This is a genomic window from Sphingobium sp. BHU LFT2 (assembly GCF_018604485.1).
GTDB classification, from domain to species: Bacteria; Pseudomonadota; Alphaproteobacteria; order Sphingomonadales; family Sphingomonadaceae; genus Sphingobium; species Sphingobium yanoikuyae_A.
In genome coordinates this window covers 1-55,929 of sequence record NZ_JAFCGW010000007.1, presented here as the reverse complement: position 1 = coordinate 55,929, position 55,929 = coordinate 1, and the positions used below count along the sequence as shown (strand labels likewise).

General features: G+C 65.0%; 55 protein-coding genes and 1 pseudogene (1 of these 56 only partly in view). 27 read left to right on the top strand and 29 right to left on the bottom strand.

Annotated elements, in window-relative coordinates; translation table 11 throughout:
* Positions 1 to 614: the 5' portion of a dihydroorotase gene (locus JQK15_RS14705; RefSeq protein WP_214866223.1), read on the bottom strand. Its footprint begins 718 nt before the window's first position; the window shows 614 of its 1,332 coding nt (coding positions 1–614); its start codon is at positions 612 to 614; its stop codon lies beyond the left edge, outside the window.
* Positions 615 to 683: 69 nt separating this feature from the next.
* Between JQK15_RS14705 and ygfZ the strand changes: the two genes are divergently transcribed.
* Positions 684 to 1,421, top strand: a complete 738-nt coding sequence (gene ygfZ, locus JQK15_RS14700; protein ID WP_214866222.1) for a CAF17-like 4Fe-4S cluster assembly/insertion protein YgfZ — start codon at positions 684 to 686, stop codon at positions 1,419 to 1,421.
* Positions 1,422 to 1,546: 125 nt separating this feature from the next.
* Positions 1,547 to 2,248, top strand: coding sequence for a glutaminyl-peptide cyclotransferase (locus tag JQK15_RS14695; protein ID WP_214866307.1), 702 nt, complete (start codon positions 1,547 to 1,549; stop codon positions 2,246 to 2,248).
* A 61-nt stretch (positions 2,249 to 2,309) separates the two neighbouring features.
* On the opposite strand, the gene JQK15_RS14690 is transcribed toward JQK15_RS14695, so the two are convergent.
* From JQK15_RS14690 to coxB, 11 genes are all read right to left on the bottom strand, one after another.
* Entirely contained in the window at positions 2,310 to 2,576 is a 267-nt protein-coding gene (locus JQK15_RS14690) for an endonuclease domain-containing protein (protein ID WP_037521193.1), read from the bottom strand.
* 166 nt (positions 2,577 to 2,742) lie between these two features.
* On the bottom strand, positions 2,743 to 3,612 hold the full coding sequence (locus JQK15_RS14685; protein ID WP_017500086.1) for an RsmD family RNA methyltransferase: 870 nt from the start codon (positions 3,610 to 3,612) through the stop codon (positions 2,743 to 2,745).
* A 53-nt stretch (positions 3,613 to 3,665) separates the two neighbouring features.
* Complete coding sequence (gene thrC, locus JQK15_RS14680) at positions 3,666 to 5,066, bottom strand: threonine synthase (RefSeq protein ID WP_017500085.1); 1,401 nt, start codon at positions 5,064 to 5,066, stop codon at positions 3,666 to 3,668.
* 44 nt (positions 5,067 to 5,110) lie between these two features.
* Positions 5,111 to 5,752 (bottom strand): SURF1 family protein, encoded by a 642-nt coding sequence (locus JQK15_RS14675; RefSeq protein WP_214866220.1) that lies wholly within the window; start codon positions 5,750 to 5,752, stop codon positions 5,111 to 5,113.
* Positions 5,749 to 6,132, bottom strand: coding sequence for a DUF983 domain-containing protein (locus JQK15_RS14670; protein WP_214866219.1), 384 nt, complete (start codon positions 6,130 to 6,132; stop codon positions 5,749 to 5,751). Before JQK15_RS14670 ends, JQK15_RS14675 begins: the two co-directional genes overlap by 4 nt.
* Before the next feature lie 10 nt (positions 6,133 to 6,142).
* Positions 6,143 to 6,973 (bottom strand): cytochrome c oxidase subunit 3, encoded by an 831-nt coding sequence (locus JQK15_RS14665; RefSeq protein ID WP_004208605.1) that lies wholly within the window; start codon positions 6,971 to 6,973, stop codon positions 6,143 to 6,145.
* Positions 6,974 to 7,017: 44 nt separating this feature from the next.
* A complete protein-coding gene (locus tag JQK15_RS14660; protein ID WP_010339617.1) occupies positions 7,018 to 7,593 on the bottom strand; it encodes a cytochrome c oxidase assembly protein in 576 nt (191 codons plus the stop codon).
* Positions 7,593 to 7,730: a cytochrome c oxidase system small membrane protein gene (locus tag JQK15_RS14655; protein ID WP_010339616.1), complete on the bottom strand. Its 138-nt coding sequence runs from the start codon at positions 7,728 to 7,730 to the stop codon at positions 7,593 to 7,595. The genes JQK15_RS14660 and JQK15_RS14655 overlap by 1 nt, the downstream gene beginning before the upstream one ends.
* On the bottom strand, positions 7,727 to 8,647 hold the full coding sequence (locus JQK15_RS14650; RefSeq protein WP_026108937.1) for a heme o synthase: 921 nt from the start codon (positions 8,645 to 8,647) through the stop codon (positions 7,727 to 7,729). Before JQK15_RS14650 ends, JQK15_RS14655 begins: the two co-directional genes overlap by 4 nt.
* Positions 8,648 to 8,780: 133 nt before the next feature.
* A complete protein-coding gene (ctaD, locus tag JQK15_RS14645; RefSeq protein WP_004208609.1) occupies positions 8,781 to 10,460 on the bottom strand; it encodes a cytochrome c oxidase subunit I in 1,680 nt (559 codons plus the stop codon).
* Positions 10,461 to 10,474: 14 nt separating this feature from the next.
* A complete protein-coding gene (gene coxB / locus JQK15_RS14640) occupies positions 10,475 to 11,482 on the bottom strand; it encodes a cytochrome c oxidase subunit II (RefSeq protein WP_214866218.1) in 1,008 nt (335 codons plus the stop codon).
* Between the two features lie 284 nt (positions 11,483 to 11,766).
* On the opposite strand from coxB, the gene pyrE reads away from it, so the two are divergent.
* The 6 genes from pyrE (at position 11,767) to JQK15_RS14610 (ending at position 15,945) form a co-directional block, all read left to right on the top strand.
* On the top strand, positions 11,767 to 12,348 hold the full coding sequence (pyrE, locus tag JQK15_RS14635) for an orotate phosphoribosyltransferase (protein WP_214866217.1): 582 nt from the start codon (positions 11,767 to 11,769) through the stop codon (positions 12,346 to 12,348).
* Position 12,349: 1 nt separating this feature from the next.
* Complete coding sequence (locus tag JQK15_RS14630) at positions 12,350 to 13,081, top strand: pyridoxine 5'-phosphate synthase (RefSeq protein WP_214866216.1); 732 nt, start codon at positions 12,350 to 12,352, stop codon at positions 13,079 to 13,081.
* A gap of 7 nt (positions 13,082 to 13,088) precedes the next feature.
* The gene (acpS, locus tag JQK15_RS14625; protein WP_004208613.1) at positions 13,089 to 13,490 is read left to right on the top strand and encodes a holo-ACP synthase; all 402 of its coding nucleotides are present in this window, start codon (positions 13,089 to 13,091) and stop codon (positions 13,488 to 13,490) included.
* Between the two features lie 35 nt (positions 13,491 to 13,525).
* The gene (lepB, locus tag JQK15_RS14620; protein WP_214866215.1) at positions 13,526 to 14,440 is read left to right on the top strand and encodes a signal peptidase I; all 915 of its coding nucleotides are present in this window, start codon (positions 13,526 to 13,528) and stop codon (positions 14,438 to 14,440) included.
* Between the two features lie 29 nt (positions 14,441 to 14,469).
* Entirely contained in the window at positions 14,470 to 15,552 is a 1,083-nt protein-coding gene (locus JQK15_RS14615; protein ID WP_214866214.1) for an AI-2E family transporter, read from the top strand.
* 66 nt (positions 15,553 to 15,618) lie between these two features.
* On the top strand, positions 15,619 to 15,945 hold the full coding sequence (locus JQK15_RS14610) for a hypothetical protein (RefSeq protein WP_069338030.1): 327 nt from the start codon (positions 15,619 to 15,621) through the stop codon (positions 15,943 to 15,945).
* 169 nt (positions 15,946 to 16,114) lie between these two features.
* Here the strand turns inward: JQK15_RS14610 and JQK15_RS14605 are convergent, their stop codons facing one another.
* Positions 16,115 to 16,696: an FKBP-type peptidyl-prolyl cis-trans isomerase gene (locus JQK15_RS14605; protein WP_004208617.1), complete on the bottom strand. Its 582-nt coding sequence runs from the start codon at positions 16,694 to 16,696 to the stop codon at positions 16,115 to 16,117.
* Between the two features lie 83 nt (positions 16,697 to 16,779).
* On the bottom strand, positions 16,780 to 16,986 hold the full coding sequence (rpsU, locus tag JQK15_RS14600; protein ID WP_004208618.1) for a 30S ribosomal protein S21: 207 nt from the start codon (positions 16,984 to 16,986) through the stop codon (positions 16,780 to 16,782).
* A gap of 233 nt (positions 16,987 to 17,219) precedes the next feature.
* Between rpsU and JQK15_RS14595 the strand changes: the two genes are divergently transcribed.
* Positions 17,220 to 17,978, top strand: coding sequence for a class II aldolase/adducin family protein (locus JQK15_RS14595; RefSeq protein ID WP_214866213.1), 759 nt, complete (start codon positions 17,220 to 17,222; stop codon positions 17,976 to 17,978).
* A 49-nt stretch (positions 17,979 to 18,027) separates the two neighbouring features.
* Here JQK15_RS14595 and JQK15_RS14590 read toward each other — a convergent pair whose 3' ends face one another.
* Both JQK15_RS14590 and JQK15_RS14585 read right to left on the bottom strand, forming a co-directional pair.
* Positions 18,028 to 21,609, bottom strand: coding sequence for a hydantoinase B/oxoprolinase family protein (locus tag JQK15_RS14590; protein ID WP_214866212.1), 3,582 nt, complete (start codon positions 21,607 to 21,609; stop codon positions 18,028 to 18,030).
* 46 nt (positions 21,610 to 21,655) lie between these two features.
* Positions 21,656 to 22,120 carry an Rrf2 family transcriptional regulator gene (locus tag JQK15_RS14585; protein WP_214866211.1) on the bottom strand — a complete coding sequence of 155 codons (465 nt, stop codon included), beginning with the start codon at positions 22,118 to 22,120 and terminating at the stop codon, positions 21,656 to 21,658.
* A gap of 119 nt (positions 22,121 to 22,239) precedes the next feature.
* On the opposite strand from JQK15_RS14585, the gene JQK15_RS14580 reads away from it, so the two are divergent.
* Positions 22,240 to 23,133: an NAD(P)/FAD-dependent oxidoreductase gene (locus JQK15_RS14580; protein ID WP_214866210.1), complete on the top strand. Its 894-nt coding sequence runs from the start codon at positions 22,240 to 22,242 to the stop codon at positions 23,131 to 23,133.
* Between the two features lie 30 nt (positions 23,134 to 23,163).
* Here JQK15_RS14580 and JQK15_RS14575 read toward each other — a convergent pair whose 3' ends face one another.
* Positions 23,164 to 24,318: an FAD-dependent oxidoreductase gene (locus JQK15_RS14575; RefSeq protein ID WP_214866209.1), complete on the bottom strand. Its 1,155-nt coding sequence runs from the start codon at positions 24,316 to 24,318 to the stop codon at positions 23,164 to 23,166.
* 116 nt (positions 24,319 to 24,434) lie between these two features.
* On the opposite strand from JQK15_RS14575, the gene JQK15_RS14570 reads away from it, so the two are divergent.
* The 6 genes from JQK15_RS14570 to JQK15_RS14545 all read left to right on the top strand — a co-directional run bounded on the left by JQK15_RS14570 (position 24,435) and on the right by JQK15_RS14545 (position 31,400).
* The gene (locus JQK15_RS14570) at positions 24,435 to 26,297 is read left to right on the top strand and encodes a CHASE3 domain-containing protein (RefSeq protein ID WP_214866208.1); all 1,863 of its coding nucleotides are present in this window, start codon (positions 24,435 to 24,437) and stop codon (positions 26,295 to 26,297) included.
* Between the two features lie 44 nt (positions 26,298 to 26,341).
* Positions 26,342 to 27,583, top strand: a complete 1,242-nt coding sequence (locus JQK15_RS14565; RefSeq protein WP_099231671.1) for a putative DNA modification/repair radical SAM protein — start codon at positions 26,342 to 26,344, stop codon at positions 27,581 to 27,583.
* An 82-nt stretch (positions 27,584 to 27,665) separates the two neighbouring features.
* Positions 27,666 to 28,022: a hypothetical protein gene (locus JQK15_RS14560; protein ID WP_010339604.1), complete on the top strand. Its 357-nt coding sequence runs from the start codon at positions 27,666 to 27,668 to the stop codon at positions 28,020 to 28,022.
* 85 nt (positions 28,023 to 28,107) lie between these two features.
* A complete protein-coding gene (locus JQK15_RS14555) occupies positions 28,108 to 28,578 on the top strand; it encodes a hemerythrin domain-containing protein (RefSeq protein ID WP_017500069.1) in 471 nt (156 codons plus the stop codon).
* Positions 28,579 to 28,588: 10 nt separating this feature from the next.
* Positions 28,589 to 30,007: a UdgX family uracil-DNA binding protein gene (locus JQK15_RS14550; protein WP_214866207.1), complete on the top strand. Its 1,419-nt coding sequence runs from the start codon at positions 28,589 to 28,591 to the stop codon at positions 30,005 to 30,007.
* 67 nt (positions 30,008 to 30,074) lie between these two features.
* Positions 30,075 to 31,400 carry a metal-dependent hydrolase family protein gene (locus JQK15_RS14545; protein WP_214866206.1) on the top strand — a complete coding sequence of 442 codons (1,326 nt, stop codon included), beginning with the start codon at positions 30,075 to 30,077 and terminating at the stop codon, positions 31,398 to 31,400.
* Between the two features lie 19 nt (positions 31,401 to 31,419).
* On the opposite strand, the gene JQK15_RS14540 is transcribed toward JQK15_RS14545, so the two are convergent.
* Positions 31,420 to 31,818 (bottom strand): DUF1489 family protein, encoded by a 399-nt coding sequence (locus tag JQK15_RS14540; protein WP_010339600.1) that lies wholly within the window; start codon positions 31,816 to 31,818, stop codon positions 31,420 to 31,422.
* A 23-nt stretch (positions 31,819 to 31,841) separates the two neighbouring features.
* Positions 31,842 to 33,293, bottom strand: coding sequence for a magnesium transporter (gene mgtE, locus JQK15_RS14535; protein ID WP_010339599.1), 1,452 nt, complete (start codon positions 33,291 to 33,293; stop codon positions 31,842 to 31,844).
* Between the two features lie 183 nt (positions 33,294 to 33,476).
* Here mgtE and JQK15_RS14530 point away from each other — a divergent pair, with 183 nt between their 5' ends.
* Positions 33,477 to 33,929 (top strand): peptidylprolyl isomerase, encoded by a 453-nt coding sequence (locus tag JQK15_RS14530; RefSeq protein WP_004208636.1) that lies wholly within the window; start codon positions 33,477 to 33,479, stop codon positions 33,927 to 33,929.
* Positions 33,930 to 34,016: 87 nt separating this feature from the next.
* Here the strand turns inward: JQK15_RS14530 and JQK15_RS14525 are convergent, their stop codons facing one another.
* Both JQK15_RS14525 and JQK15_RS14520 read right to left on the bottom strand, forming a co-directional pair.
* Complete coding sequence (locus JQK15_RS14525) at positions 34,017 to 34,703, bottom strand: hypothetical protein (protein ID WP_214866205.1); 687 nt, start codon at positions 34,701 to 34,703, stop codon at positions 34,017 to 34,019.
* 14 nt (positions 34,704 to 34,717) lie between these two features.
* Positions 34,718 to 35,440, bottom strand: a complete 723-nt coding sequence (locus tag JQK15_RS14520; RefSeq protein ID WP_136185603.1) for a peptidase — start codon at positions 35,438 to 35,440, stop codon at positions 34,718 to 34,720.
* Positions 35,441 to 35,755: 315 nt separating this feature from the next.
* On the opposite strand from JQK15_RS14520, the gene JQK15_RS14515 reads away from it, so the two are divergent.
* Entirely contained in the window at positions 35,756 to 36,310 is a 555-nt protein-coding gene (locus JQK15_RS14515; RefSeq protein WP_214866204.1) for an outer membrane protein, read from the top strand.
* A 175-nt stretch (positions 36,311 to 36,485) separates the two neighbouring features.
* Entirely contained in the window at positions 36,486 to 37,400 is a 915-nt protein-coding gene (locus JQK15_RS14510; protein WP_214866203.1) for a bifunctional helix-turn-helix transcriptional regulator/GNAT family N-acetyltransferase, read from the top strand.
* 180 nt (positions 37,401 to 37,580) lie between these two features.
* On the opposite strand, the gene ppc is transcribed toward JQK15_RS14510, so the two are convergent.
* Positions 37,581 to 40,283: a phosphoenolpyruvate carboxylase gene (gene ppc / locus JQK15_RS14505; RefSeq protein WP_214866202.1), complete on the bottom strand. Its 2,703-nt coding sequence runs from the start codon at positions 40,281 to 40,283 to the stop codon at positions 37,581 to 37,583.
* Between the two features lie 114 nt (positions 40,284 to 40,397).
* Between ppc and JQK15_RS14500 the strand changes: the two genes are divergently transcribed.
* Both JQK15_RS14500 and JQK15_RS14495 read left to right on the top strand, forming a co-directional pair.
* Positions 40,398 to 41,846 (top strand): helicase HerA domain-containing protein, encoded by a 1,449-nt coding sequence (locus tag JQK15_RS14500; RefSeq protein ID WP_214866201.1) that lies wholly within the window; start codon positions 40,398 to 40,400, stop codon positions 41,844 to 41,846.
* Positions 41,843 to 42,306: pseudogene (locus tag JQK15_RS14495) on the top strand (low molecular weight protein-tyrosine-phosphatase). The gene JQK15_RS14500 and the pseudogene JQK15_RS14495 overlap by 4 nt, the downstream one beginning before the upstream one ends.
* A 12-nt stretch (positions 42,307 to 42,318) precedes the next feature.
* Here the strand turns inward: JQK15_RS14495 and JQK15_RS14490 are convergent.
* The 4 genes from JQK15_RS14490 to JQK15_RS14475 all read right to left on the bottom strand — a co-directional run bounded on the left by JQK15_RS14490 (position 42,319) and on the right by JQK15_RS14475 (position 44,802).
* Positions 42,319 to 42,699 (bottom strand): OsmC family protein, encoded by a 381-nt coding sequence (locus tag JQK15_RS14490; protein ID WP_214866200.1) that lies wholly within the window; start codon positions 42,697 to 42,699, stop codon positions 42,319 to 42,321.
* A gap of 11 nt (positions 42,700 to 42,710) precedes the next feature.
* Positions 42,711 to 43,607 carry a pirin family protein gene (locus tag JQK15_RS14485; protein ID WP_214866199.1) on the bottom strand — a complete coding sequence of 299 codons (897 nt, stop codon included), beginning with the start codon at positions 43,605 to 43,607 and terminating at the stop codon, positions 42,711 to 42,713.
* A gap of 29 nt (positions 43,608 to 43,636) precedes the next feature.
* Entirely contained in the window at positions 43,637 to 43,957 is a 321-nt protein-coding gene (locus JQK15_RS14480) for a hypothetical protein (RefSeq protein WP_010339590.1), read from the bottom strand.
* Between the two features lie 146 nt (positions 43,958 to 44,103).
* Positions 44,104 to 44,802, bottom strand: a complete 699-nt coding sequence (locus JQK15_RS14475; protein ID WP_004208647.1) for a pirin family protein — start codon at positions 44,800 to 44,802, stop codon at positions 44,104 to 44,106.
* 122 nt (positions 44,803 to 44,924) lie between these two features.
* On the opposite strand from JQK15_RS14475, the gene JQK15_RS14470 reads away from it, so the two are divergent.
* The 4 genes from JQK15_RS14470 (at position 44,925) to JQK15_RS14455 (ending at position 49,589) form a co-directional block, all read left to right on the top strand.
* Positions 44,925 to 45,854, top strand: a complete 930-nt coding sequence (locus JQK15_RS14470; protein ID WP_010339588.1) for a LysR family transcriptional regulator — start codon at positions 44,925 to 44,927, stop codon at positions 45,852 to 45,854.
* A 179-nt stretch (positions 45,855 to 46,033) separates the two neighbouring features.
* Positions 46,034 to 47,629 (top strand): toll/interleukin-1 receptor domain-containing protein, encoded by a 1,596-nt coding sequence (locus JQK15_RS14465; RefSeq protein ID WP_214866198.1) that lies wholly within the window; start codon positions 46,034 to 46,036, stop codon positions 47,627 to 47,629.
* Between the two features lies 1 nt (position 47,630).
* Positions 47,631 to 48,113 (top strand): nucleotide synthetase, encoded by a 483-nt coding sequence (locus JQK15_RS14460; RefSeq protein ID WP_037510897.1) that lies wholly within the window; start codon positions 47,631 to 47,633, stop codon positions 48,111 to 48,113.
* Positions 48,114 to 48,137: 24 nt separating this feature from the next.
* The gene (locus tag JQK15_RS14455) at positions 48,138 to 49,589 is read left to right on the top strand and encodes a TRAFs-binding domain-containing protein (protein ID WP_214866197.1); all 1,452 of its coding nucleotides are present in this window, start codon (positions 48,138 to 48,140) and stop codon (positions 49,587 to 49,589) included.
* A 12-nt stretch (positions 49,590 to 49,601) separates the two neighbouring features.
* Here JQK15_RS14455 and JQK15_RS14450 read toward each other — a convergent pair whose 3' ends face one another.
* The gene (locus tag JQK15_RS14450) at positions 49,602 to 50,255 is read right to left on the bottom strand and encodes a Crp/Fnr family transcriptional regulator (protein ID WP_214866196.1); all 654 of its coding nucleotides are present in this window, start codon (positions 50,253 to 50,255) and stop codon (positions 49,602 to 49,604) included.
* Positions 50,256 to 50,806: 551 nt separating this feature from the next.
* Here JQK15_RS14450 and JQK15_RS14445 point away from each other — a divergent pair.
* A complete protein-coding gene (locus JQK15_RS14445; RefSeq protein ID WP_214866195.1) occupies positions 50,807 to 51,985 on the top strand; it encodes a tyrosine-type recombinase/integrase in 1,179 nt (392 codons plus the stop codon).
* A 303-nt stretch (positions 51,986 to 52,288) separates the two neighbouring features.
* On the opposite strand, the gene JQK15_RS14440 is transcribed toward JQK15_RS14445, so the two are convergent.
* Both JQK15_RS14440 and JQK15_RS27445 read right to left on the bottom strand, forming a co-directional pair.
* Entirely contained in the window at positions 52,289 to 53,224 is a 936-nt protein-coding gene (locus JQK15_RS14440; RefSeq protein WP_214866194.1) for a hypothetical protein, read from the bottom strand.
* Positions 53,221 to 53,883 carry a TauD/TfdA family dioxygenase gene (locus tag JQK15_RS27445; RefSeq protein WP_214866193.1) on the bottom strand — a complete coding sequence of 221 codons (663 nt, stop codon included), beginning with the start codon at positions 53,881 to 53,883 and terminating at the stop codon, positions 53,221 to 53,223. The genes JQK15_RS14440 and JQK15_RS27445 overlap by 4 nt, the downstream gene beginning before the upstream one ends.
* 305 nt (positions 53,884 to 54,188) lie before the next feature.
* On the opposite strand from JQK15_RS27445, the gene JQK15_RS14430 reads away from it, so the two are divergent.
* Positions 54,189 to 55,679 carry an AlbA family DNA-binding domain-containing protein gene (locus tag JQK15_RS14430; RefSeq protein ID WP_214866192.1) on the top strand — a complete coding sequence of 497 codons (1,491 nt, stop codon included), beginning with the start codon at positions 54,189 to 54,191 and terminating at the stop codon, positions 55,677 to 55,679.
* The last annotated feature ends 250 nt before the right edge of the window (positions 55,680 to 55,929 follow it).

The window sequence follows — 55,929 nt, the reverse complement described above, 5'->3', positions numbered from 1 at the left end:
CAGACGGGGTGGGACGAGGGATCGCCCTCGACCCGATAATCCTTGCGCGCGTTCATCCGCGTCTCGTCCTCGGCATGGATGGCGACGCGGCGGGTGCCCGACGCCAGCACGCGGGCCAGCGCAGCGTCATCGTCCACCAGCAGGCTGCCGGTCGATGCGCCCATGAAGATCTTGACGCCGGACGTGCCGGGAATGCGCTCCAGTTCCTTCAGCTGCTCGGCATTTTCCGCCGTCGCGCCGACATAGAAGGCATGGTCGCACCACATGCGATGATGGGCGCGCTTCAGCTTGTCATGCACCCGCTCGGCGGTGTCGGTATTGGGATTGGTGTTGGGCATTTCGAAGACGGCGGTGACGCCGCCCAGCACCGCGGCGCGGCTGCCCGATTCCAGATCCTCCTTATATTCCAGCCCCGGCTCGCGGAAATGCACCTGGCTGTCGATGCAGCCGGGCAGCACGTCGAGGCCGGTGCAGTCGATCACTTCGCCCGCATCGCCCAGGCTGGTGCCGATGGCGACGATCTTGCCGCCGCGCACGCCCACATCCACCTGCTCCGCGCCGCCCGGCGTATGGACGGTGCCGTTCTTGAGGATCATGTCGAAGGTCTGGGTCATGGCGATATTCCTGTCTGCTGTTCGCGCGAACCGCTTGGCGAAGTCGTGCCGCCGTCCTACCTAAAGCCGATGACCGATACCACCCTTACCGACCGCGCGGTGCTGCGCATTTCCGGCGAAGAGGCGCGTCCCTTCCTGCAGGGGCTGCTGACCCGCGACGTGCTGACGCTCAAAGACGGCGAAGCGCGCTGGACCGCGCTGCTGACGCCGCAGGGCAAGGCGCTGTTCGACTTCATCCTGTGGGGCGACGACGGCGATATATTGATCGACTGCGAAGCGGCGCAGGCCGATGCGCTGGCGAAGCGGCTGACGATTTACCGGTTGCGGCGCAAGGTGGTGATCGCGCGCGACGAGTCGCTGGCGGTGCATTGGGCGATCGATGCGGCCGACAAACCCCGCGATCCGCGCCTGCCAGAATTGGGCGCGCGCTGGCTGGCGCCGGCCACCGATGGCGACGCCTCCGCCGCGTTCCGCACGCATCGGCTGTCGCTCGGCGTCTTCGAGGGCGCGGCGGAACTGGGGCAGGACCAGACGCTGTGGCTCGAAACCAATGCCGAGGAACTGCACGGCGTCGATTATGACAAGGGCTGCTATGTCGGCCAGGAAAACACCGCCCGCATGCATTATCGCAACAAGGTGAACCGGCGACTGGTCGCGGTGCCGCTGGAGCAGGCCGACGAGAAGCGCCAGCGCGCCGCCCTGCCAGACCTCAATCTGTCGATCGAACTGCAACGGGTGGAGGCGATCGACCCCGCCACCCTGCCCGCCTGGCTCGCCACCGCGATCGCCGCGCAGGCCGCCGAATGAGGCAATGGTTCTGGCGCCAACAGCCGTTCGGTTCGAGCCTGTCGAGAACCGCTGCACGCAGGCTTCTCGACTTCGCTCGAAGCGAATGGATATTATTGTCGTTGCTGTGCGCCTTCACCCTGACCATGCCGGCTCGGGCGGAAACGCCCTGGACTTTGGTCAAGGCCTATCCGCACGACCCAGCGGCCTTCACCGAGGGCCTCTTCTACCTCGACGGCGCGCTCTATGAGAGCACCGGCCTTGAAGGCCAGTCGGAGATTCGCAAGGTCGCGCTCAAGACCGGCAAGGTCGAGCAGCGCCGCGTCGTCGAGCAGCCCTATTTCGGCGAGGGCATCGTCAACTGGGGCGGCAAGCTGGTCAGCCTGACCTGGCGCCATCGCCAAGGCTTTGTCTGGAAACTGGACGATTTCTCGCCGCTTTCCACCTTCCGCTATGAAGGCGAAGGCTGGGGCCTGACCCAGGATGGCCGGTCGATCATCATGAGCGACGGCAGCGCGCAGCTGCGCTTCCTCGATCCCGAGACGCTGAGCGAACAGCGCCGAATCACCGTCACCTGGAACGGCCGCGCGGTCGACCGGCTCAACGAGCTGGAATGGGTCAGGGGCGAGATCTGGGCCAATGTCTGGTACGACACCAGGATCGCCCGGATCGACCCGCGCAGCGGCGGCGTGATCGACTGGATCGATGTCGCCCCGCTACGCAAGCAGGCCGGCGTCACCGACAGCGAAGCCGTCGCCAACGGCATCGCCTATGACGCCAAGAGCGACCGCGTCTTCATCACCGGCAAGAACTGGCCGAAGCTATTCGAAATCAAGGTCGGGAAGTAAGGCGTCGCGCGTAATAGCCCTCTCCCGCAGGCGGGAGAGGGTTGGGTGAGGGTCTTCTTGCTTACGTCTCTCGAACGGCAAGCAGCTCCAGCCTGATCCGCTCCACCACGCCGTCGAAATTCTCGACCACATCATGATTCCAGAACCGGTGGATCACATAGCCCGCCGATTGCAGCTGCCTCGTGCGCGACGCATCCGTCCGTTCATCATGCTGCCCGCCATCGATCTCTACGATGAAGCGATATTCGGCGCAGAGAAAATCGACCACGAATGGCCCGATCGTCGCCTGTCGCCGGAACTTGAAACCTTCAAGCTGGCGATTGCGCAAGACGGCCCATAGCCGTTGCTCACATTCAGTTGCGTTGCGCCGCAGACGTGAAGCGTTGGGACTGGTCGGGCCGATGCTGGGCATTGGCAGAGTCTATCATGAGGGCAGTCGTAGAAAAGCCCTCACCCAACCCTCTCCCGTAAACGGGAGAGGGCTTATAGGCGGTTTACCGCTTCCAGCGCGCCCAGATGGCGGTGGGGAGCAGCAGGCCGCGGGCTTCCTCGCGCACGGTCAGTTCGCCGGCCTCGACCTCGCCGGGCAGGTCGGCAAAGGCCTGGCGCAGCAATTCGCCGATCGCCAGCGCCGACATGCGCACCGCATAGACGGTGAGGAACAGGAAGCGGCTGTCGGCGTCCAGCAACTGGCGGCAATTGGCGATGAGGCCGGGCAGATCCTCTTCCAGCCGCCAGACTTCGCCGTCGGGGCCGCGGCCATATTTGGGCGGGTCGAGCAATATGCCGTCATAGCGGCGGCCGCGCCGCACTTCGCGCGCGACGAACTTGGCCGCATCCTCGACGATCCAGCGGATCGGCCGGTCGCCCATGCCCGACAGGTCGGCATTCGCCCGCGCCTGCGCCACCGATTTCTTCGACGCATCGACATGGACCATGCGCGCGCCGGCCGCCGACATGCCCAGCGTGCCGACGCCGGTATAGCCGAACAGGTTCATCACCTCCGCCTCGGGCTTGTCGGCCGTGCTGGCGCGCATGAAGTCCCACACCGGCGCCATGTCGGGGAAGAAGCCGAGATGGCGGAAGGGGGTGCAGCTCGACTGGAAGGTCACTTCCTTCCAGTGCAGCGGCCATCCCTCGGCCGGGACCGGCTTGTCATAATACCAGCGGCCGCCGCCATCCTCGTCCGATCCGGGGATGAATTCGCCGTCGGCGCGCCAATCTTCGGTCGCCGGCGCCCACATCGCCTGCGGTTCGGGGCGGATGAAGCGGAAACGGCCATAGCGTTCGAGCTTGCGGCCGTTGCCAGAGTCGATCAGGCCATAGTCGGACCAGGGTTCGCCGATGAGAGTCTTGAGTTCCATTCCGGCCTCATCGTCTCTTGCGCCGCTCCTGTCGAGAGGGGATCAACCCGCGATCAGCCGCGCGGCGTCGCCCGCTCCGCGACATAGGCGGTCACCGCCTCGAACGTGCCGGGCAGCTTGGCATAGCTTTCCTCGCGCGCGAACAGGTCGCCGACCCGCGCGGGCAGCGGCGGCCGCGTGCCGGTCGCCCGCTCCACCGCGTCGCGGAACTTGGCGGCATGGGCGGTCGCCAGCGTCACCACCGGGATCGACGGATCGATGTCCGCCTCGCGCGCGGCGGCGAGGCCAATGGCGCTGTGCGGATCGATCACCTGGCCGGCGGCGTCGAACGCCCAGCGCATCGCCATGGTCATGCCGTCGGCATCGATCCGGGCGGAGGTGAACAGGTTGGCCGCGCCCTCGCGCTGGGCATTGGTGAGGCGCATCGCCTTGCTCGCCTCGAAACCCTGCATCTGCTGGGCGAGCGCGAGGCCGTCACGGCCACCGGCATCGAACAGCAGTCGCTCGAAATTGGAGCTGACCTGAATGTCCATGCTGGGCGTCGCGGTCGGCACGACCTGGCCCTGGCTATAGTCGCCCTCCGACAGGGCGCGGTGCAATATGTCGTTGACGTTGGTGGCGACCACCAGCTTGGCGACCGGCAGGCCCATTTTCGACGCGACATAGCCGGCGAAGACATCGCCGAAATTGCCGGTCGGCACCGAGAAGGCGATCGGGCGATCGGGCGCGCCCAGCCGCACGGCGGCGTAGAAATAATAGACGACCTGCGCCATCAGCCGCGCCCAGTTGATGCTGTTCACCGCCGACAGGTTGAAACGCGCCTTGAAGTCCGCGTCGTTGAACATGCGCTTCACCAGCGCCTGCGCATCGTCGAAGCTGCCGTCGATCGCGATGTTGTAGACATTGGGCGCCAGCACCGTGGTCATCTGGCGGCGCTGCACGTCGGACACCCGGCCCTCGGGATGCAGCATGAAGATGTCGACCTTCTCGCGGCCGGCGACCGCGTCGATCGCGGCCGAACCGGTGTCGCCCGATGTGGCGCCGACGATGGTCAGATGATCGTCGCGGCGCGACAAGAAGCGCTCGAACAGCTGGCCCAGCAGCTGGAGCGCGACATCCTTGAACGCCAGGGTCGGACCATGGAACAGCTCCAGCATCCAGTGGCGATTGTCGAGCTGGACCAGCGGCGTCACCGCGTCATGGCTGAACCGGCCATAGGCGGCGGTGCAAAGCTCGCGCAGTTCCTCTTCGCTCAGCGATCCGGCGACGAACGGCGCCATGACGCGCACGGCAGTTTCGACATAGGAAAGGCCGGCGAGCGCGCGAATGTCGGCAGCGGAAAATTGCGGCCAGCTCTCCGGCACATAAAGCCCGCCGTCGGACGCCAGGCCCGCCAGCGTGACATCTTCAAAACCGAGCGCCGGTGCGCTTCCCCTGGTGCTGACATATTGCATAATGGGAAAGCGCGGTAGCGACGCGCGCGCGCCGGGGCAAGCCTTTACGACGGCTTTGGCGGCTCCGCATTGCGTCGACGCAGGACAAGCAGATAGATTATTGCCGCCAGCGCGGCAAAAATGAACCATTGCACCGCATAGGCGAGATGATTGTTGGGCACGTCGGCGGTGCTGGGCGGCGCCATGGGTTTCAGGCCCGGCGGCGCGGCGCGCGCGACCAGCATCGGCCGCAGTGGCATGGTCCTGCCCCCTGCCCGCGCGATCAGCGAGCGATGATCGGGTTCCTGCGAAATCCAGCCTTCGACCTGTCCGCCGGTCCAGGCCGGCTTGTCATCCGGCTTCTGGCCGACGCCGACCGCGACCAGTGCGCCGGGCCCTTCGGCGCCGGTGGTGCATTGGGCGATATGGCGATAGCCGGTCGATCCGTCGGCCGCGCGCCCGGCCTCCACCTGCCAGCCGACGACGCGCAGGCAATGGACCGAGGACGGGCGGAACAGCAGTTCATCGGGCACCGGCGGCATTTTGGGGAAGGCGACGGCCGGGCGCGATACATTGCTGGCCGCCAGCGCCAGCATGGTTTCCTTCTCGCCCCGGCGCTGCAACTGCCAGATGCCGAGCGCGATCATGACAGCGATCGCGACACAGACCAGCAGGGTCGGAACAATCGGGATGCGCCGTCCGCTCATGCGTCCTTCTTCTCCACCACCCGCCCCTCGCGGGCATCCTTGCGATATTCGACCGTCAGCAGCGCGCCCTTGGCGACGCGCAGGCTGCCGACCACGGCGCCGGCGGTCAGCGGCGCCCACAGCAGCAGGTGCAGCCATAGCGGCGGATGGACCGTCAGTTCCAGGGTCAGCGCCAGCGCGACCATGACCGCGCCGATGATCAGCGTCAGGAAAGCCGCCGGCCCGTCGCCGACATTATATTGGCCATAGTCCAGCCCGCACTGGCGACAGGCCGACGCAAAACGCACCGGCCCTTCGAACAGGGTCGGTGCGCTGCAACGGGGGCAAAGGCCGCGGGCGGAGGCCGCAAGCAGGTCCATGCCTGTCGCCTTCGCCGTCATCCCTGAACCATCAGCCGCCGTGGATCGGCGCGCCCCAGCCGCCCCAGACATAGATGGCGGCGAACAGGAACAGCCACACCACGTCGACGAAATGCCAGTACCAGGCGGCCGCTTCAAAGCCGAAATGCTGGCGCGGGGTGAAGTCGCCCTTATAGGCGCGGATCAGGTTCACCACCAGGAAGATGGTGCCGACCAGCACATGGAAGCCATGGAAGCCGGTCGCCATGTAGAAGGCCGAGCTATAGGGCGAACCGCCGAACGGGAACGGCGCGTGCATATATTCATAGGCCTGGATGCAGCTGAACAGCGCACCCAGGATCACCGTACACCACAGGCCCTTCTTCAGCCCTTCGCGATCGCCGTGGATCAGCGCATGATGCGCCCAGGTGACGGTGGTGCCCGAGCAGAGCAGGATCAGCGTGTTGAGCAAGGGCAGCTCGAACGCGTTCATCACCTCGATGCCCTTGGAGGGGAACATCCCCTCGATCGGCGCCAGTTCGCTGGGGAAGAGGGAGAAGTCGAAAAAGGCCCAGAACCAGCCGACGAAGAACATCACTTCCGACGCGATGAACAGGATCATGCCATAGCGCAGATGCAGCTGGACCACCGGCGTATGATCGCCGGCATGCGCCTCGGCAATCACATTGCTCCACCAGCTGAACATGGTGAAGAGGACACCGGCCACACCGATTAGGAAGATCCAGCCACCGCCGGCGGGCATCGCGTCGGGATGCATCCACATGATCGCGCCCATCGCCATCACCAGCGCCGACATCGAGCCGAACAGCGGCCAGATGCTGGGCGGAAGGATATGATAATCGTGGTTCTTGGCGCCTGCCATGACGGTTTCTACCTCTTCCCTGTTTTTCGGTTATTCTCGTCAGCTTAGCTTGGCTGCTTCCCCTGCTCAACAGGATAGAAGGTGTAGCTGAGCGTTATCTGCTGCGTGTCCTTGTTGTCGGGATCCTGCAATATCTTGGGATCGACATAATAGATCACCGGCATGCGCACTTCCTCACCGGGTTGCAGCGTCTGCTGGGTGAAGCAGAAACACTGGATCTTGGTGAAATAGGCGCCGGCCTGGGTCGGCGTGACGTTGAAGCTGGCGGTGCCGGTCACCGGCTTGTCGGACAGGTTCTTGGCAATGAAAATCGCCATGTCGCGGGCGCCCACGGTCACCGTGTCGGTGCGATGTTCGGGGCGGAACTCCCAGGGCATGCCGGGCTGGACATTGGAATCGAAGCGGATCGACATGGTCCGCCCGGCCACCGGGGTCAGCTTCACATCGGCCGCCGCGCGCTGGGTCGTGCCGCCGAAACCGGTCGTCTGACAGAAGATGCGGTAGAGCGGGACCGAGGCGAAGCCGAGGCCAAGCATCGCCAGGCCGATGCCCGCCATCGCCACCAGCGTCCGCCGGTTGCGGCGGTCGCGGTCAAAGGGCGAGGGCGGGAGCGAGGCCATCAGATATTATGGCTCGCGCCGATCTTCGCCAAAGTGATGGCGAAGAAGAGGATGGCGAGGAAGCCGAGCAGCAGCCCGGTCACCAGCGCACGGGACTTTTGCCGTGCGCGCACCTGATCCTGATCTTCCGGACTCATGCCAGCAGCCAGCGGTCGACGACCACTGCCCCGAACAGCAGGAAGAGATACAGGATCGAATATTTGAACAGCCGCTTTTCCGGCGCCATGCGCGCGGGATCGGTTTCGCGGCGCAGATAGACCTGGAAGGCCATGGCCGCGAAGATCGCGGTGCCCACCAGTGCCGCCGTGCCATAGATCGCGCCAGTCAGGTGCAGCGCGACCGGGGCCAGCGCGGCAACCGCCATGATGAAGGTGTAGAAAAGGATCTGGCGCCGGGTGACGACCTCGCCCGAAACGACCGGCAGCATCGGGATGCCGGCGGCGGCATAATCGGTCTTCACGAACAGCGCGAGCGCCCAGAAATGAGGCGGCGTCCAGAAGAAGATCAGCATGAACAGCGCGATCGGCAGCGCGGTGATGTCGCCCGTCACCGCCGCCCAGCCGATCACCGGCGGGAAGGCGCCGGCCGCGCCGCCGATGACGATATTCTGCGCCGTCCGGGGCTTCAGCCAGATGGTGTAGATGAAGACATAGAAGAGGATCGAGACGGTCAGCACGGCGGCGGCCAGCCAGTTGGTCGCCATCCCCATCAGGATCACCGAGAAGAAGGACAGGCCGACGCCGAAATGCAGCGCCGTCTGCCGCTCCATCCGGCCGGCGGGCAGCGGCCGGCTGGCGGTGCGCTTCATCTTGGCGTCGATATCGGCTTCCCACCACTGGTTGAGCGCGGCGGCCGCGCCGGCGCCCAGCGCGATGCACAATATCGCGGTAAAGCCCAGCACCGGATGGATATGACCGGGCGCGGCGAGCAGCCCGCACAGGCCCGTGAACACCACAAGCGTCATCACGCGCGGCTTGGTCAGCGCGACGAAATCGCGCCAATGAGCGGGCAGGACGGGGGCATTAGCCCCGGACGAAAGCGGCGAACTGGCCATAAACTCCTCTTCGATCAGCCGGCGCCCCATACAGGCCCTGACCGATTCCGGCAAATGGACAGACGGTCCTACCCGTCTGCCCCGCCGCAGGGGGAACGGAGTGCCCGGTCCAGGCCGGGCACCCGCATGGCGATCAGTCGATGACCGGCAAGGTCTCGAACTGGTGATAGGGCGGCGGGCTGGTCAGCGTCCATTCCAGCGTCGTCGCGCCTTCGCCCCAGGGATTGCCCTCTGCGCGTCTGCCGGCGAACAGCGACCAGAAGACATTGACCAGGAAGATCAGCACGCCGACCGCCATGATCTCATAGCCGTGGGTCGCGATCTTGTTCCAATAGGCGAACGCCTCGGGATAGTCGGGATAACGGCGCGGCATGCCGCTCAGGCCCAGGAAGTGCATCGGGAAGAACAGCAGGTTCACGCCGATGAAGAAGACCCAGAAATGGAGCTGGCCCAGCACTTCATTATACATGCGCCCCGTCATTTTCGGGAACCAGTAATAGAAGCCCGCGAACAGCGAGAAGACCGCGCCCAGCGACAGCACATAGTGGAAGTGCGCGACCACATAATAGGTGTCGTGCAGCACGTCATCGACGCCGCCATTGGCCAGCACCACGCCGGTCACACCGCCCACGGTGAACAGGAAGATGAAGCCCAGCGCCCACACCATCGGCGTCTTGAAGCTGATCGATCCGCCCCAGATGGTCGCGATCCACGAGAAGATCTTGATGCCGGTCGGCACCGCGATGACCATGGTGGCGGCGGTGAAATACATCTTCACATTCACCGACATGCCGGTGGTGAACATGTGGTGCGCCCAGACGACGAAGCCGACCACGCCGATCGCGACCATGGCATAGGCCATGCCGAGATAGCCGAACACCGGCTTGCGGCTGAAGGTCGAGACGATCTGGCTGACGATGCCGAAGCCCGGCAGGATCATGATATAGACTTCGGGGTGGCCGAAGAACCAGAAGAGATGCTGGTAGAGTTCGGGATCGCCGCCACCGGCCGCATCATAGAAGGTGGTGCCGAAATTGCGATCGGTCAGCAGCATGGTGATCGCCGCGGCCAGCACCGGCAGCGCCAGCAACAGCAGGAAGGCGGTGACCAGCACCGACCAGACGAACAGCGGCATCTTGTGCAGGGTCATGCCCGGCGCACGCATGTTGAGAATGGTGGTGATGAAGTTGATCGCGCCCAGGATCGAGCTAGCGCCGGCGATGTGCAGCGACAGGATCGCCATGTCAACGGCCGGGCCGGCCGACCCGCTGGTCGACAGCGGCGCATAGACGGTCCAGCCGGTGCCCGCGCCATTGCCGGTGCCGCCGGGCACGAAGGTGGAGCCGAGCAGCAGCAGGAAGGCGGGGATGAGCAGCCAGAAGCTGATATTGTTCATCCGCGGGAAGGCCATGTCCGGCGCACCGATCATGATCGGCACGAACCAGTTGCCAAAGCCGCCGATGATCGCGGGCATCACCATGAAGAAGACCATGATCAGGCCATGGGCGGTGATCAACACGTTCCAGAGGTGATAGGCCTGGTCCAGCGTCGCGGCGGGACCGTCGCTCCACTGCGCCCAGATATGCAGGAACTGGATGCCCGGCTCGCGCAATTCCATGCGCATCAGGCCGGAAATGGCGCCGCCGATCAGGCCGGCCATGATCGCGAAGATCAGATAGAGGGTGCCGATGTCCTTGTGGTTGGTGGACATGAACCAGCGCTGGAAGAAGGCCGGCTTGTGGTCGGCATCATGATGATCATGGGCATGGTCGCCATGATGATCGCCATGATGGTCGGCGGTGATGGTGGTCATGACGTTCCTACCCCTCAGATCTTCTTTTCAGCAGTAGCGGCAGCGGCTTCAGCCGTCTTCTCCGCCGCTGCGCCCTTCAGCGTGCCGCCCTGCGACTGGACCCACTGGTCGAACTGAGCCGGGGGCAGCGCCTCGATCGCGATCGGCATGAAGCCGTGGCGCGCGCCGCACAGTTCCGAACATTGGCCATAATAGACGCCCGGCTTCTCGATGGTGAAGCTCTTCTCGTTCAGGCGTCCGGGCACGGCGTCCATCTTCACCCACAGCGAAGGCACGGCAAAGCTGTGGATCACGTCGGCGCCGGTGATGATCAGCTTGACCGGACGACCGACCGGCAGGACCAGGCGATTGTCAGGCGCGAGCAGATAGGGCTCGCCATTTTCCTTCGCCTTGTCCTCGGGCAGCATGTTCGACACGAATTCGGGGATGCCGTTGTCGGGATATTCATAGCCCCAATACCATTGATAGCCGGTGACCTTCACGGTCAGCGCATCCTTGGGCGCGGGCTTGTACTGGTCGGCCAGCAGGCCGATCGAGGGAATCGCGATCACCAGCAGGATGAGGACCGGAACCAGCGTCCACACCACTTCGATGACGGTGTTGTGGGAGGTCTTGGACGGCACCGGGTTGGCGGAGCGGCGATAGCGCACCATCACATAGAGCATCAGCAGCAGCACGAAGACCGAGATGGTGGTGATGAGCGGCAGCAGCATCTTGTCGTGCAGCCAGCGCGCGGTGTGGCCGGTGGAGGTGAACTGCTCCTGCAGCGTGATCTCGCCGGGCTTGGGCATGCCGATGCCTTCGGTCGGCTTCATCCGCGGCGGCGCGGCGACCTTGGCGGCAGGCGCGGCTTCGGCCGCAGGGGCCGTCGCATTGTCGGGTGATTCGGTCGATATAGCTGCATTGTCAGCAGCGGGGGCGGCAGCGGCGGCATTCTCCTGCGCCAATGCCATCGGGCTCATCACCGTTGCCGGCGCCATTGCCAGCAAGCCGGCCAGAATGAGCGATCTCACCTTTTTCATAGCCTCATCTACCCCTAACCCCTTGTTGCCGCTGCAACGGGAACGTCCACTTTCGCGTCGTGCCCGCCCGTTCGGTCTATGTGGCGGCTTATAGGCAACGAATTTTTCTGCCTCAAGTCAGTGTGGACCAGATTTTCTTCGCTGTTGCAACGCCTCCCGCTCCCGCCTATCTCGCACCTCGCGCACAGGTGCGCGATCATGGGCATGTCATGCCCGTGCGATATGGGCGGGCCGGGCGCCGTTTTTGCGCGACCTCCCGCAACGGAATAGTGGAACAGGGCGGAATGACCGACGAAGAAGTATTGGCAGAATTCCGGGCAGCAGGTGCGCTGCTCGAAGGACATTTCATCCTGTCGTCGGGCCGCCGCAGCGCCAATTACCTGCAGTGCGCCCGCGTGCTGATGAATGCCGAACGCGCCGGCAAGCTGGCCCGCGCCACCGTGCAGCAGCTGCCGCGCGAGCTGCGCCAGGAGATCGACCTGGTCGTGTCGCCCGCCATGGGCGGCCTGATCATCGGCCATGAAGTCGGCCGCGCGCTCGACAAGGATGCGGTGTTCCTGGAGCGGCCCGAGGGCGTGTTCGAACTGCGCCGCGGCTTTGCCATATCGCCGGGGCAGAAAGTGCTGATGGTGGAAGACGTCGTCACCACCGGCCTGTCGTCGCGCCAGGCGATCGAGGCGGTCGAGCACGAAGGCGGCATCGTCGTCGCCGAAGTGGCGCTGGTCGATCGTTCGGCCGGCGAAGTGGACCTGGGCGTCCCCTTCTACCCGCTCGTGAGCATCAATTTCCCGGTCTATGACGCCGATCAGCTGCCGCCCGAACTGGAAGCGGTGCCGGCGATCAAGCCCGGCAGCCGGAAGCAGTAAGATGGCCGCCGTTCCGCTGCGCCTGGGGGTCAATATCGACCATGTGGCGACGATCCGCAACGCGCGGGGCGGCGAACATCCCGATCCGGTCAAGGCCGCGCTGCTGGCGGTGAAGGCCGGCGCCAACGGCATCACCGCGCATCTGCGCGAGGATCGCCGCCATATCCGCGACGAGGATATCGCGATGCTGATGGCGGCGCTCGACGTGCCGCTGAACCTGGAAATGGCGGCGACGCAGGAAATGCTGGGCATCGCCCTCAAGCACAAGCCGCACGCCGCCTGCATCGTGCCGGAAAAGCGGGAGGAGCGCACGACCGAGGGCGGCCTGGACGCCGCCGGCCAGATCGCGGTGCTGCGCCCGATCGTCGCCGCGCTCACCGATGCCGGCATCCGCGTCAGCCTGTTCATCGAGGCCGATGCCGCCCAGATCGACGCCGCGATCCAGCTTGGCGCGCCCGTGGTCGAATTTCACACCGGCGCCTATGCCCATCTGACCGGCGAGGCCCGCGCGGTCGAGCTGCGCCGCATTGCCGACGCCGCCGCGCTCGCCGCCAAGAACGGCATCGAGCCGCATGCCGGCCATGGCCTGACCTTCGACAATGTCGCGCCGATCGCCGCCATCCCCCAGATCGCCGAACTCAATATCGGCCATTTCCTGATCGGCGAGGCGATCTTCGGCGGGCTGGAAGCCAGCATCCGCGAAATGCGGCGGCAGATGGACCTGGCGCGGTGACTGCCGCATGATCATCGGCCTCGGCTCCGATCTCTGCAATATCGAGCGGATCCAGAATTCGCTCGACCGCTTCGGGGACCGGTTCGTCCAGCGCGTCTTCACCGATGTTGAACAGGCCAAGGCGGAACGCCGGCCGTTTACGAAAGCCGGCACGCTGGCCAAGCGCTTCGCCGCCAAGGAGGCCTTTTCCAAGGCGGTCGGCACCGGCTTCAAGGCCGGGGTCTTCATGAAGGATATCGGCGTCGTCAACGCGCCCAGCGGCGCGCCCACGCTGGCGCTGACCGGCGGCGCGGCACAGCGGCTGGCATCGATGGTGCCGGCGGGCTACAAGCCGGTCATTCACCTGACGCTCACGGACGATCATCCATGGGCCCAGGCCTTCGTCATCATCGAGGCGCTGCCGCTTTGAGCGGGCCGCCCTCCCCATCCGAGCATAGCCCTTCCATGACGGCAGTCGACATGACCCAAACCGACCCCCTGCCCCCTGCCGCGCCCGAAACGGCAGCCGACGACAAGGAGGCAGACAACAGCGGCGCCGGCGGCAGCGGGGTGAATTGGTGGCATGAGGTGAAGAGCATCGTGCTGCTCATCCTCGCCGTGCTGGCCTTCCACAGCTTCGTCGCCAAGCCCTTCTACATCCCGTCGGAATCGATGATGCCGGTGCTGCTGAAGGGCGACCGGCTGGTGGTCAGCAAATTCCCCTATGGCTGGTCCTATGTCAGCCCCAGCTTCCATCCGCTGCCCTTCCTGAAGGGGCGCATCCTGGGCCATCTGCCCGAGCGTGGCGACATCGTCATCGTCTCGCCCCAGAACCGGCGCGAGGATTATATCAAGCGCGTCATCGGCCTGCCCGGCGACATTGTCGAAGTGCGCGGCGGTCAGGTGATCCTGAACGGCGTGCCGGTGCCGCAGAAGGTGCTCAAGCCCCTGCGCATAGCGGTCGATGGCAATGCCCCCTGCCCGCCGATGCAGTTCCCCGGCGCGCTGGTGACCGACAAGGCGGGCAAGAGCTGGTGCGAACTGCCGGTGCGGCAGGAAGTACTGCCCAACGGCAAGACCTATGTCACGATCGACATGGGGCCGAGCGCGCTCGACTGGTATGGCCCGGTCCGCGTGCCCGCCGACCATGTCTTCCTGATGGGCGACAATCGCGACAACAGCGCCGACAGCCGCGCCCCGCTGGAGGAAAATGGCCTGGGCGGCCCGGTGCCGTGGGAAGCGATCGGCGGCCGCGCCGAATTCATCACCTTCAGCCTGGACGGCGATTCGAGCTGGAATCCGCTCAGCTGGCTCCATGCCTTCCGTGGCGGCCGCGCCGGGAACAGCCTGCGCCCCCAGAGCGTTACCGAGGCGAAATAGTTCACGACAGCTAATTGGGGGTTCCGGGTTTGAGCGACGCGCAGCAGCATATCGAGCAACCCGGCCCCAGCGAATTGCGCAGCCCGCTGGTCCAGCATGAGATCAAGCGGGCGGGCGTCTGGTTCGCGATGGCGATCGGCATCGCCCTGGTCGTGCTGCTGGCCCAGCCGATCATGCTGATCCTGGGCGCGCTGGTCTTCACCACCATGATGGATGGCGGCACCCGCCTCTTGGGCCGCGTGCTGCCGATCGGCCGGGGCTGGCGCCTAACGATCGTGCTGCTTGCCGTCGTCGCCTTCCTCGCCTATACTTTCTACCTCACCGGCTCCAGTCTCGCCGCCCAGGCGCAGGCGATGCGCACCATCGTCGAGGCGCAGGTGGAGCGGGTCGGCGGCTGGATGCAGCAGCTGGGCATCACCACCACGCCCGAAGACCTCAAGGGCCTGGCCCAGCAGGCGATGAGTTCCATGGGCCGGGTTACCGCCGCCGTCGGCACCGCTGTCGGCGCGATCACCAGCGGCGTCATGATGCTGGTGCTGGCCATCTTCATCGCGGTCGAACCCAAGCTGTACGAACGCGGCGTCGCCTGGATGCTGCCGATGGACAAGCGCGCCCATTTCTACACCGTCGCCGACAAGATGGCCTTCACCCTGCGCCGCCTGATGTTCGGCCGGCTGATCGGCATGGCGGTGGAGGGTGTGGGCGTATGGCTGCTGCTATGGGCCGGCGGCGTGCCGATGGCGGGCCTGCTCGGCATCCTCACCGGCCTGCTCGCCTTCCTGCCCAATATCGGCGCGATCATCTCGGGCGTTCTGATCGTCCTCGTCGGCTTTTCGGGCGGCACCCATACCGGCCTCTATGCCTTTGGCGTCTACATGGCGGTGCAGATCATCGACGGCTATCTGATCGTGCCGATGGTGGCCAAGCGCGCAACCGACCTGGCCCCCGCGCTGGTGCTGGCGGCGCAGATATTGCTCGGTGCGCTGTTCGGCATCCTCGGCCTGTTCCTGGCCGATCCGATCGTCGCCATGATCAAGGTCTATCTGGAGGAACGGTCCAAGGCTCTGGCAGGGCAGACCATCCTGAAAAGCGACGATAAAAACGGCGATTGACGAATGCGTCCCGGAACGTAACGATTGCTCCTGCGCTTCTATCCTAAAGCGAAAGGAGAGAATGGCATGACCGTGGCAATGGAGCAGCAGAAGAAGCTGCATTTCGAACTGACCAATGTCGGCATGCGGGCCCAGGCAACCGCCGCCGGCATGGTCCAGCTCTGCCGGGAACTGCATCGGGCCGGCATCCTCGACAATGACGCGCTGGAACGGATCAAGTCGGCCATCGCCGACGATATCGACATCGGTGCGCCGCGTTCGGTGTCCTGCGTCGAATATCGGCGCGACGTGAAGGCGCGACTCGACCGCCTGTTCACCGGCGAGGAAAAGATTGGCAGCGCCGAAGGCCTCGCCTTCCCGCCATCGGCCCCCGGCGATCAGGCAGCCCTCTGAGCATTTGTCCGGACTGCGCCTCTGGCGCAGCCGCACCGGTGGTCGGGTGGGGGTGCGGGCCGGTGCCGCATCAAAAATGCGCCCTTTCGCGCATTTTCCAGACAGACTCTGACCACCAAAGAAAAAGGGCCCGGAAACCGGGCCCTTCTCTACTCTCGGATCGATCGGATCAGTTGCCCGGCACGCCCTGCGGAACGGCGCCCTGCGGCATGCCACCCTGCATCTGCTGCATCCGCTGCTGCATCTGCATGATTTCCGCGCGCGACTTGAAGTCGTGCAGCTGGACATCGAACACCAGCACCGAATTGGCCGGGATCGGGCCGGCGGCCTGTTCGCCATAGCCAAGCTGCGGCGGGATCCACAGGCGATACTTGCCGCCCTTCTTCATCTTCTGCAGGCCTTCGGAGAAGCCCGGCACCACGCCGTCGACCGGCATCGGCGTCTGCGGATTCTCGTCGAACACGGTGCCGTCGAGCAGCGTGCCCTTATAGCCCACCAGCGCAACGTCGGCGGTCGTCGGGCTCGGCCCGCTGCCTTCCTCCAGCACCTGGTACTGCAGGCCCGACTCGGTCGTCACCACGCCCTTGGCATGGGCGTTCTGCGTCAGGAAGGCGGCAGGCGATGCTTCCACGCCCTGCTGCCCTGCCCAAGCCAGACCACCGGCCGCCAGCGCGATCGCGGCGACACCGATCCAGAGTCGCGTCAGCGACCCCTTGGCGATAGGACGAAGGGGGACAGCCGTCGTGGACATGAGCGAACGCCTCGCAATGAAGAACGGGAAATCAGCAAAGAGTCAGGACGACCGCGAACCGGCCGTCCTGATATCGGCAGTCCTTAACGGACGCCGTCGCGCTCGGCGCGCTTGCGCTCCAGCTTGCGGGCGCGGCGGACAGCAGCCGCCTTTTCGCGCGCACGCTTTTCCGAGGGCTTCTCGTAGTGACGACGCAGCTTCATTTCGCGATACACGCCTTCACGCTGCAGCTTCTTCTTGAGCGCGCGGAGGGCCTGGTCGACATTGTTGTCGCGAACGATGATCTGCATAAGTCCGTCAATCTCCAATCGAAAACGGGCGGATCGCCAGGAATGAAACCCTCCCGACGGGCCGACCGAATATAAAAATCCGTGAGTCGCCACAGGTCACCCTGAGGCATGTGGGGCGCGCCCTACCAGCAGAGTCGCGCAAATTCAACCCCTGCAGGGCTTTCACGCCCTTTCCCTCGACAGAATGCGTCGAGCGGAGGATAGTGGCGCCCATAATATAAAGGAGGATGGCCATGGCAAGTGCCGCCAGACAGCCCGACATGTCGCCCGCCGAATGGGAGGCGCGCCAGCAGCTCGCCGCCTGCTACCGCATCTTCGACCATTTCGGCTGGTCGGAACTGATCTACAATCACATCACCCTGCGCGTGCCCGATGAGGAAAATGCCTTCCTCATCAACCCGTTCGGCCTACTTTACAGCGAAGTCAGGGCATCCAACCTGGTCAAGATCGATATCGACGGCCATGTGCTCGACGGCAGCCCCTATCCGGTCAATCGCGCGGGCTTCACCCAGCATAGCGTCTTTCACCGCCATCTGGCCGACGCCCATTGCATCATCCACACCCATACCACGGCGGGCATGGCCGTCAGCGCCACGCAGGAAGGGCTGCGGCCGATCAATTTCTACGCCGCGGCCTTCACCGGGCGGATTGCCTATCATGAATTTGAAGGCGTCACGATCCGGCCGGAGGAAGGCGAAAGGTTGATCGCCAATCTTGGCGAGCGGCGAATCATGATGCTGCGCAACCATGGCACGCTGGTGATGGCCAAGACCTTGCCCGAAGCCTTCCTGATGCAATGGATGCTCCAGCGCGCCTGCGAGATTCAGCTCGCCGCCTGCGCCGCCGGCACGCCGGTGGAGATCCCGGCCGATGTCATCGCCGTGCATCAGCGCGACCTCGCCGGTGTGCAATTGCCGGTCGGCGTCGGCGTGCCCGATTTCCAGGCGATGGTCCGCCTGATCGACCGCTCTGACAAGAGTTGGCGGGACTAAAGCGTCCCGCCTTCCCCGCCTCCGTTCGCTTGACGCGAACGGAGGCGGATCAGCCCCTGCCGAATCCCCCGCCGCCGGGCGTCTCGATCACGAAGACGTCGCCCGGTGCCATCTGCGCCGATCCGGTCGCGCCCAGCATCTCGACCCGGCCATCGCCACGCTCGACCCAGTTGCGCCCCAGCCCGCCGGGCGCGCCGCCGGCGAGGCCAAAGGGCGGCACGCTGCGCCGGTTGGCCAGGATACCGGCGGTCATATCCTCCAGGAATCGAATGCGGCGCAGCCCGCCATTGCCGCCATGATGCGCGCCCGCGCCGCCCGATCCGGGCCGAATCGAAAATTCCTCCAGCAGCACCGGGAATCGGCTTTCCAATATTTCGGGGTCGGTGAGGCGGCTGTTGGTCATGTGGGTCTGCACCACATCGGCGCCGTCGAAATCCCGCCCGGCACCCGATCCGCCCGAGATCGTCTCATAATATTGGTGGCGCGCATTGCCGAAGGTGAAATTGTTCATCGTTCCCTGCGCGCCCGCCATCACGCCCAGCGCGCCGAACAGCGCGTCGGTGACGACCTGGCTGGTCTCGACATTGCCGGCGACCACCGCCGCGGGATAGCGCGGCCGCAGCAGCGATCCCTCCGGCACCACCAAAGTCATGGGCTTGAGGCAGCCGTCATTCATCGGCACGGCCTCGTCCACCAGCGTCCGCACGACATAGAGCAGGGCCGCGCGCGCGACCGACAAGGGCGCGTTGAAATTGCCCGGCAACTGGTCCGACGTGCCGGTGAAATCCACCGTCGCGCCGCGCGCCGCCCGGTCGATCGTCACGCTGACGACCACCTCCGCGCCATTGTCCATCGCATAGCGATAGTGCCCGTCGGCCAGGCGATCGATCAGCCGGCGCACCGCGGCCTCGGCCTGATCCTGCACATGGCCCATATAGGCAGCCACGACATCGACGCCATAATCGCCGCTGATCCGCTGCAGTTCGGCCGCGCCCTTGGCGCAGGCGGCGATCTGGGCGGACAGGTCAGCGATATTCTGGTCGACATTGCGCGAGGGCCAGCGGCCGGAGCCCAGCAGCGTCCGCAGATCGCCCTCCAGGAAGCGGCCCTGATCGACCACCAGCACATTGTCGAGGACGATGCCCTCTTCCTCAATGCTGCGGCTGTCGGGCGGCATGGAGCCGGGCGAGATACCGCCAATATCGGCATGATGGCCGCGCGCCGCGACATAGAAGGCCGGCGCACCCGCTTTCCCGTCGGCGAACACCGGCATCACCACCGTCACGTCGGGCAGATGCGTGCCGCCATCATAGGGCGCGTTGAGCGCATAGACGTCGCCCGGCAGCGTGCCGCGCCCGTCGATCGCCCGGCCATCGGCGCCGATCCCGCGCCGGCGCATGACCGCGCGGATGCTTTCCCCCATGCTGCCGAGGTGAACCGGCATGTGCGGCGCATTGGCGACCAGATTGCCGGCGGCATCGAACAGGGCGCAGGAGAAATCCAGACGCTCGCGAATATTGACCGAGGAAGCGCTGTGCTGGAGCGCCGCGCCCATTTCCTCAGCGATCGCCATGAACAGGCCGCCCATCACCTCCAGCCGGACCGGATCGACAGCGGTGCCGTCATCGGCGGCCGGCGCCGGGCGCGGCGCATGACGGGTCAGCACCAGATTGCCGATCGCGTCGAGCCGCGCGCGCCAGCCCGGCTCGACCACCGTGGTCGATACCGGATCACTGATCAGCGCCGGGCCATCGACGATGCTGTCCAGCGTCAGTCCGGCCCGGCCAAACACCGGTGCCTGCGCGCGCGCCAGCATCACCTGCGCCAGTGGCGCGGCTGCCTCGGTCGCGATGGTCGCGACGCTGCCCATATCCTCGGCGGTCGGTGCGATCGCCTCCACCCGCACCATGTCGACCAGCACGATGCCGGTGCCGCCATAGCCGAAGCGGGCCTGATATTGCGCCTCGAAATCGGCCAGCATCGCCGTCCGATCGCCCAGCATCACGTCGAACAGGCTGTCGGTGCCATCATAGCGCAGCCGCAGCACCGTCTCGCTCCGCTCCGCCTCGGGCAGGTCGGCGCGCGCCTGCTCGGCCAGTTCGGCGATCGCCGCCGCCAGCGCGTCGGCGCCGGCACCGTCCAGCGGCAGCGCCAGCGTCCGCTCGCGCACCGCGCGCCGGTCGGCCAGGCCCATGCCATAGGCGGACAGGACGCCGCCCAGCGGATGGATCATCACCCGGTCCATGCCTAAGGCATCGGCGACCAGACAGGCATGCTGCCCGCCCGCCCCACCGAAACTCGCCAGCGTATAGCGCGCGACATCATGACCGCGCGCAACCGAGATGCGCTTGATCGCATTGGCCATGCTGGCGACGGCGACGGCGATGAAGCCCTGCGCAGCCTCCTGCGCGGTCATCACCCGGCCGGTCTGCGCCTCCACCTGCGCACAGATGTCGGCAAAGCGCGCCTCGACCGCGTCCCGGTCGAGCGGCTGGTCGCCATTGGGGCCGAACAGGCTGGGGAAGAAATCGGGCTGCACCTTGCCCAGCATGACATTGCAGTCGGTGATGGTCAGCGGTCCGCCGCGCCGGTAGCAGGCCGGCCCCGGCACCGCGCCAGCCGATTCCGGGCCGACGCGAAAACGCCCGTCGACCACCGAACAGATGGAGCCGCCGCCCGCTGCGATGGTGTGGATGCGCATCATCGGCGCGCGCAGCCGCACGCCCGCCACCCGCGCCTCATTGTCGCGTTCATAGCTGCCGGCATAATGGGACACGTCGGTCGACGTGCCGCCCATATCGAAACCGATCACCTCGCCGAACCCGGCTTGCTCGGCGGTGCGGGCCAGGCCGACGATGCCGCCGGCCGGGCCGGACAGAACCGCATCCTTGCCGCGGAACAGGTCGCCCCGCGTGAGGCCCCCATTGGACTGCATGAACAGCTTGTCGGCGTCCTCGCCCAGTGCCTCGCCCAGCCCGTCGACATAGGCGCGCAGCACCGGCGAGAGATAGGCATCGGCCAGCACCGTATCGCCCCGCCCGACCAGCTTTATGAGCGGCGCGACCTCATGACTGACCGAAATCTGGGTGAAGCCGATCTGCCGGGCGATCCGCGCCAGCGCCTGCTCATGGGCGGGATAGCGATAGCCGTGCATCAGCACGATCGCGACCGCGCGCAGCCCGGCATCATAGCCGCGCTGCAACGCCGCCTGCGCCGCTGCCTCGTCCAGCGGCGTCAGGATGGTGCCATCCTGCATCACCCGCTCCTCCATCTCCACGACATCGGCATGGAGCGGCAGCGGCAGGTCGATCCGCCGCGCGAACAGGTCCGGCCGGTCCTGATAGCCGATGCGGATCGCGTCGCGGAATCCCTTCGTGATCGCCAGCAACACCGGCTCGCCCTTGCGCTCCAGCAGCGCATTGGTGGCGATGGTCGTGCCGATCCGCAACGTGCAGGGCGGGATCGGCCCGTCGCCCGCGCCGGTCAGCCGCCGGATCGCCTCGACTGCCGCGTCGGCATAGCGCTCGGGGTCGCTCGACAGCAGCTTGGCGGTGTGAAGAACCCCTTGCGGGTCGCGTGCCACCACATCGGTAAAAGTGCCGCCGCGGTCGATCCAGAATTGCCATTGCATGCCCCGCCTGATGGCCGCGCCACAGGCGGTTGGCAAGCCGCTTGGCTCAATGGCCGGTCAGCGGCTCGATCGCCCCGGTCGCCAGCAGCGCGGCATAGCGCTGGTCGAAGTCCGCCGCGATCTGCGCCAGCGTCACTTGCCCCAGCCGGGCGATCAGCATCGCCTCCGCTTCCTGCATCGCGGCCGCCATGGAGGCGTTGACCGCCTGTTCGACCAGGCATTGCGGATCGGGATCGGCCGGCCCGATCGAGAAGATGCGCGGCTCACCCACCGCGCGATAAATGTCGAGGATGCGGATCGCGTCGAGCGACCGAGCCAGGGTCCAGCCGCCGCCATGCCCCTTTTCCGATCGCACATAGCCCGCGTCGCGCAGGCCCGCCATGGTCCGCCGCACCACCACCGGATTGGTGCGCAGCATCTGCGCCGCCAGCTCCGACGTCATCGGACCGTCCAGCCGATCCATATGGATCAGGATATGCAGCATTCTCGACAGGCGCGCATCCAGCTGCATCGCAGGCGTCTCCTTTTCCGTTCGCCTATCACGCAACATCAATTGTTGCAAATGTGCGAGGCACGATTATGTAACTTATCAAGTATCGTGATTCGGCGCAGCCATTGAAAGGAAGACCCATGCATGACGTGATCGTGATCGGCGGCAGCTTTGCCGGCCAGTCGGCGGCGATGCAGCTCGCCCGCGCGCGGCAGGATGTGCTGCTGATCGATGCCGGCCTGCCGCGGAACCGCTTTGCCGACGCTGCCCATGGTTTCCTGGGTCAGGATGGCCGCACACCCCGCGCCATCATCCGCGATGCCGCGCGCCAGTTGCTGGCCTATCCCACCGCCCGGATGCTGGCCGGCGAAGTGCGCCATGCCACGCAGGCCAGCGACGGCTTCGCCCTGACCCTGGCCAGTGGCGAAACCCGGCTGGCCCGGCGACTGATATTGGCGACCGGCGTGAGCGACGAGCTGCCGCCGATCCCCGGCATGGCCGAACGCTGGGGCGAGACCGTGCTGCACTGCCCCTATTGCCATGGCTATGAAGTGCGCGACCACCCGCTCGGCATCATCGCCAACCACCCGATGTCCGCGCATCAGGCCGCGCTGATCCCCGATTGGGGGCCATCCACCTATTTCACCCAGGGCCAATATGAGCCGGACGATGCCGAACGCGTCCGGCTGGAGGCGCGCGGCGTCGCGATCGAGCGGGTGCCCGTCGTCGCGCTGATCGGCGACGCGCCCGCGCTGAGCGCCGTGCAACTGGCCGACGGCCGGACGATCGAAATCGCCGCTGTCTTCACCGCCCCCAGAACGCGGCTCAGCAGCGATGTCGCGGTCCAGCTCGGCTGCGCGCTGGAGGATGGCCCGACCGGCCCCTTCATCAGCATCGACAATTGGGGCCTGACCTCGGTGCCCGGCGTCTATGCCGCCGGCGACGCCACCTCCCCCATGCACAATGCGACCTTTGCCTCTGCTTCGGGCGTCAAGGCCGGGGTCGGCGCGCACCAGTCGCTGGTCTTCGCCTGACAGGCGGGGACGGGGCTGGACGGCGGCGCGCTATTTCCAGAAGCCGGCCAGCTTGCGCACCGACGCCTCGGCAGCTTCGCGGTCGGGCGTCTCGTTGGCGTCGCCATAGCCGAACCAGTCGTCCTCCCCGACCTCCTGCACCACGATGCCGTCGCGCCGCGCTAGCATCGCCAGCTTGTCATGATAGACGCCATAGGTGGCGCCGGTCTGCGGGATCAGCCAGGCGATCTGCCCGCGCACCGGCACGATGCTTTCGTCCCGCCACAATGCTCGCGCGCCATAGCCGGTGCAGTTGATGACCGTCTTCTGCTTCAGCCGCGTCACATCATTGGGTTCGTGCAATTCCATCGGCACGATCCGGCCGCCGCCGATCAGGAAATCCGTGGTCAGCTGATGGGCGAGATCGGCGACATTGAAGGTTAGCGAACTGCTGCGCCGAGCCCGCTCGGTGCGGAAGGGATGGGTGCCCGGCGCCAGCTCGACCGATCGCGGCATGATGTCGTGCAGCCGCTCCTCCAGCCGGATGAAGCGATCGGGCCGCTCCGGCGTCACCCTCTCGACGGCGGGCGCCACGGTCGGACCGTCCGACAACATATAACGGTCGGTCCATTCCACCGGATCGCCCGGCAGGCCGAGCAGCCCCTGATAGAAAGCGAAGGAGCGCCGCGCCATCGCCTCCCAGCGATCGCCAAAGCCGGCATCGACGCCGCCCTCCATCGCGATCCGTGAATCGGGCGACCAGGTGCCGGTCGCCCGCGCCGATCGCACGTCGGGAAATTGCTCCTTGGCATAGATGGTCACCTGCGCCCCGGCACGCTGCGCCGTGAGCGCAGTGGTGAGGCCGATCGCGCCGGCGCCGATCACGGCAATATCCGTCCCCCCCTCCGCCAGCGCCATGCCGACCGCGACTTCGGCCGATCCCCAGGACAGCGACCAGCCGCTGCCGCCATGGCCATAATGATGGACGACCCGCTTGCGCCCGACTTCTTCCACCGCGATGCGTGGGCCAGCGGCGCGGAAGGGCCGCAGGCAGACGGTGATGCGGAAGATGCGATCGGGCGTGGCGCGGATCGGCTCCAGCCCGGCCAGCGGATCGAACAGGCTGGCCGCTTCGGCCCCCGCCGCCAGCGACAGGGCGCCCAGCCCGCCCAGGCCCCGCGCCAGAAAATCGCGTCTGTCCATCATCCCGCCCCCTATCTGCCGACCGGTTCAACGAAGTGCCCGGACATAACCGCAACGACCCGTCGCATGACAGACACAATCGGGTTGCCCCACCGTTGTTAATTGCCCATTAAGACCAGATGAATGCGCTCCGCCCCGAACGATCCATCGTCGTTCTGCTGCTCGCGCTTGCCACCGTCATCGTTGCGGTAGGCGGCACCATCTGGCTCTATCGCAGCCAGCAAGCCGAGATCGGCTGGGTCAACCACACGCTGCGTGTCGAAAACCGCCTGTCGGTGATCCTGTCGCGGGTGCAGGCCGCCGAAAGCGCCCAGCGCGGCTATATGCTGACCCGGCAGGATCCCTTTCTGGGGCCGTTCGACACGTTCAAGGCGGACTGGCCGCGCGAGATCGCGCAATTGCGCGCCGACGTGCAGGACAATGCGGACCAGGCTGCAGCCGTCGATGCGCTGGGGCGGATGCTCGACCAGCGACTGACCCTGCTGGAGGGCGGCATCGAACTGCGCCGGCGCGGCCTGCCGGTCGATCCCAACGCCTTCGCCCCCGGCCTGATGGCGATGGCGACGATTCACACCCATATCGCCGGGATGAAGGCGCGCGAGGAGCAGCTGCTGCGCCTGCGCAGTGTCGAGGCCAACCGGCTGACCACCATGGTAACGGCCAGCCTGGCGGTCAGCGGCGCGTTGGTCATCATCCTGGGCCTGCTGGCGCTGCGCAACGCCCGCCGCCGCATGGTGGAGGCGATCGCCGCCAAGCGCGCACTCGCCGACGCCAATGACCGGCTGGTCAGCGAAGCGGAACAGCGCACGGCGATGGAGGCGCAGGTGCGCCAGTTGCAGAAGATGGAATCGATCGGCCAGCTGACCGGCGGCATCGCCCATGACTTCAACAATATGCTCGCGGTCGTCATCGGCTCGCTCGACATGGCGCGGCGGCGCCTGCCCGCCGATATCGATCGGCGCATCAGCAATGGCCTCGACAATGCGACCGAGGGGGCGCAGCGCGCCGCGCAACTGACCGCGCGGCTGCTCGCCTTCTCGCGCCAGCAGCCGCTGGCGCCGCAATCCACCGACGTGAACAAGCTGGTGGGCGGCATGTCGGACATGCTGCGCCGAACAATCGGCGAGCGGGTGCGGGTGGAAAGCGTGCTGGCCGGCGGCCTGTGGCGAGCCAGCATCGATCCCGGCCAGCTGGAAGCGGCGATCCTGAACCTGTGCGTCAATGGCCGCGATGCCATGCCCGATGGTGGCCGGCTGACGGTCGAAACCGGCAATGCCTATCTCGACGATGCCTATGCCGCGACCCATGCGGAGGTGATCCCCGGCCAATATGTGCTGGTGTCGGTCACCGACAGCGGCACCGGCATGACGCCCGACGTGGTCGAGCGCGCCTTCGACCCCTTCTTCACCACCAAGGGCGTGGGCAAGGGCACGGGCCTGGGCCTCAGCCAGGTGTTCGGCTTTGTCCGCCAGTCGCACGGCCATGTGAAAATCTATTCCGAACCCGGTCAGGGCAGCACGATCAAAATCTACCTGCCGCGCCACTATGGCGTGCCGGTCGCCGATCCGGTGGCGCCCGCCATCGCCCTCGACCTGCCCCGCGCCCAGGGGGATGAGATCATCCTGGTGGTCGAGGATGAGGACCGGGTGCGCCACATGTCGGTCGATTCCCTGCGTGAACTGGGCTACACCATCGTCCAGGCCGCCGATGGCGAACAGGCGCTGGCGATGCTGGCGATCGAACCGCGGGTCGACCTGCTCTTCACCGACATCGTCATGCCCGGCATCAACGGCCGCATTCTGGCCGACCGCGCCCGTGCCGACCGGCCGGAGCTGCGCGTCCTCTACACCACCGGCTATACCCGCAACGCCATCGTCCATAACGGCATGCTCGATCCCGGCGTCGCCTTCCTGGCCAAGCCCTTCACCATGGACCAACTCGCCGGCAAGGTGCGCCAGGTGCTGGACGAGGAGCCGGCCTAATCTGGATTATGGACAAGCCGGATTGAGGAACGTAACATGAACACATGTCCGCCCTGTCCACCCGTGAAAAGCTCGAAATCCTTGCCGATGCCGCCAAATATGATGCGTCTTGCGCCTCGTCCGGCACGACCAAGCGGGATTCGCGCGATGGCAAGGGGATAGGCTCGACCGAAGGCATGGGCATTTGCCATGCCTATGCACCCGATGGCCGCTGCATCTCGCTGCTGAAAATCCTGCTGACCAACAGCTGCATCTTCGACTGCCATTATTGCATCAACCGCCGGTCGAGCGATGTCCGCCGCGCCCGCTTCACCGCGCGCGAAGTGGTCGACCTCACGCTCAGCTTCTATCGCCGCAACTATATCGAGGGGCTGTTCCTCTCCTCCGGCATCATCCGCTCGTCCGACTATACAATGGAGCAGATGGTCGAAGTCGCCCGCAGCCTGCGCGAGGATCATGATTTTCGCGGCTATATCCATTTGAAGACGATTCCCGACGCCGATCCGGAGCTGCTGCGTCAGGCCGGCCTCCATGCCGATCGGCTGTCGATCAACGTCGAGCTGCCGACCGAACCCGGCCTCAAGCGGCTGGCGCCGGAAAAGGACGGCCGCCGGATCGAGGGCGCGATGGCGCAGATGCGCAGCCAGATGGACGATATGGGCGACGCCCGCCGCAAATATCGCCATGCCCCGCGCTTTGCCCCGGCCGGCCAGTCGACCCAGATGATCGTCGGTGCCGATGCCGCCGATGATCGCGCCATCATCCAGCGGGCGAGCAGCCTCTATGATCGGCACCGGCTGCGCCGCGTCTATTACAGCGCCTTCTCCCCCATCCCCTCGCCCAGCAGCGTGCTGCCGCTCAAGCGCCCGCCGCTGATGCGCGAACATCGGCTCTATCAGTCGGACTGGATGATGCGCTTCTATGGCTATTCCGCGGCCGAGGTCGCTGCCGCCACCGACCGGGACAGTGGCTGCCTGCCGCTCGACATCGATCCCAAGCTCGCCTGGGCCTTGCAGCATCGCGCCAGCTTCCCGGTCGACGTCAACCATGCGCCGCGCGAAATGCTGCTGCGGGTGCCGGGGCTGGGGGTGAAGGCAGTCGACCGTATCTTGGCCAGTCGCCGCCATCGCCGGCTGCGGCTGGAGGATGTCGCGCGCCTGACCACATCCATCGTCAAGCTGCGCCCCTTCCTGATCGCCGCCGACTGGCGCCCGGTGCAACTGGCCGACCGAGTCGATCTGTCCGCGCAATTGCGGCGTCCCGCCGCCCAGCTCGAACTTTTTTAAGGGGAGCCGAGGCAATTTTGCGGTTGATCGCAAGCACGGTTCATGAAACTCTTGTAACACGATCAGCAAGGGGATCGGGACTTTGGCGACACTTTTCGACAATCAGGCCATGGAGCGGCAGGGCGCAGGCTTTGCCAAGCGCATCAGTACGCATCTTGCGGCCGCCCTTGTCGTCTTCTGCCTGCTCCAGATCTTCATCGTCGCCAAGATGGGCGGCTCGCTGGTCCTGCACCTCGGCGTCATCATCGCGATCGGCGGTTTCGCCATCGCCGCCCGCGCGCTCGAACATCGCTGGCAGATGCTGGATCATAGCGGCCTGTCCCATGCCGGCCTGCGCCTGCGCTTCCGCCGCGACCTGCTGCAGCTCTGGGGCACCAGCCTGCTGGGCGCGCTGCTCTGGGTGCCGGTCGCGATCATCTTCCACGCGCTGTTCGGCTAAGCGCCGAAGCCGGACCCTTTTTACAGGCCGGACCCTTTTCACAGGGCTGTCGTTTCCTCCTTCATCGCATGAAGGAGGATTGCCCATGGCCAAGGCCAGCATTTTCGATCGCCTGAAACAGGATCATGACGCCCATCGCCAGCTGTTCGACAAGATGGCGGAGGCGACGCGCGAAAAGGATGACGACCGGCTGGAAAAGCTGTTCGACCAGTTCAAGGTCGAGGTGACGGCCCATGCCGCCGCCGAGGAGGAGACGCTCTACGCCACCATGCTCGCCCAGCCCGACCTGCGCGAGGATGCGCAGCACAGCGTGTCCGAACATAAGGAAATCGACGATTTCCTGGAGGAACTGGACGGCCTCAAATTCAACGGTGATGCCTGGCGCCGCACCTTTGACCAGCTGAAGAAGCGCTACCTCCACCATATCGAGGAGGAAGAGGAAGAGATGTTCCCCGACGCCGCCAAGGAACTGAGCGCCGCCGAGGAGGAAAAGCTGGCGAAGCTGTTCGCGCGCCGCAAGCCCGCCGAACTGGCCCGTGCCGAGGCGGAGGACTGACCGGACGGCCATGCATCGGGTGACGCTGGCGGGGCCGGACGATTTTGAGGGCTGGCGCGATGCGGCCCGCGCGCTGGCCCTGGCCGCCATTCCCGCCGACGCCATTTTCTGGGATGTTGCGGGCAGCGCCGCGCCAGACCTGTTCGGCAGTGATGCGATGCCCTTGCCCCCCGCTCCGGCGGATGCCGCCTTTTCCGTGCCGCGCGCCTTTGTCGACCTGGCGCAAAGCGCGATCCTCCATCGCGACCCCGCCCGCTTCGCCCTGCTCTACAGCCTGTTGCTGGCGGTGCGCGCGGTGCCCGGCCGGATGGAGGATCGCGCCGATCCGCTGCTGCGCCGGGTCGAGGATCTGGCCAAGGCGGTACGGCGCGATATCCACAAGATGCGCGCCTTCGTCCGCTTCCGCGAACTGGATGAAGGCGACGGCCCGCGCTTCATCGCCTGGTTCGAGCCCGACCATCATGTCGTCCGCGCCAATGCCGGCTTCTTCACCCGCCGCTTCGCCTCGATGCGCTGGTCGATCCTGACGCCGGAGGTCAGCATCCACTGGGATGGCGACATATTGACCGAAGGCCCCGGCGCGCAGCGCGGCGACGCCCCGGCCGAAGATCCCGTCGAGGATGTGTGGAAGGGCTATTATGCCGCCATCTTCAACCCGGCCCGGCTGAAGACCGGGGCGATGCTGTCGGAAATGCCACGCAAATATTGGCGCAACCTGCCCGAAGCCGCCCTCATCCCCGATCTGGTCGCCGGCGCCCAGGCGCGCGAGGCGGCGATGATCGCCACGGCCCCGCGCCCCACAGCCCGCCCGACAGCCCGCACCGGCAATAGCCGCGCCGCCTGGCAGGCGCTGCGCGACGAAGCGATGGCCTGCACCCGCTGTCCCCTGCACGGGCCAGCCACGCAGACCGTGTTCGGCGAAGGCCCGCTCGACGCATCTTTGCTCTTCATCGGTGAACAGCCGGGCGATCAGGAGGATCTGGCCGGTCGCCCCTTTGTCGGTCCCGCCGGCCATTTGTTCGACGCCGCCCTGGCCGAAGCCGGCGTGGATCGGACCTGCGCCTATGTCACCAACGCCGTCAAGCATTTCAAATATGAACAGCGCGGCAAGCGCCGCCTGCACCAGACGCCCGACGTGCCGGAGATCAAGGCCTGCCGCTGGTGGCTGGAGCAGGAACTGGACCTGATCCGCCCGCGCATCATCGTCGCGCTGGGCGCCACCGCCGCCCGTGCCCTGCTGGGCAAGCCGGTGACGATCAGCCAGATGCGCGGCCGTCCCATCCCTCTCGACGACGGCACCGAAGCCTGGATCACCGTCCATCCCAGCTACCTGCTGCGCCTGCCCGACCCCGATCGTCAGGCGCAGGAACAGGCCCGCTTCGTCGCCGATCTGCGGATGGTCGGCGAACGGCTTGCCATCCGCGCCTGATATAAATTCGTTGACGGCCGGCCCGCTGCGCGCGACGCTGCCGCCATCAAATTAAACAGGGGGTTACATGATCTGGGGGAAGGCAGCGGCGCTGGCCGCATGCAGCATGACGGCGCTGGTCGCGGTGTCGGCGCCGGCCGTAATGGCCAAGGATGTCGTGGTCCATGCCGGACGGATGATCGACGGCACCGGCGCTGCCGCGCGCGAGAAAGTGTCGATCCTGATCCATGACGATCGCATCACCGCGATCCAGTCGGGCTTCGTCACGCCCGCCGGCGCCGAGGTGATCGACCTGTCGGCCAAGACCGTGCTGCCGGGCCTGATCGACACGCATGACCATATCACCGCCGGCTGGCACAGCGGCGACCCGATCCGCAACGCGGTGACGCGCAGCGCCTATGAGGACGCGATCGAGGCGACCGGCTTCGTGCGCAACACGCTGCTCGCCGGCTTCACCTCGGTCCGCGACTGCGGCGCCGATACGCAGGTCATCGTCGCGCTCAAGAAATCGATCGACGGTGCCGTCATCCCCGGCCCGCGCCTGTGGGTGGCGGGCACGCCGCTCGGCCCGACCGGCGGCCATGGCGACGCGGTCAACGGCCTGCGCGTCGAATTTGCCGACATTCCCCACATCAGCGACAATTTGATCGACAGCCCGGAAGCCGCCCGCATCGCCGTGCGCCGGCTGAAGCGCGAAGGCGCCGACCTCATCAAGATCATGCCCTCGGGCGGGGTCATGTCGATCGGCGACGATCCCAAGCATCAGCTGATGACCGACGAGGAGATCAAGGCGGTGATCGACACCGCCCATAGCCTGGGCATGAAGGTCGCGGCCCATGCCCATGGCAAGGAGGCGATCGACCATACGATTGCGCTGGGCGTCGATTCGATCGAGCATGGCTCCTATGCCGACGCCGGCAGCTACAAGATCTTCAAGCAATATGGCGCCTATCTGGTGCCGACCATGCTGGTGGGCGAGCGCGTCTATCAGCGCGCCAAGGAACATCCCGAACAGCTCAATCCCTCGACCGCCGAAAAGGCGCTGGTGATCGGCCCGCTGCTGCAGAAGAATCTGCGCGATGCCTATGCCGCCGGGGTCAAGATCGCCTTTGGCACCGACACGTTCGGCCTGTCCGACCATGGCGAAAATGCGCAGGAATTCGCGCTGATGGTGCGCGCGGGGATGCCGGCGATGGAGGCGATCAAGGCCGCCACCGCCAATGCCGCCGACCTGCTGGGCAGCGCCGATGTCGGCACGTTGCAGGCCGGCCGCTATGCCGACCTGATCGCGGTCGACGGCGATCCGCTGGCCGATGTCCGCCAGCTCGAAAAGGTCGGCTTCGTCATGAAGGGCGGCGCCGTGGTGAAGGCCGATGGCAAGCCGATGATCTGAACCTCGTCTGGGGCTGGCGTCAGACCAGCCCCAGCCGCGCCAGTTCGTTCAGCATGGCGGGCGGCATCGCTTCCAGATCGTCCGCCTCGCCCCCGCCCAGATCGGGCGGCGCATCCTTGTCCTCCAGATAGCGCCAGCCCTGATGCGCGCGCTTTGGCGCCGTCCGCACGGGGATCAGCCGCGGCGCCAGCCGGATCCAGTAGCGCCCCTGCCCGGTCTCCTGAAATCCCAGGATCGGGCTGCGGCCGACCAGCGCATGGCCGTGAATCCAGTAGAGCGATCCACCCTCCATCTCCTCCAGCCGCTTGGGCAGGTAACGGGTGGTCAGGCGCGCCTCGTCCGCATGGCTTTCCAGCCAGGCCTTGAGGGTCGCGGGGCTTTCGCTCTGGAAGGCGATCTTGGTCAGGTGCAGCGGCATCGGCGTCAAAATGGGGCGGCGGCTCAGCCGGTCAATCCCGCCGCCGTCGCCAGCCCCAGAAAAGCGAAGAAGCCCATCGAATCCGTGATCATCGTAACGAAGATGGACGATGCCACCGCCGGGTCCAGGTTCATCCGGTCGAACGCCAGCGGCACCGCCGCGCCCGCTAGCCCGGCCGTCACGATATTGGTCATCATCGCCGCGGCAATCACGCCGCCCAGCGCGACATTATGGAACACCAGCCCCACGCCCAGCCCCAGCACCAGCGCCACGGTGCAGCCGTTGAGCAACGCCACGCGAATTTCGCGCAAGATGGTGCGGCGGGCGTTGGACCCGGTAATCTGGTTGGTGGCGAGCGCGCGCACCGTCACCGCCATGGTCTGGCTGCCGGCATTGCCGCCCACGCCCGCGACGATCGGCATCAGCGTCGCAAGCGCCACCATCTTCTCGATCGTATTCTCGAAAATGCCGATGATGGTGGACGCCACCAGCGCGGTCAGCAAATTGGTCAGCAGCCAGCGCACGCGCGCGCGATAGCTGTCCATCACCGGCTCGTTGATGTCGCCTTCGCCCGCACCCGACAGGCGGAGAATATCCTCGCCCGCTTCCTCGGAAATGATGTGGACGATGTCGTCGACCGTGATCATGCCGACCAGCCGGCCGCTGCCATCGACCACCGCGGCGGAAATCAGCGCATATTTCTGGAAGCGCAGCGCCACTTCTTCCTGGTCCATGTCGACCGGGATCAGCGTCTGCTCGCGCTTCATCAGGTCGGCCATGGCGATGCCGCGCGGACAGGTCAGCACCCAGCTGAGCTGACAGGTGCCGATCGGCTTATGCCCTTCATCGACGACGAAGATTTCCCAGAAATCGCGGGTCAGGTCGCCATTGTCGCGCAGATAGTCGATCACCTGGCCGACCGTCATATGTTCGGGCACCGCGACCAGGTCGCGCTGCATCATGCGGCCGGCGGATTCTTCGGGATAGGACAGCGCGGACTCGATCGCGGCGCGATCCTCCGGCTCCATCGCCTCCAGCACCGCCTGCTGGTCGGCCTCCTCCATGTCCTCGATAATCGCGACGGCGTCGTCGGTATCGAGTTCGGAGGCGAATTCGGCGACCTGCTCGGGCGCCAGCGCGCCGATCAGGTCGTCGCGCACATAATCATTGAGTTCGGACAGAACCTCCGCGCCGACCAGATCGCCCAGCGCGGCAGCCACTTCGCCACGCTGCTCGGCGGGCGTCAGTTCCAGAAGGTCGGCGATGTCGGCGGGGTGCAGCGGCGAAACCAGTTCGCGCGCATGGTCGATATCGCCCTCGTCCACCGCATCCAGCACGGCGGACAGGAATTCGGGCTTCAGCCGGTCATCCTCGTCCAGGCTCGACTCGGCCTGCTCCATACCGGCCGAGATCAGACTCTCGTCAGCAAGTTCCTCGTGCGGCCGCGGCTCGGCCAAATCGCCACGTTCGGTCATGGCGCGCGCAACTGTCCGGTTCCTGTAACATTTCGATGCTTTCGCCGATGCACAATATAATTGCAATGGGGTTGGACGCGCTTTGGCAACAGATGGGACAGGCTTTGCCAAACAGCCGCTTCCATCCCCATCCCAAGCCTCTATATGAGGCGATCAACGCCTTCCCCAATGAGAGGATCTTTCATGGCCGACGAAACCCTTACCCTTTCCCTCGACAGCGGCGGCGACGTCGTGATCAAGCTGCGCCCCGACCTGGCGCCCGGCCATGTCGAACGCATCACCACCCTTGCCAAGGACGGCTTCTATGACGGCGTGGTCTTCCACCGCGTCATCCCCGGCTTCATGGCGCAGGGCGGCGATCCGACCGGCACCGGCATGGGCGGTTCCAAGCTGCCCGACATCAAGGCCGAATTCAGCCGCGAACCGCATGTCCGCGGCGTGTGCTCGATGGCCCGAGCGATGAACCCGAACAGCGCCAACAGCCAGTTCTTCATCTGCTTCGACGACGCCACCTTCCTCGACGGTCAGTATACCGTCTGGGGCGAAGTCACCTCGGGCATGGAACATGTCGACGCGCTGCCCAAGGGCGAGCCGCCCAAGACGCCGGGCAAGATCGTCAAGGCGACCGTCGCCTAAGCGATACGCCGTCAAGGCCACCGCCAGCCCTCATCGGCATGGCGGCAGGCCAAGCCCCGACACCGGTGCGGCCCCGCCGCGCCGGTGTCAGTGTTTCCGGGCCAGGCCGTCGGTCGCGGAAATCAACTGCGCGGTCTGGGTCGCATTGTCCGCCTCGTCCGCCGGCGGCGCGACATAGGCGCCGATCGATTCGATATGCCAGCGCCGATCCGCCTCGCTCGCGCCCGGCACCGCATCGACCCGGCGCAGCACCACCTGGCGCAGCCGATACCAGGGCTTGCCGTTCGCCTTCAGCCGGCCATAGACCTGCACCGGCACCGTCACGAAGCTTGATCCGGCCGCGCCCTCGATCTCGGCCGGGCTGCCGATATTGGCATGAATCTCGCTGAAGCCACGGAAGCGCGCGGCGAAATGCGCATCATCCTGCGCGCCGATCGCGCTCTTGTCGTTCCACAGATCCTGCGCGTCGCTGAAGCGCTTTTCCTCCAGCAAGCCATAATAGCCCTGCACCACCTGCGCCGCGCCCTGGGCGCTGTCGGGGTCGATCGCCCCTTCCTCGGCCGGCGCCGGTTCGATCGGCAGGCCACCGGGCGTGCCGGGCTGCGGCGGCGCCAGCGGCTCCATCAGCGCCTGCGCCTCGGCCCGGACATTATTCTCGACCTGGCTGGCATTGGCGCCATTGGCCAGATTGTCGATCGCACTTTCCTCCCGCCCGTCACAGGCAGCCAGACTCGTCAGGCCCAGCAACAACGCAGCGCCGGTCATTCCCCTCATGAACGTCTCCCGCATTATTGGGGCCGGGTCCGAACCGGATCGCGACCACTGCCTCTTGTCCCGGCGTCCGACCGCATGCGCGGCGCCGGACGGGCGCTGCCGCCCATGTCACGCGGCGGGCGCGCCGCCTGGGGCGGGCGCTGGCCGGGCTGCGGCACATAGCGCTGGTCGCCGCCGCTGGCACCGGGACGCCCGCGGCCGGGCGTGTCATTGCCGCGCGGCGGGCGCGGACGGCTCCAATTGCCGTCATTAGGCCGACCGTCACCGCCATTCCAGCCGGGGCGACCGCCAGGGCGTCCGTCGCCCGGCCGATTGCCATCGGGGCGCCCGTCACCCGGACGATCCCAGCCCGGCCGACCATCGCCCGGACGTCCGTCACCGGGTCGCCCATAACCGGGCCTGCCGTCACCGGGCCGACCATTGCCCGGCCGGTCCTTGCGACGCGCTTCCCAGTAGCGGCGCTGGCTGTCATTCCAGCGATGCCGCGCACCGGCGCGGTCATAGACATAATAGCCGCGTCCCGGATAATAATAGTCATTGTACCAGCCGCCATAGCCGCCCGGCGCATAGCCATAAGGGCCATAATAGCCGTCGCCATAATAGCCGCCACCGCCATAATAGCCGGTGCCGACGCTCACGCCGCCATAACCATAGCCGTCATCATAGGCGCAGCCCCCCAGGGCCATCGCGCTCGCGAGACCAAGCGCAGCCAGGAATCGTGATCCGGTCCGCGTCATTGCCTGTCTCCTCATATGCTTCATGACCCCGGTTAACGCCGCGCGGTTGAATTGGTGGTGAATGAAAAGCGGTTCAAGATCGGGCATTTATCTGCGGTTCAGAAAAAGCGACTTTCGTTCATCCCCCTGACAGAAACCGTGTCGTTTCCAACACATAATCATGGTCCGGGCAATATTTCGCATTTCGTTCAGGAAACCTTCCGCCGGCCCCGACCATTGATGCCCCATGTCCTCGCAGACGCTTGCAGCGCACGGGACATGCCGGCGGGTCCACACCCCGGCCTAATTTTCAGAAACAGATAAAGGGTCACCCCCATGAAGACACTGCTTTTCACGGCAGTTGCTGCCGCCACCCTGTTGCCTGCCGCCGCGATGGCGCAGGACGACAGCAGCTCCACCCGCCGCATCGAACCCTATGTCGGCGTGATGGCGGGCGTGCATAATTATGACAGCGAGACCAGCAAGGAGGGTATTCCCCCCGTCGGCTACAAGGGCCGCATGGTCGAAGGCGTCGCGGGCGTGAACTATAATGTCGCCGGCCCGCTTGTGCTGGGTGTCGAAGGCACCGTGTCCAAGGGCGTCAGCGGCGACATCGACTGGGAATATGGCGCGGCCGGCCGCGTCGGCGTGAAGGCCGGCAAGGACAGCATGTTCTTCGGCAAGGTCGGCTATCAGTGGACCAATTTCGACGCACTGGGCAAGGATAGCCGCGACTATCATGGCATGACCTATGGCGCGGGCCTTGAACTGTCGCCCGCCGATCTTGGCAGCTCGGCCGAGCGCAGCAATGTCCGCCTGCGCGTCCAGGCCGACACGACCGGCAATTTCCATTCGATCCGCCCGATGGCCGGCGTCGTCGTCAAATATTGATCGCATGAACGGACGGGCCGGTCATTGATCGGCCCACCCGCCCAGCCTTCATCCCTTTCCATAAAGGGATCTGGGGTGCGGGACGGCCTTGGACTGCGGCCGTCCCGCATTCACCTGCCCCAATATAGTTGCCAATATAGTTGACTAAGTCAACATTCCATGCTGAAGCGTCGGCATGGAACAGGCCATTGCAACCATCCGCACCTTCAACCGCTTCTTCACCCGCCATGTGGGGGCGATCGACGCGCGCTTCCTCGACAGCGACGCCAACCTGCCCGAGGCGCGGCTGCTGTTCGAAATCGCCCGGCTGGAACCGGTGCTGGCCAGCACGCTCCAGGCCGAACTGGATCTGGATCGCGGCTATCTCAGCCGCATGATCGCCCGCTTCGAGAAGAAGGACTGGATCGTCCGTGATCAGGAAACGGCTGACGCCCGCGCCCGGCCGATCCGCCTCACCACCGCCGGCCGCGCCGCCTTCGACCAGATCGACAGCCGCCAGCGCGCCGTCGTCGCCCAGGATCTGGACCGGCTCGACAGCGTCGAGCAGCAGGATCTGCTCCAGGCGCTCACCCGCGCGCGGCTGTTGCTCGATCCCGCCAGCGGCGGCCCCTTCACCATCCGCCCCTTCCGCACCGGCGAGGTCAGCCAGGTCGTCACCCGCCAGTCGATCCTCTACGCCGCCAGCCATGGCTGGGGCCGGCCGCTCGAAACGCTGGAGGCCGAAACCGTCGCCGCCTTCCTGCGCGACTTCAAGCCGGATCGCGAACAATGCTGGATCGCGGAGATCGACGGCGTGATGGCCGGCGCGATATTCCTGACCGACGAGGGCGACGGCCTCGCCCGGCTGCGCCTGCTCCATGTCGAGCCCTTTGCCCGGCGGCGCGGAATCGGCGACGCGCTGGTCGCCACCTGCCTGCAATTCGCCCGCGACAAACACTATCGCGCCGTCACGCTCTGGACGCACAAGATATTGGAACCCGCCCGCCGCATCTATGCCCGGCACGGCTTCGTCTGCGTGTCGAGCGACGTCCACACCGTCTTCGGCGACCCGATCGAGGGCGAGACCTGGCGCATCGCCCTCCTCCCCTGACCGCGCCTGTCCTACGCAGCGGGGCGATGCTATAAGGGGGGATGGACCGGTTGGCCGCTCGCAACATGATTTCCCACAATTGATCGATAAGATCGAAATGTGCGGGAAATGTGCGAAGTTAAGCGCGGCAAATCCTACAGAGCGGGTCGGTCATCCCCACCCGCTCCATAGCGTTCCAACTCAGCCGCTGTTGCGCAGCGCGGTCGCGATCGCGTTGATCGACAGTTCGATGCCTTCCTTGATCCGGGCATCATCCTCGCCGGCGCGATAGCGCTTGAGCAGTTCGACCTGCAGCAGATTGAGCGGCTCGATATAGGGAAGCCGCAGCCGGATCGACGTCTCGGTCGTCGGGCTCCGTTCCAGCAGGCGCGACTGGCCGGTGGCCGCCAGCAGCCCGTCATGGGTCAGCGACCAGCCTTCGCGAATGCGCCCGAACAGCGTTTCCGCCTTGGCCTGGTCCTCGACCAGCGGCAAATATCGCGCCGCAATGCCCAGGTCCGACTTGGCCAGCACCATCTCCAGATTGGCCAGCGCCGACTGGAGGAAGGACCAGTGCTGCGCCATGTCGGCCAGCAGTGCCTTGTCCTCGAACGCAGCGATCGCATGGCCGAAACCATACCAGCCCGGCAGCATCACGCGCGCCTGCGCCCAGCTGAACACCCAGGGAATGGCGCGCAGATCCTCGATCGCGGTGCTCTTGGTCCGGCTCGCCGGACGCGACCCGATCTTGAGGCCGGAGATTTCCTGGATCGGGGTCAGCTGGCGGAAGAATTCCTTGAACCCCTCGGTGCCGTAGACCAGGTCGCGATAGGCGGTGAAGGCGTTCTTCGACAGTTCGTCCATCGCCGCTGCAAAGCGGGCGGCATCCTTCGCCGACACGCCTTCGGGTTCCAGGCTGGCGAGCAGGGTCGCGCTGGTCATCGCCTCCAGATTGGTCATCGCCACGTCGCGCGTGCCGAACTTGGCGGCGATCACCTCGCCCTGTTCGGTGATGCGGATGCGCCCCTGCACACTGCCGCGCGGCTGCGCCTGGATCGCCTTGAAGGCGGAGCCGCCACCACGCCCGACCGCGCCGCCGCGACCATGGAACAGCTGCATCGCCGCGCCAGCCTCGGCAAAGACCGGCTCCAGCGCCTGGCTCGCCTTGTAGAGGCTCCAGGTCGAGGTGATGTAGCCGCCATCCTTGTTGCTGTCGGAATAGCCGATCATCACTTCCTGATGGCCGCGCGCCTGCACCACCCCGGCGATTTCGGGCAGGCCGAAATAGGCGGTCATGATCTTGGGCGCGGCCTCAAGGTCGCCGATCGTCTCGAACAGCGGGATCGACATGATCGCCGCCTTGGCCGGGTCGCCATTTTCCGGCGCGCGCCACAGCCCCGCTTCCTTCAGCAGGATATTGACCTCCAGCATGTCGGACACGCTTTCGGCCTTGGAAATGATATAATGGGTGATGCACTGCGGCCCATAGGTGCGGTGCGCCTCGGCGGCGGCATGGACGATCGCCAGTTCCGACGCCGTTTCCTCGGAATATTCCGAAAAGCGCGTGCCGAGCGGCCGGTTGGTCGCCAGTTCCTTGCGCAGCAAGGCGATGCGGGCAAATTCGTCGAGCCCGGCATAATCCGCCTCGACCCCGGCGACCTTCAGCAGTTCGGCAACGACGCGCTGATGCACGTCGCTATTCTGCCGCATGTCGAGCGTGGCGAGATGGAAGCCGAATGTTTCGACCGCGCGGATCAGCCGGCCGAGCGCGCCACCGGTCGACAGCGCGCCATCACCCTCGCTTGCCAGCCCCTGCGCCACGGTGACGAGATCGCGGCGGAAATCGCCCGGCGCGGCGTAAGGCTCTCCCTTCAGTGCCGACGGGCGCGGCGGCGCCTTGCCGACCAGGCTGACATAGGTGGTCGCCAGCCGCGCATAGATGCCCGAAATGGCCCGGCGATAGGGCTCGTCCTGGCGGCTGGGCGATGCGTCACCGCTCGCCTCCGCCAGCGCCAGCACCGCTTCAGGCACATGGGCAAGCTCGGTCGAGACCGACAGTTCCGCGCCCAGCGCATGGATCGATTCCATATAATAGGCCAGCGCCGCCTCGCAGCCGCGGCCCAGCGCCGATCGCAACTGCGGCGCCTGGACGAACGGGTTGCCGTCACGGTCGCCGCCGATCCAGTTGCCAACCCGTAGGAAGCTGTGCGGCCGTGCGCCCAGCACCCGTTCCCACCGGCCATAAAGCGCCGGCAGCGTCGGCAGGAAGATGTCGCGGAAATAGGTCAGGACATTGTCGATCTCGTCCTGCACGAACAATTTCTCGCGGCGCAGCGGCCGCGTCTGCCACAGCAGCGCGATCTGGCGAAAGATCGCCTCGTCCAGATTCTCGCCGTCATCCGTCTCGGTCCGCCCGGCATCCTTGAGCTGCATCAGGTCGGCGATGCGATTCTTGTGATCGATCATGCTCTTGCGCCGCACCTCGGTCGGGTGGGCGGTCAGCACCGGCACGATCAGGCTGTGCGACAGCAATTCCAGCACCGCATCCTTACCGATGCCATGCGATTCGAGCTTGGCCACCGCCGATGCGACATCGGCGCCGGGTTCCGCCGCCACCCCCTGTCGATCCTCGGCCAGATTGGCGAGCATCGAGAACAGCATGAAGCCGCGAGTGAAGTTGAGCGTGTCGTCGAGATTGAGGGCATCGAGGCCCGTGTCGGTCAGGTCGGCACCCTGCAGCCCGCGCGCGCGGTCGACCGAGGCGGAGCGGATATATTCGGTCTGCTTGTACAGTTTCTCCCCGCCATAGGCCCGAATGACATCGCCCAGCAGGCGTCCCAGATAACGGATGTCGGGATTCTGCGTGATCGCAGGCGCGGATTGGGCGGGGTTTATGCTCTCCATGATGGATCGATGCTGCATCGCAACAATGCGATGGTCAAGATATTACGCGGCCAACGCTGGCAAACTGCCCAATACGGGTTGCGCGCAGGCCACAGGCTGGGCCAAAGGACGTTCGTGACCGCCAACATCAGCATAGGAAATGACGGCACGGGCAATCCCGTGCTGGTCGATGTCGAGGAACTGCTTGCCACCCGTCTGCTCGTCCAGGGCAATTCCGGGTCGGGCAAGTCGCATCTTCTGCGCCGCCTGCTGGAGGAAAGCGCGCCGATGGTGCAGCAGGTGGTGATCGACCCGGAGGGCGATTTCGTCACCCTGGCCGACGAATATGGCCATGTCGTGATCGATGCCGGCGACTATAATGAGCGCGAGATCGTCAAGATGGCGGCCCGCATCCGCGAACATCGCGCGTCGGTGGTGCTGAGCCTCGAGTCGCTGGAACTGGAAGCGCAGATGCGCTGCGCCGCAACCTTCCTGTCGACCCTGTTCGATGCGCCGCGCGACCATTGGTATCCCGCGCTGGTGGTGGTCGACGAGGCGCAGATGTTCGCCCCGGTCGCCGCCGGCGACGTGTCGGACGAGGCCCGGCGCCTGTCGCTCGCGGCCATGACCAACCTGATGTGTCGTGGCCGCAAGCGCGGCCTGGCCGGCGTCATCGCCACCCAGCGCCTCGCCAAGCTCGCCAAGAATGTCGCCGCCGAAGCCTCCAACTTCCTGATGGGCCGCACCTTCCTGGATATCGACATGGCTCGTGCCGCCGACCTGCTGGGCATGGAGCGGCGCCAGGCGGAGCAGATCCGCGATCTGGAGCGTGGCCGTTTCCTGGGGCTTGGGCCCGCGATCGCGCGCCGCCCGGTCGCCGTGAAGATCGGGTCGGTGAAGACCGGCACGCGCGGTGGCACGCACAAGCTGATGCCACCGCCGATCACCACCGGCGAGGATTTTCAGGAATTGCTGTTCGCGCGGGTCGAGGAAGAATCGATGCCGCCGCCCCCGCCCCGCGCCGAACCGCCGGCCCGCCCGGCCGAGGAGATCATGCGCCAGCTCGCCGATGTGCCGTCGGCCAAGCCCGCCGCGCCGGAACTGGATTTCGGCGAGAATGAGCCGATCGTGATCGCCGTTCTGGACGAGATCGTCGCGGACCTGGGCGAAGCCGTCCCCAGCGTCGCCGCCCTGTTCCAGGATTTCGGCGTCCGTTGTCGGATGAAGGGGCTGCGCAAGCCGCCGCTCGACCTGCCCGCCTTCCGCAAGCGCTTCGCCATGGCGCTGGCTGGCATGAGCGATTCGGCCGACCCGCGCTGGGAAGAACCGATCCGCGCCGCCGATCCGGTGCCCGAGGATATGCTGGCGCCCTTCCTGCTGATCGCCCGCGCGGCGATGGAGGGCGAGCCCTGCCCCGAGGACACCGTGCTGGCCCGCGCCTATGGCACCAGTTCGCCCGGCCGCGTCCGCCGGCTGATCGAATATATGGAGAAGCTGGGCGTGATCGTCGCGCGCACCGATTTCGGTGGCCGCCGCTCGATCGGTATCCCCGCGCTCGGCCTCAGCACGGCCGCCGCCGAATGACGCAGGCGTCGGTCCTGTTCGTCTGCCTTGGCAATATCTGTCGCTCCCCGCTGGCCGAAGCCGCGCTGCGGGCGGAGGCCGAACGGGCGGGTCTTGATATTGTCGTGGATTCGGCCGGCACCGGCGACTGGCATGTCGGCGATGCGCCCGATCCACGCGCGCAGGGGTGGCGCGGCGCCATGGCATCGACATCAGTGGCTATCGCGGGCGCCAGGCGAAGTCGGGGGATTTCCACCGCTTCACCCATATCTTCGCGCTCGACAGCGACAATCTCGCCAATCTGCGCCGCATCCGCCCTGCCGACGGCACCGCCAGCCTATCGCTGTTGATGGACCTGGTGCCGGGGCGCGAGGGCAGCGGGGTCACCGACCCCTATTATGGCAATGATGCCGGCTTCGACATCACCTGGGACGATGTCACCCGCGCCGCCAGGGCAATCGTGGCCAGGCTTCAGGCCTGACCACCAACGCGATCAGGCCAGCGTCGTCGCGATCGGCAGGCCCTGTTTCAAGGTCAGCGTGACCGGGGTCCGCTCGGCAACATCAGCCAGCCGCGCCCGCTGCTCCGTGTCCAGCCCGACGATCGTCAGCGTCCAGTCGATCCGCTTCTCCTCCTTGCCCGACAGGCGCAGCGCGACGTCGAGCGATTCCAACGGCCAGCCCTTCTTCTCCGCATACATGCGCAGCGTGATCGCGGTGCAGGCACCCAGCGCCGCCAACAGCAGATCATAGGGGGCCGGGCCAAGATTGGCGCCGCCCAGCGCCTCCGGCTCGTCGGCGGTGATGGCATGACCGCCGACGACGATCTCCGTGCGATACCGGTCCTTGCCGATATGGGCGCTACCCTGGGCCATGATGCTGCTCCTTATACCGGGAGGGGGATGAATTCATGCTCGTCGGGCACCGGGGCGAAGCGCCGGGCCTGCCAGTCGGCCTTGGCCTGCTCGATCCGATCGGGCGAGGACGAGACGAAATTCCAGAAGATATGGCGCTTCTCGGGCAGCGGCTCGCCGCCCATCAGCATCAGCCGGGTCGCGCCCCTGGCGCGCAGGATGATCTCCGCACCGGGCTTGAACACCACCAGTTCGCCGGTCGCGAAGCCGCCGGTCTGGCCGACCACTTCGACTTCACCCTGCACCACATAGATGGCGCGTTCGACATGTTCTGCCTTGAGCTGATAGCGGGCACCGTCCTGCAGCACGATATCGGCATAGACCATGTCGGAGAAGGTCTTCACCGGCGACACCAGACCGTCGGAACTGCCGGCGATCAGCGTCAGGCGCGTGCCCGCATCCTCGATCGTCGGGATTTCGTCGGCCTTGTGATGGGCGAAACCCGGATCGACTTCCTCCGCCTGCGTCGGCAGCGCTACCCAGGTCTGCAGACCGAACAGCTTGCCGCCCTTGGCGCGATTTTCCTCGCTGGTGCGCTCGCTATGGACGATGCCGCTGCCCGCAGTCATCCAGTTGACCTCGCCGGGGCGGATCGACTGGACCGATCCGACGCTGTCGCGGTGCAGGATTTCGCCCTCCAGCAGATAGGTGACGGTGGCAAGACCGATATGCGGGTGCGGCCGCACGTCCAGCCCCTCGCCGCTGTTGAAGGTTGCCTCGCCCATCTGGTCGAAGAAGATGAAGGGGCCGACCATGCGGCGATGCGCCGACGGCAGCGCGCGGCGGACCGAGAAGCCATCGCCCAGATCGCGGACCGGGGGCAGGATGACCAGATCGACGCCGTCGACCTCTGAAGTGCGGATGGACATGGGACTTATCCTCTTTTCGGAAAATGGGGTCAGGCGCCGAGCAGCGCCAGCGCCTCAATCTGGGCGCGGCTATAGCCCTGCGCGGCCAGGGTCGGGACATGGCGTTCGGCGATCGCGCGGGTGCGACCGGATTCGCAGAGAAATTCGCGAACATCATGCAGATGCGGGGCCAGCGTCACTGGCTGGGCCTTCTTCGGTCCCAGGATCGCGTCGAGCGCATGGCCGATCCGCGACCGCACCGGACCGGCCGCCGCCGGTTCGCCACAGCCACAATCGGCAACGGCGCTCAAGGTAGCCTTCACGTCCTGCCATTCGGCGGAGCTGAGGCGCGGGGTGGCGATGTTCAGCATGAGAAGGCTCCCTGTTCGTCTGGACCGTTTCCTTGGCTTTCTTCTAGCGCGATGACGCTTTCAGGATCAGCCGGATAAAATCGGTCACTCTGTTCTATATTCTGGAAAAGAAGGGGCGCATTACCCGCGCCCCTCCCCTTTTATCGTCAGGCCGCATCGACCAGCACGATCTCGCTATCCTCGATCGCCGTCACGCGGATGACATCCAGATCCTGGATCGCCACGCCGTCACGGGCATTGGCCCGCACATCGTCGATCTGGATCGCGCCGGTGGCCGGGACCAGATAGGCCTTGCGATCCTTGCCGATCGGATATTCGGCGCTCTCGCCCGCCTTCAGCGTCGCAGCGACAACCCGCGCATCGGTGCGGATCGGCAGCGCGTCATTGTCATTCCCATAACCCGACGCCAGCGTCACGAACTGGCCGCTGCGCTCACCCTTGGGGAAGGGACGCGAGCCCCAGCTGGGCGCTTCGCCGTCGCGGGTCGGGATGATCCAGATCTGGAAGATCTGCGTCGTCACGTCCTCGCGATTATATTCCGAATGGGTGATGCCGGTGCCGGCCGACATGACCTGCACATCGCCCGCCTCGGTCCGGCCCTTGTTGCCCAGATTGTCCTGATGGGTGATCGCGCCTTCGCGGACATAGGTGATGATTTCCATGTCGCGGTGCGGGTGCGGCGGGAAACCGGTGCCCGGCGCGATCGTGTCGTCATTCCAGACGCGCAGATTGCCCCAATGGACGCGGGCGGGATCATGATAGCCGGCGAACGAGAAATGATGCTTGGCATCCAGCCAACCATGATTGGCGCCGCCCAGGCTGTCGAAAGGACGAAGTTCGATCATCTTGTGTCTCCTGCGGGCGGCGCATCCATGATGGGGCCGCCCTGTCGAAGACCCAATTAGCGCTTGAACGCATTTCCGTTCAGATGGATAAAATGCATCGAAACGTTCCAGGAAATCGAACAGTGAACAATCCCGGCACCCCGACCTTCGACCAGCTGCGCATCTTTCTCACCATCGTCGACACTGGCAGTTTCGCCGCCGCCGGGCGCAAGCTCAATCGCGCCGTGTCGGTCATCAGCTATGGCATCGCCAATCTGGAGGCGCAGCTGGGCGTGCTGCTGTTCGAGCGTGAAGGCACGCGCAAGCCGCAGCTGACCGTCGCCGGCCGCGCCCTACTGGCGGAGGCCCGCAGCATCGCCCATGGCATGGATGGCCTGCGCGCCAAGGTGAAGGGGCTGCTCGACGGGCTGGAGGCGGAGGTCAATCTGGCGGTCGACGTGATGTTGCCGGCCGAGCGGCTGGGCAAGGTGCTGCGCGCCTTCGCGAAGGAATTTCCGACGGTACAGTTGCGCCTCCATGCCGAGGCGCTGGGCGCGATCGTGGCGATGGTGCTGGATCGGGGCGCGGTGATCGGTATTTCCGGGCCGCTGTCGGCCGGGGTCGAGGGGATTGAGAGCATGTCCGCCGGGCTGGTGCCGATGGTCCCCGTCGCCGCACCCGACCATCCGCTCGGCCGGATGGAGGCGATCGCACCGGGCGCCGGGCGCGACTATACCCAGCTGGTGCTGACCGACCGGTCGCGCTTTACCGAAGGCCGCGACTTCTCGGTCGCCAGCCCCAAGACCTGGCGTCTTGCCGATCTGGGCGCCAAGCATGCGCTGCTGCGCGAGGGGATTGGCTGGGGCAATATGCCGCTGCCGATGATCGAGGCGGATCTGGTCGCGGGCACATTGGTGCGGCTCGCCATGCCCGATCATCCCGGCGGCACCTATCGCTTCTCGGGCATCTGGCGCCGCGACACCCCGCCCGGCCCGGCCGCATCCTGGCTGATCGCGCAGTTCGTCGCGCTGGGCGCCGACGATCGCGAGGCGGCGGGGATGAGCGACGTCTAGGCGTCCGCCAAAGACCGCGTCATCCCGACGATGCGACGCTTCCCCTTGATGAATCATGTTTTTCTGGCACACCCCAAGGAGATTGCGGCGGGGTCCGACAAGATGGCGACCATGTATCGCCGACCGGGCTCACGCCGACAATGACAGGTGGGGGACAATAGAGTGAGTGCGTGTCGCGCATGAACAAGGTCAAGGAGCCGCCTGCCACGGTCGGCGCGCGCCAATATCGTGCTTTTCTGAGCTACAGCCATGCCGACGAGCGCGCGGCGGGAAAACTGCATCATTGGCTGGAAACCTACCGGATGCCCAGGCGACTGGTCGGCATACAGGCCGGCCGGGCGGCGGTCCCGCGCCGGCTGACCCCGATCTTTCGCGATCGCGCCGAATTGCCGGCCGCTTCCAGCCTCGACGAACAGGTGCGCCTGGCCCTGTCCCAGTCGGACGCCCTGCTGGTGCTATGCTCGCCAGCGGCGAAGGCGTCGCGCTGGGTCAATGCGGAAATCGCGCTGTTCCGCGAACTTCATCCCGACCGGCCAATCATCGCCGCGCTGGTCGCGGGTGAACCGGCCGACAGCTTTCCCGCCGCACTGATCGCGCGCGATGCCGATGGCATAGAGCGTGAACCGATCGCCGCCGATTTCCGCGCCGACAGCGACGGCCCCAAACTGGCCCGGCTGAAGATCGTCGCCGGCCTGACCGGCGTACCGCTCGACCAGATCATCCAGCGCGACGCCCAGCGTCAGTTGCGCCGTGTGATAGCCGTCACATTTGTTGCGCTTTTTCTTGTCCTATTGATGGCGGCGATGCTGGTCTTTGTCGCGCGGGCAAGGAGCGAGGCAGAAAGCCAGCGCCAGCAGGCAGAGGGACTGATCGAATTCATGCTGACCGATCTGCGGGAAAAGCTGGAGGGCGTTGGCCGGCTCGACGTGCTGCAGACGGTGAACAAGCGTGCGCTCGCTTATTATGCCGACCAGCCCGACCTGGAGACATTGCCGAGCGACTCGCTCGAACGGCGCGCCCGCATCCTGCAGGCGATGGGCGAGGATGATTTCAAGCGCGGCGACACGCCAGAGGCCATCGCCCAGTTCCGCGAGGCCTATCGCGTCACGGCCACCCTGCTGGCCGCCGCGCCGAACGATCCGCAACGCCTGTTTGCCCATGCCCAGAGCGAATTCTGGCTCGGCTATGTCGATTTCCTGCGCGACCGGAACGACGCCGCCCTGACACGCTTCCAATCCTATCAGGCGCTGGCCGAAAGGCTGGTGCAGTTGCGTCCGGCGAACGGCGCCTATTGGCGAGAACTGGGCTATGCGCAGGGCAATATCTGCACCATCGCCCTCGCCAGGAAGAATCCCGACAGAACATTGCAAAGCTGCAAGGGCGCGCTCGACACCATGAAGCGGGTCCAGCGCCTGGCGCCCGGCGATCCGGCGATCGCTGCGGACCTCGCCAATCGCCATGCCTGGATGGCGGACGCGCTGCGCCTGCAGGGGGATGACCGGGCGGCACTGGTGCAGCGCGAAAAGCAGGACGCGATCCTGCGGTCGCTGCTCCGGCGCGATCCGAAAAATGCCGGCTATCTGCAGGACTGGATGCTGGCGCGTTATTCCATGTCGAACCTGCTCTATGATCTGGGTGAAACCGATCGCGCCAAGGCGCTGCGCGCCGAAGCCCGCGCCGACGTCGGCGACCTGGTGGCGCGCGATCCGGCGAACAAGGACTGGCGGGTCTGGCAGGGCAAGCTGGCCAAACCATTGACGAAGGGGAGCAAATAAAATGTCGACGCTGAACTATACCCAATATGGCCTGGCGCCATTGATCGAGGTCGAACTGGAAGATGGCGTCGCGCCGCTGCAGTTCAATGTCGCACTGAAAGGCGAGGAGGGTTGGGTTTCGCTGCGCTATGAACAGCCCGGCGTGACCGATCATGACTATATCGCCATCACCGAAAATTCGATCGTGGAAATCAACCTGATCGGCGATCAGCTGTTCTTCTCGAAAAATTACGACGCCATCACGACCGAAGAGCCGCTCTCTTCCTTTTACGGCGGCTTGATCTATGATGATTATCGCGCCGATCAGGACCGCTACAAGACCGTCCGGTTCCAGGCACGCTACAATCAGGGCGGCAAATATGGCACGCGGCACGGCTTCAACATCAATATCGACCTGCTGCAAAATCCCAGTGCCACCGAACCCAAATGGATCCCGCTGTCGATCGACCCCGACATTAAGAATCCGCCGCCCAAGGAAGACTGAGCGCAGCGACGGGGTGGTGGCGACATGATCCTTCCGATCCTTGCGCAAATCCGCAGGGTTGCACGCAGCGGCGATACCGTTCGCGCCTGGACAATGTTCGGCGCGGCGGGCTTGCTGCCGTCACGCGACAGCGATGCGCTGACCCTCAAGGGCCGACTGCTCAAGGATCGGGCGCTGCGCAGCGAGGGCGCCGAACGCGCCGCGCTGCTGGACGAGGCGCGACAGGCCTATCTCCAGGCGGCCAGCGACTGCCGCGCCACCTATCCGCTCATCAATGCCGCCACCCTCGCCTTTCTGAACGATCGCCCCGCCGACGCGGCCGACCTCGCCCGCCAGGTGCTGGCGCTGCTCGACAGCGGCGATCATGTGCAGGAAACGCGCTACTGGCTGGCGGCGACAGCGGCCGAAGCCCATCTGCTGCTGGGTGACGAGGCCGCAGCCCAGGCCGCCCTGGCACAGGCCATGGCGGCCGCGCCGGACGCCTGGGAAGATCATGCCGCGACGCTGCGGCAATTCCACGAGATATTGACCAGGCAGGGGCGCTCTACCGCGATCCTCGATCCGCTGCGCCCGCCACCCAGCCTCTATTTCAGCGGCATCATCGGCCTGCCGGACAATGAGGAGGAAGCCCGCACCAAGATCGAGGCGGCGCTCGATCAGATTGCGCCGGGTGCCGCCTTCGGGGCGCTCGCCGCGGGCGCCGATATCCTGATCGCCGAATGCGCCCTTTTCCGGGGCATCCAGTTGCACATCGTCCTGCCGACAAGTCTCGACGTCTTTCGGCAAGGCTCGGTCGGCCGGTTCGGTGACCATTGGCTCGCCCGCTTCGATCGCCTGATCGACATGGCCGACAGCCTGGACGCGCCCGACGCCATCACCAGCCTGTCCAACGCGGCGATCGACAAGGGGTGCGAGATCGCCATGGGACTGGCGCTGCGCCGTGCCGACGCCTTTGCGACACAGGCCATCGCACTGCATATCGGTCGCGCCTCGGATCAGCCTGCCCCTGCCTATTGGCTGTGGCAATCACGCACATTGCCCGTGCGCAAGATCATCCTCGAACAATCAATGCCTCCCTCTGGCGATGCGCTGCCCATGGCCGCCAACAAGGCTGTTTTGGCATCGACGACGCGCCTCGCGCCAACCATGCGCGAAAGCGCCAATGGCATGCATTTCCAGGCATTCGACGATATGGCCACCGCCATGCTCCAGGCCAGCCTGATCCTGAGGGACTGGCCGGACCATGGGCTGGCGCTGGAATATCAAACGGTCATGCCGAATGATCCGATCGATGGCGAGGAATGCCTGGCGCTACTCCTGGCGCCAGCCGCACTGGCCGGCAGCATCTGCATGCCCTGGCCACAGGCCGCCGCCATGTCACTGCAAGGCCCCGGCTATCGGTTCGAGATTGCCGGCGAAGTGATGACCCGCCAGGGCGATTGCCCGGTCGGCCATTATTATCCGCCGTCCAGCTGACGGCGCGCGCCTTCAGACGACCATGTCCGCCAGCATGCGCGGCGCATGGATCTGCATCTGACCATCTTCCCGACTGACGATGCCGCGCCGGATCAGCACGGCGATCGCGCGGGACGCGGTCTCGCGGGTCGTATTCGCGCTCAGCGCCAGGGTGGTGACCTGCGGCGCTGGCACGATATGGTCGCGACCATCGGCCAGCGCGAGCAATTCGCTATAGACCCGCCCGGCCGCGCTATAGGTGGACCGGGTCGCCATTCGATCCAGCGCCCGGTCGAGCTGGCGCGCCAGCAGCCAGGCCATGCCCGCGCCGATCTGCGCATCGCCCGCCACCAGCGCGGCCAGCGATTGTGCCTCCGCGCGCAACAGGCGGCTATCGACCAGCACCTCTATCTCGGCCCGGTGCGTCGTGGGCGTTGGATAGGCGCCGAAAAACTCCCCCGGCCCATGACGCGCCAATTGCTGGCGCTGGCCATCGATTCCAAAGGTCTGCACCGCCACGCAACCGTCGACGATCAGCCAGCAATGGTGCGACGCCTCCCCTTGCCGGGCCAATATCTGCTTGGCGCCGACCTGCTGCGGAACCAGCACGCGGCGCAGCAGCTCCGCCGCCTTCCGATCACATCGGAAAACCGCTGCCAGCACCTCGACCTGTTCCTCGACCTGCAATCCTTCACTCCTCGGTGACGATCGATCGTTCCGTTACCGGCATAGCCTATGCGCTCCGGATGAACAGGAGGGCAGGATGATTCTCGGAAAATATGTGATCTGCATCACGGCCATGCCGAGGAGATTTCCCTAGGGAATCAGCGCGACCCGAAGGAGGCCCCGGTGGGGCAACCTTTTCTTGGCCCGGAGCTTCATATGGCTTCGGGCCTTTTTTTTCGCAATCTCCATGCGGTTCGGCCATCAACCACAAGAGGGGGCGCCGCGCGTGGAAACCAAATGCCGGTGCGTGAACCGATCGGCAATATATGCTGCTGGATGGTCCCTGACAGGGACAGGTTCGCTATCAAAGCGATGCACCACCTTGTCATGAAGGTGGTGACCCCTACGGGCTTATAACTTAAATCTCAGGCAGGTTCAGGGCGTTCCTAAGTCCTCTGTAATTTCAGAGATTTGTCTTGTAGGGTGTTCGCGGTCGGTCGCTCTGATTTGCCTGAAATCCCATCAATTTGTGGGATCGATTGTGGGACCATTTCAGGCGGGAATTAGAACCGATGGCTCTGACAGCTTTGAAAGTGAAGAACGCCCAGCCGGGCCGTCATGTCGATGGTAGGGGATTATGCTTGGTCGTCAAACCAAGTGGCGCGCGATCTTGGGTTCTGCGGATGCAGAAGGATGGGCGTCGTCGCGACTACGGCTTGGGTTCGACCTTCGACGTGTCACTTGCTGAAGCGCGTGATGCCGCGATGGCACTGCGCCGTCAGGTGCGTTTAGGCGTCGATCCTGTAGCGGAGAAACGCAGATCTCGAAAAGGCGTGCCTAGTTTTGAGACGGCCGCGCGGGACTGCTACGAAGCGATGAAAGAGGGCTGGAAGAACCAGCGGCACGCAAGCTGGATCGCAAGCCTCGAGAACCACGTCTTTCCGTTGATCGGCGCCCGGCCCATCAACGAGGTAGACAGCCCTACTGTTGTGGAAGTGCTGTCTCCGATTTGGTTGGACATACCGGACACTGCCCGCCGCATCCTGCAGCGTATTGGAGCCGTTCTGGATTTCGCGCACGTCAAAGGCTGGCTTCCAGAAGAGGTATCCCTTCGTTCGGTCCGGAAGGGACTTCCGCGTCAGGCGGAAAAGGCCGGGCACCTGGAAGCCATGCCATATGCCGACGTCCCCTCGCTTATGCACCGGCTGGCGACGTCAGCATCGACGACCGGGCGCGATGCGCTGCGCTTCACGATCTACAATGCCGTGCGTTCAAATGAGACGCGCTTCGCGGTCTGGAGCGAGTTCGATCTTGAGAAGGCTGTCTGGACCATACCGGGAGAGCGAATGAAAGCGGGCGACACCCATGTTGTGCCGTTGTCACCGGCGGTAGTCGCATTGCTGCGCAATCGGTGGAACCAGCGAAGCAGCGACACTGGTCTGGTCTTCAGCAACGATGGCGAAAAGCCGATCAGCGATATGACCATGACCAAACTACTCAGGGACGATGGTATCAAAGGGGTGACCGTGCATGGTTTCAGATCAGCTTTCACCGACTGGACCGCTGAGCGGACCGGTTTCCCCAAAGAAGTGGCGGACAAGGCGCTGGCCCACAAGCTTTCGAACAAGGTTGAGGCAGCGTACCGTCGCACAGATTTTTTCGACAAGCGCCGAAGCCTTATGGCGCGGTGGGCTGAATATCTCGAGCAATGGCCTTCGAAGAGCAATTCTTCGCGGAGATTGGCTGAATGACCTGTAGCCGGTCTTTTTCCTCAAAAAAGTAAAATTTGGCAGATCGACTAAATCTTTGCCGACCTCTACGGAGCTATACGCGACCCGTCCGTGGAAAGGCGTTTCCAAGGGCAAGATGGCTTCCGACTTTCGGTGATCGTCGGAAGCCATTTTTTATCTGGATGGCGCGACCCGGATTACCTGTCAGCTTTTGGCTGAGGATGGGACGTTCCGGCCCGTCGCCTTTGGAGTGGCCGGTCAGGGTAGGCCGACGTTCGCAGCGCGGCTGCGCTAGACTAGGTCAAAGGCTTCCCTTGGGACACTTCAGCAGTTTCCGTAGTCCGGCTCGTATTCGATCTGGCGCTCGTCGGTTTCGGCGTGTTCCAGTTCGTACCCTGCCGCGAGAACTTCGGCTTGGCCGGTGAGATGCAAATCGCAAACGGGGCAAGCGAACTCATCCGCTGAGTACGTAATCTCGACAGTCTCCCATGGACCATCATCATAAGTCTCTTCGATGACCTCTTCGCTCACGCTGTCGCCTGCAAGAAAACCTTTGGCGGTGCAGACAATGCACTTCGCTTCCCAAGTATTGTCATTGCCCCACTTAAAGAGATCGGAATAGTGAACGGCGCTGCGAGCAGCTGCTTCTTCGATGAGGCGCTCTCTCGTTTTCTGCGAGACACCTTGCATCTTTACTTTAGATACTTCGATTTTCACCGCAACGAATGCCTTTAGCTTCTCCGCGGCGATTGCCAGAAGCTGTTGCTTTTCTTTCGCTTCGCCTTCACCGATCCAATCGTCGAGATTGCGCCCTATCGAGGCAAGGATGATATTGCAGGCATACCAGTAGCGCGCCTCCCAAGCTTCCACCTTCATGGCCTTGAACGGCACATCGCCGGAATGGAGCTCGGCGTTGCGTCGTTCAGAGATGGCCTGGCAATTTTGGCGTACATTCTCATCGAACGCCGGGATCAGATGGCGGAGCCGTTCGAAGAGCGTCTTCGCTGTGATGGTCTTTACGTCCGTTGTGGCGGATACGCCTGCGGCGACAAAAAGCGAGGGGGAATGAGTCGGATCGACCACGAGGCAGGGGTGACGATGAGCGAGTGCCGCTTTCCCGAGCAACTCAAGCGCCAGAGATGCCCAAAGCTGATATTCCTCAAGGTCTTTCTCGCCCTTTCGGCGTAATGCCTTGGCGATATAGGCACGCGACTTTCCAAGCAGCGCTTCCTCTGAAATGGCGGTATTTACATCGGTCATTGAACACTCACCCGAAAGAGAAGGCGACTGTCTGCTGCCGTCGCCGTTCGGCCATGTAGCATGTGCCAATTGTCTATCAGCAAGATCTCGCCACGACGCCATTCGTGCTTGATTACGTCGATGCGCCCGATCGCATTACTGACAATTTGCAGTGCTTCTTCGCCGCGTGCGTCCAGCGGCTCCATGCATCCAGGATCATAGCGGAGGAAGGGACGGCCCTTGTCCAAGATGGTCGAATAGAACGATCGCCGTCCGGTGCGTACCAGCACCGCAGCGGAGGCCAACACTGAAAGCTCGCTAGGGGAGAACTTGAGAGCGCTGATGGGTGCCAGCCGGGTCTGGGCTCCCGATTGGCCGGGGTTGGCGCAGCCAAGCAGAAGGTAGCGGGCTGGCCGGAGATAATGGGCCGTGTCAATGTGCATCGGCAATTCACTCAACCCATAGGCGGCGCTCAGAGATCGCTCTTCGGCTGCCTCGGTCGGGCGTGGGGCAATAGGTTCAATGAGCGCGCCATTGCGGCCAGCCACCACAGTGCCGATGCGCCGGGCAAATGCGAGGAGAAGTGCTGCGAATGCTTCGTGATTATCTGCCGTCGCACTATAGCAGCGCCAACCTGACTGCTTGTGTGTCCGGATTATTTTCTGTCCGGAAATTTGCACTTTCGATCCTCACTGAATTACATCTAGTTTCTATTGAAAGGGAGCACGGGGTTGGTCAAGATCACCGACAAAAACGACATGATGATGCTCCTGAGCATGGACCGGGCTGGGTCCGCTCTCTTGCATCCGAAAACCCCCACGGAGGCAAAAATGGATCGAAATCACTTAGCACCTAAATGAAAATGCAACCCGGTCACCTGGGCTGTCTTTCAGAAGTTGAATTGTCATGATGGACGGACAATCCCATCAATAGCTCAGACTGCCGGCCATTGCGCCGGATTCGAAAGCAGAACAGGGGTGGCAAGTTGATTCAAGACGAAGAAATTGCGCTTATCAAAGCGATGATTTTACGCGGCATGAAGATTGCCGAAATGCAGTTCTATTTCAATCGCCAAGACCGGCCAGTAAACACTGGTCGCTTCGCTGACATCCGTGCGGGCCGTTATGGCCGTTCGGCTCAGATCGCTCCCGCTGCAGATGCCACCCTTCAGGTCTTCCTCGACGACCATGCAGCTGGCCGCATCCAAGTCGAGCCAACTAGGCCTGACCCGCTGGCCAAGGCCACCTTGAAGGCCCTCTTTGGAAAGGTTGGAAAGGGCACTTGGCGCATTGCGGGTGGTGAGAGCGAGCGCGTTGAATGTAAGGAATCCTTCCACCTCAAGGGGAAGTGGCTTCGCGCTGTCGCTGCCCTCGCAAATAATCAAGGCGGTTACATCCTTTTCGGCGTCCGCGACAAGGACGATGAGGCGGGCCCCCTCATCGTCGTCGGCATGAAAGATACAGCCTTTCTCGACATTGACCCGCTCGTCCTCACACGCCGTATCCGGAGCACCTTCGATCCGACACCCACCTTCCAAGTAGGCAGAGTCAATTTTGGAACCAAAATTGTGGGCGTTATTCATGTAGATCAACACCCCGGTCGGCCCGTTATGGCCCTCAAGCAGGAAGGTGACATCTCCGAGGGCGACATCTTCTACCGCTATCCCGGTCAGAGCCTCCGAATTAAGTACAGTGATCTGCGCACGCTGCTGGATGAACGCGATGCGCGCATCCGGGCTGAGCTTCAGCCTATGCTTAACCGCCTCGTGCAACTTGGCCCCGGCCGCGCAATGATCGCAGATCTTGAAAACGCGGAACTCACCGACGGCCGTCGTTCAATCCGCATTGATAAGGAACTCGCCGAGACCCTCACATTCATTAAAGAGGGTCATTTCGTCGAAAAGGCTGGTACCCCAGCCCTTCGTCTCGTCGGCGACGTGCGCGTTGGAAGCGACGCACCTGCCATCAAGAAAGGTATCGTCACCCGCGCCGATATGCTCTCCGACTTCATCGATGATAATAGTCGCGCCGACCCAATCGACTACCTTCGTTTCGCCGTCGAGATATCTTCGGGTGAGTGGCTACCCATTCGTCACTTCGCCCGGCTCGCCGGCATGAACGATGTCCAACTCATTGCGTTTATCAAAGCTTCCGCTGGCCGACCCGCCATCCGGAAAAAATTCTCCGACCGTATAGCTAATCCTGACGCCGCATTCGCCACTGCCGCTGGCAAACCCGCTGCCTGGCTGGCCCGAGTGATCTCTGGCGAAGATGTGCATCCCTCTACTGCCGAAGAGGCCGGAGAGATCGGACGTGGCCTGCAGGGGATCGACACCCAAATTGCTATCTCGCCTTCAGTTCTTCGTGCCCTCGCCGGGGAGTGCCTCGACGCTGCTGCCGGCTCCGACAAAAACGCCCATGGCAGCTATATCCGACGTGGAATCGCAAGGCTCGACGAAATTTTCTACAGAGAGTAAGCGTAGCATTCATAGACCGACAATCTAAGGGCCGGCGGCATCACGCAAGCATCGGCGCCGCACCGGACATTTTCCTATCGGCCATCCGGGACATCCAGATTGTAATAGCCGGTCTGCACCTGAGGACGAAAATTCGAATGCTGAGCGACCGGGAAGGGTGTGCGCCGTGCAAAGGCGGCACTTTCTAGCGGGTGAAAGGCCCGCCCGGCGATGCTCCAGCCGGAAGCAACCGGGGCAGGCATGGAGGTGA

Excerpts from the sequence above, each read along its gene's own strand:
- JQK15_RS14590 (WP_214866212.1), bottom strand. The coding sequence starts at position 21,609 with ATGCAATGGCAATTCTGGATCGACCGCGGCGGCACTTTTACCGATGTG.
- JQK15_RS14665 (WP_004208605.1), bottom strand. The coding sequence starts at position 6,973 with ATGGCAGGCGCCAAGAACCACGATTATCATATCCTTCCGCCCAGCATC.
- ctaD (WP_004208609.1), bottom strand. The coding sequence starts at position 10,460 with ATGACCACCATCACCGCCGACCATCATGGCGATCATCATGGCGACCAT.
- coxB (WP_214866218.1), bottom strand. The coding sequence starts at position 11,482 with ATGAAAAAGGTGAGATCGCTCATTCTGGCCGGCTTGCTGGCAATGGCG.
- JQK15_RS14630 (WP_214866216.1), top strand. The coding sequence starts at position 12,350 with ATGGCCGCCGTTCCGCTGCGCCTGGGGGTCAATATCGACCATGTGGCG.
- JQK15_RS14445 (WP_214866195.1), top strand. The coding sequence starts at position 50,807 with ATGGCTCTGACAGCTTTGAAAGTGAAGAACGCCCAGCCGGGCCGTCAT.
- JQK15_RS14485 (WP_214866199.1), bottom strand. The coding sequence starts at position 43,607 with ATGTCCATCCGCACTTCAGAGGTCGACGGCGTCGATCTGGTCATCCTG.
- acpS (WP_004208613.1), top strand. The coding sequence starts at position 13,089 with ATGATCATCGGCCTCGGCTCCGATCTCTGCAATATCGAGCGGATCCAG.
- JQK15_RS14585 (WP_214866211.1), bottom strand. The coding sequence starts at position 22,120 with ATGCAGCTGGATGCGCGCCTGTCGAGAATGCTGCATATCCTGATCCAT.
- mgtE (WP_010339599.1), bottom strand. The coding sequence starts at position 33,293 with ATGACCGAACGTGGCGATTTGGCCGAGCCGCGGCCGCACGAGGAACTT.
- JQK15_RS14530 (WP_004208636.1), top strand. The coding sequence starts at position 33,477 with ATGGCCGACGAAACCCTTACCCTTTCCCTCGACAGCGGCGGCGACGTC.
- JQK15_RS14515 (WP_214866204.1), top strand. The coding sequence starts at position 35,756 with ATGAAGACACTGCTTTTCACGGCAGTTGCTGCCGCCACCCTGTTGCCT.
- JQK15_RS14565 (WP_099231671.1), top strand. The coding sequence starts at position 26,342 with ATGTCCGCCCTGTCCACCCGTGAAAAGCTCGAAATCCTTGCCGATGCC.
- JQK15_RS14525 (WP_214866205.1), bottom strand. The coding sequence starts at position 34,703 with ATGAGGGGAATGACCGGCGCTGCGTTGTTGCTGGGCCTGACGAGTCTG.
- JQK15_RS14555 (WP_017500069.1), top strand. The coding sequence starts at position 28,108 with ATGGCCAAGGCCAGCATTTTCGATCGCCTGAAACAGGATCATGACGCC.
- thrC (WP_017500085.1), bottom strand. The coding sequence starts at position 5,066 with ATGCAATATGTCAGCACCAGGGGAAGCGCACCGGCGCTCGGTTTTGAA.
- JQK15_RS14545 (WP_214866206.1), top strand. The coding sequence starts at position 30,075 with ATGATCTGGGGGAAGGCAGCGGCGCTGGCCGCATGCAGCATGACGGCG.
- ppc (WP_214866202.1), bottom strand. The coding sequence starts at position 40,283 with ATGGAGAGCATAAACCCCGCCCAATCCGCGCCTGCGATCACGCAGAAT.
- JQK15_RS14465 (WP_214866198.1), top strand. The coding sequence starts at position 46,034 with ATGAACAAGGTCAAGGAGCCGCCTGCCACGGTCGGCGCGCGCCAATAT.
- JQK15_RS14685 (WP_017500086.1), bottom strand. The coding sequence starts at position 3,612 with ATGGAACTCAAGACTCTCATCGGCGAACCCTGGTCCGACTATGGCCTG.
- JQK15_RS14475 (WP_004208647.1), bottom strand. The coding sequence starts at position 44,802 with ATGATCGAACTTCGTCCTTTCGACAGCCTGGGCGGCGCCAATCATGGT.
- JQK15_RS14460 (WP_037510897.1), top strand. The coding sequence starts at position 47,631 with ATGTCGACGCTGAACTATACCCAATATGGCCTGGCGCCATTGATCGAG.
- JQK15_RS14520 (WP_136185603.1), bottom strand. The coding sequence starts at position 35,440 with ATGACGCGGACCGGATCACGATTCCTGGCTGCGCTTGGTCTCGCGAGC.
- JQK15_RS14510 (WP_214866203.1), top strand. The coding sequence starts at position 36,486 with ATGGAACAGGCCATTGCAACCATCCGCACCTTCAACCGCTTCTTCACC.
- rpsU (WP_004208618.1), bottom strand. The coding sequence starts at position 16,986 with ATGCAGATCATCGTTCGCGACAACAATGTCGACCAGGCCCTCCGCGCG.
- JQK15_RS14655 (WP_010339616.1), bottom strand. The coding sequence starts at position 7,730 with ATGAGTCCGGAAGATCAGGATCAGGTGCGCGCACGGCAAAAGTCCCGT.
- JQK15_RS14440 (WP_214866194.1), bottom strand. The coding sequence starts at position 53,224 with ATGACCGATGTAAATACCGCCATTTCAGAGGAAGCGCTGCTTGGAAAG.
- JQK15_RS14575 (WP_214866209.1), bottom strand. The coding sequence starts at position 24,318 with ATGATGGACAGACGCGATTTTCTGGCGCGGGGCCTGGGCGGGCTGGGC.
- JQK15_RS14675 (WP_214866220.1), bottom strand. The coding sequence starts at position 5,752 with ATGAGCGGACGGCGCATCCCGATTGTTCCGACCCTGCTGGTCTGTGTC.
- JQK15_RS14570 (WP_214866208.1), top strand. The coding sequence starts at position 24,435 with ATGAATGCGCTCCGCCCCGAACGATCCATCGTCGTTCTGCTGCTCGCG.
- pyrE (WP_214866217.1), top strand. The coding sequence starts at position 11,767 with ATGACCGACGAAGAAGTATTGGCAGAATTCCGGGCAGCAGGTGCGCTG.
- JQK15_RS14490 (WP_214866200.1), bottom strand. The coding sequence starts at position 42,699 with ATGGCCCAGGGTAGCGCCCATATCGGCAAGGACCGGTATCGCACGGAG.
- JQK15_RS14550 (WP_214866207.1), top strand. The coding sequence starts at position 28,589 with ATGCATCGGGTGACGCTGGCGGGGCCGGACGATTTTGAGGGCTGGCGC.
- ygfZ (WP_214866222.1), top strand. The coding sequence starts at position 684 with ATGACCGATACCACCCTTACCGACCGCGCGGTGCTGCGCATTTCCGGC.
- JQK15_RS14540 (WP_010339600.1), bottom strand. The coding sequence starts at position 31,818 with ATGCCGCTGCACCTGACCAAGATCGCCTTCCAGAGCGAAAGCCCCGCG.
- JQK15_RS14660 (WP_010339617.1), bottom strand. The coding sequence starts at position 7,593 with ATGGCCTCGCTCCCGCCCTCGCCCTTTGACCGCGACCGCCGCAACCGG.
- JQK15_RS14455 (WP_214866197.1), top strand. The coding sequence starts at position 48,138 with ATGATCCTTCCGATCCTTGCGCAAATCCGCAGGGTTGCACGCAGCGGC.
- JQK15_RS14605 (WP_004208617.1), bottom strand. The coding sequence starts at position 16,696 with ATGTCCACGACGGCTGTCCCCCTTCGTCCTATCGCCAAGGGGTCGCTG.
- JQK15_RS14610 (WP_069338030.1), top strand. The coding sequence starts at position 15,619 with ATGACCGTGGCAATGGAGCAGCAGAAGAAGCTGCATTTCGAACTGACC.
- JQK15_RS14695 (WP_214866307.1), top strand. The coding sequence starts at position 1,547 with ATGCCGGCTCGGGCGGAAACGCCCTGGACTTTGGTCAAGGCCTATCCG.
- JQK15_RS14580 (WP_214866210.1), top strand. The coding sequence starts at position 22,240 with ATGCATGACGTGATCGTGATCGGCGGCAGCTTTGCCGGCCAGTCGGCG.
- JQK15_RS14480 (WP_010339590.1), bottom strand. The coding sequence starts at position 43,957 with ATGCTGAACATCGCCACCCCGCGCCTCAGCTCCGCCGAATGGCAGGAC.
- JQK15_RS14650 (WP_026108937.1), bottom strand. The coding sequence starts at position 8,647 with ATGGCCAGTTCGCCGCTTTCGTCCGGGGCTAATGCCCCCGTCCTGCCC.
- JQK15_RS14595 (WP_214866213.1), top strand. The coding sequence starts at position 17,220 with ATGGCAAGTGCCGCCAGACAGCCCGACATGTCGCCCGCCGAATGGGAG.
- JQK15_RS14670 (WP_214866219.1), bottom strand. The coding sequence starts at position 6,132 with ATGACGGCGAAGGCGACAGGCATGGACCTGCTTGCGGCCTCCGCCCGC.
- lepB (WP_214866215.1), top strand. The coding sequence starts at position 13,526 with ATGACGGCAGTCGACATGACCCAAACCGACCCCCTGCCCCCTGCCGCG.